This is a genomic window from Vannielia litorea (assembly GCF_900142295.1).
GTDB lineage: Bacteria > Pseudomonadota > Alphaproteobacteria > Rhodobacterales > Rhodobacteraceae > Vannielia > Vannielia litorea.
On the sequence record NZ_FSRL01000001.1, the window covers coordinates 2,773,092 to 2,829,074 of the forward strand.

Annotated in this window: 55 protein-coding genes, 1 tRNA gene and 1 riboswitch (2 of these 57 running past the window's edge); of the genes, 21 read left to right on the forward strand and 35 right to left on the reverse strand. The window is 66.4% G+C overall.

Annotated features, from left to right (window positions below; genetic code table 11):
* Positions 1-387: the 5' portion of a uracil-DNA glycosylase family protein gene (locus BUR94_RS13530; protein ID WP_074256729.1), read on the reverse strand. 201 nt of this gene lie to the left of the window's left edge; only the first 387 of its 588 coding nucleotides appear in the window; the start codon lies at positions 385-387; its stop codon lies beyond the left edge, outside the window.
* Positions 388-536: 149 nt separating this feature from the next.
* Here BUR94_RS13530 and BUR94_RS13535 point away from each other — a divergent pair, with 149 nt between their 5' ends.
* The 8 genes from BUR94_RS13535 (at position 537) to BUR94_RS13570 (ending at position 8,046) form a co-directional block, all read left to right on the forward strand.
* Positions 537-890, forward strand: coding sequence for an ArsR/SmtB family transcription factor (locus BUR94_RS13535; RefSeq protein ID WP_074256730.1), 354 nt, complete (start codon positions 537-539; stop codon positions 888-890).
* On the forward strand, positions 883-1,920 hold the full coding sequence (locus tag BUR94_RS13540; RefSeq protein ID WP_074256731.1) for a permease: 1,038 nt from the start codon (positions 883-885) through the stop codon (positions 1,918-1,920). The genes BUR94_RS13535 and BUR94_RS13540 overlap by 8 nt, the downstream gene beginning before the upstream one ends.
* Positions 1,921-2,036: 116 nt before the next feature.
* Entirely contained in the window at positions 2,037-3,284 is a 1,248-nt protein-coding gene (locus BUR94_RS13545) for a Na+/H+ antiporter NhaA (protein ID WP_074256732.1), read from the forward strand.
* A 188-nt stretch (positions 3,285-3,472) separates the two neighbouring features.
* On the forward strand, positions 3,473-4,132 hold the full coding sequence (locus BUR94_RS13550; protein ID WP_074256733.1) for an ABC transporter ATP-binding protein: 660 nt from the start codon (positions 3,473-3,475) through the stop codon (positions 4,130-4,132).
* On the forward strand, positions 4,110-6,020 hold the full coding sequence (locus tag BUR94_RS13555) for a KpsE/RkpR family capsule polysaccharide export protein (protein WP_074256734.1): 1,911 nt from the start codon (positions 4,110-4,112) through the stop codon (positions 6,018-6,020). Before BUR94_RS13550 ends, BUR94_RS13555 begins: the two co-directional genes overlap by 23 nt.
* Complete coding sequence (locus BUR94_RS13560) at positions 6,017-6,400, forward strand: hypothetical protein (protein WP_074256735.1); 384 nt, start codon at positions 6,017-6,019, stop codon at positions 6,398-6,400. The genes BUR94_RS13555 and BUR94_RS13560 overlap by 4 nt, the downstream gene beginning before the upstream one ends.
* A gap of 125 nt (positions 6,401-6,525) precedes the next feature.
* Positions 6,526-7,905 (forward strand): mechanosensitive ion channel domain-containing protein, encoded by a 1,380-nt coding sequence (locus tag BUR94_RS13565; protein WP_074256736.1) that lies wholly within the window; start codon positions 6,526-6,528, stop codon positions 7,903-7,905.
* Positions 7,906-7,971: 66 nt separating this feature from the next.
* Positions 7,972-8,046 (forward strand) — tRNA-Gln (locus BUR94_RS13570).
* 173 nt (positions 8,047-8,219) lie between these two features.
* Here the strand turns inward: BUR94_RS13570 and BUR94_RS13575 are convergent.
* The 13 genes from BUR94_RS13575 to BUR94_RS13635 all read right to left on the reverse strand — a co-directional run bounded on the left by BUR94_RS13575 (position 8,220) and on the right by BUR94_RS13635 (position 22,442).
* Entirely contained in the window at positions 8,220-8,462 is a 243-nt protein-coding gene (locus tag BUR94_RS13575; RefSeq protein ID WP_074256737.1) for a hypothetical protein, read from the reverse strand.
* A gap of 200 nt (positions 8,463-8,662) precedes the next feature.
* Complete coding sequence (locus tag BUR94_RS13580) at positions 8,663-11,713, reverse strand: efflux RND transporter permease subunit (protein ID WP_074256738.1); 3,051 nt, start codon at positions 11,711-11,713, stop codon at positions 8,663-8,665.
* 4 nt (positions 11,714-11,717) lie between these two features.
* Complete coding sequence (locus BUR94_RS13585; protein WP_342745207.1) at positions 11,718-12,797, reverse strand: efflux RND transporter periplasmic adaptor subunit; 1,080 nt, start codon at positions 12,795-12,797, stop codon at positions 11,718-11,720.
* Between the two features lie 15 nt (positions 12,798-12,812).
* Complete coding sequence (locus BUR94_RS13590; RefSeq protein WP_074256739.1) at positions 12,813-13,385, reverse strand: TetR/AcrR family transcriptional regulator; 573 nt, start codon at positions 13,383-13,385, stop codon at positions 12,813-12,815.
* A gap of 411 nt (positions 13,386-13,796) precedes the next feature.
* A complete protein-coding gene (locus BUR94_RS13595) occupies positions 13,797-14,579 on the reverse strand; it encodes an SDR family NAD(P)-dependent oxidoreductase (RefSeq protein WP_074256740.1) in 783 nt (260 codons plus the stop codon).
* A 10-nt stretch (positions 14,580-14,589) separates the two neighbouring features.
* Entirely contained in the window at positions 14,590-15,552 is a 963-nt protein-coding gene (locus tag BUR94_RS13600; protein ID WP_074256741.1) for an LLM class oxidoreductase, read from the reverse strand.
* 52 nt (positions 15,553-15,604) lie between these two features.
* A complete protein-coding gene (locus tag BUR94_RS13605; protein ID WP_074256742.1) occupies positions 15,605-15,907 on the reverse strand; it encodes a DUF1330 domain-containing protein in 303 nt (100 codons plus the stop codon).
* Positions 15,908-15,932: 25 nt separating this feature from the next.
* The gene (locus BUR94_RS13610; RefSeq protein WP_074256743.1) at positions 15,933-16,943 is read right to left on the reverse strand and encodes a zinc-binding alcohol dehydrogenase family protein; all 1,011 of its coding nucleotides are present in this window, start codon (positions 16,941-16,943) and stop codon (positions 15,933-15,935) included.
* Between the two features lie 353 nt (positions 16,944-17,296).
* Positions 17,297-18,754, reverse strand: coding sequence for a sulfatase family protein (locus tag BUR94_RS13615; RefSeq protein ID WP_074256744.1), 1,458 nt, complete (start codon positions 18,752-18,754; stop codon positions 17,297-17,299).
* Positions 18,755-18,766: 12 nt separating this feature from the next.
* Positions 18,767-19,465, reverse strand: a complete 699-nt coding sequence (locus BUR94_RS13620; protein WP_074256745.1) for a FadR/GntR family transcriptional regulator — start codon at positions 19,463-19,465, stop codon at positions 18,767-18,769.
* Positions 19,462-20,952, reverse strand: coding sequence for a tripartite tricarboxylate transporter permease (locus BUR94_RS13625; protein ID WP_074256746.1), 1,491 nt, complete (start codon positions 20,950-20,952; stop codon positions 19,462-19,464). The genes BUR94_RS13620 and BUR94_RS13625 overlap by 4 nt, the downstream gene beginning before the upstream one ends.
* 3 nt (positions 20,953-20,955) lie before the next feature.
* Positions 20,956-21,429, reverse strand: a complete 474-nt coding sequence (locus tag BUR94_RS13630) for a tripartite tricarboxylate transporter TctB family protein (RefSeq protein WP_074256747.1) — start codon at positions 21,427-21,429, stop codon at positions 20,956-20,958.
* Between the two features lie 62 nt (positions 21,430-21,491).
* Entirely contained in the window at positions 21,492-22,442 is a 951-nt protein-coding gene (locus tag BUR94_RS13635; RefSeq protein ID WP_074256748.1) for a Bug family tripartite tricarboxylate transporter substrate binding protein, read from the reverse strand.
* A gap of 145 nt (positions 22,443-22,587) precedes the next feature.
* On the opposite strand from BUR94_RS13635, the gene BUR94_RS20745 reads away from it, so the two are divergent.
* Positions 22,588-22,755 carry a hypothetical protein gene (locus BUR94_RS20745; RefSeq protein ID WP_175570477.1) on the forward strand — a complete coding sequence of 56 codons (168 nt, stop codon included), beginning with the start codon at positions 22,588-22,590 and terminating at the stop codon, positions 22,753-22,755.
* 3 nt (positions 22,756-22,758) lie between these two features.
* Here BUR94_RS20745 and BUR94_RS13640 read toward each other — a convergent pair whose 3' ends face one another.
* The 7 genes from BUR94_RS13640 to BUR94_RS13670 form a co-directional block, all read right to left on the reverse strand.
* Positions 22,759-23,502 carry an SDR family NAD(P)-dependent oxidoreductase gene (locus tag BUR94_RS13640; RefSeq protein WP_074256749.1) on the reverse strand — a complete coding sequence of 248 codons (744 nt, stop codon included), beginning with the start codon at positions 23,500-23,502 and terminating at the stop codon, positions 22,759-22,761.
* A gap of 275 nt (positions 23,503-23,777) precedes the next feature.
* Positions 23,778-24,626, reverse strand: coding sequence for a transketolase (locus BUR94_RS13645; RefSeq protein WP_074256750.1), 849 nt, complete (start codon positions 24,624-24,626; stop codon positions 23,778-23,780).
* Between the two features lie 11 nt (positions 24,627-24,637).
* Entirely contained in the window at positions 24,638-25,579 is a 942-nt protein-coding gene (locus tag BUR94_RS13650; RefSeq protein WP_074256751.1) for a transketolase family protein, read from the reverse strand.
* Positions 25,580-25,617: 38 nt separating this feature from the next.
* Positions 25,618-26,589 carry an NAD-dependent epimerase/dehydratase family protein gene (locus tag BUR94_RS13655; RefSeq protein ID WP_074256752.1) on the reverse strand — a complete coding sequence of 324 codons (972 nt, stop codon included), beginning with the start codon at positions 26,587-26,589 and terminating at the stop codon, positions 25,618-25,620.
* Positions 26,590-26,628: 39 nt separating this feature from the next.
* Positions 26,629-27,630, reverse strand: a complete 1,002-nt coding sequence (locus BUR94_RS13660; RefSeq protein ID WP_074256753.1) for an ABC transporter substrate-binding protein — start codon at positions 27,628-27,630, stop codon at positions 26,629-26,631.
* Positions 27,631-27,682: 52 nt separating this feature from the next.
* On the reverse strand, positions 27,683-28,459 hold the full coding sequence (locus BUR94_RS13665) for an ABC transporter ATP-binding protein (RefSeq protein WP_074256754.1): 777 nt from the start codon (positions 28,457-28,459) through the stop codon (positions 27,683-27,685).
* Complete coding sequence (locus tag BUR94_RS13670; protein WP_074256755.1) at positions 28,456-29,217, reverse strand: ABC transporter permease; 762 nt, start codon at positions 29,215-29,217, stop codon at positions 28,456-28,458. Before BUR94_RS13670 ends, BUR94_RS13665 begins: the two co-directional genes overlap by 4 nt.
* A 317-nt stretch (positions 29,218-29,534) precedes the next feature.
* Here BUR94_RS13670 and BUR94_RS13675 point away from each other — a divergent pair, with 317 nt between their 5' ends.
* A complete protein-coding gene (locus BUR94_RS13675; protein WP_084193036.1) occupies positions 29,535-30,167 on the forward strand; it encodes a TetR/AcrR family transcriptional regulator in 633 nt (210 codons plus the stop codon).
* Positions 30,168-30,595: 428 nt separating this feature from the next.
* Here the strand turns inward: BUR94_RS13675 and BUR94_RS13680 are convergent, their stop codons facing one another.
* The 11 genes from BUR94_RS13680 to BUR94_RS13730 form a co-directional block, all read right to left on the reverse strand.
* Positions 30,596-31,315: an ABC transporter permease gene (locus BUR94_RS13680; protein ID WP_245794466.1), complete on the reverse strand. Its 720-nt coding sequence runs from the start codon at positions 31,313-31,315 to the stop codon at positions 30,596-30,598.
* A 14-nt stretch (positions 31,316-31,329) separates the two neighbouring features.
* Positions 31,330-32,058 (reverse strand): ABC transporter ATP-binding protein, encoded by a 729-nt coding sequence (locus BUR94_RS13685; RefSeq protein ID WP_074256758.1) that lies wholly within the window; start codon positions 32,056-32,058, stop codon positions 31,330-31,332.
* Positions 32,055-32,729, reverse strand: a complete 675-nt coding sequence (tenA, locus tag BUR94_RS13690; RefSeq protein ID WP_074256759.1) for a thiaminase II — start codon at positions 32,727-32,729, stop codon at positions 32,055-32,057. Before tenA ends, BUR94_RS13685 begins: the two co-directional genes overlap by 4 nt.
* Positions 32,726-33,661, reverse strand: a complete 936-nt coding sequence (locus BUR94_RS13695; protein ID WP_074256760.1) for an ABC transporter substrate-binding protein — start codon at positions 33,659-33,661, stop codon at positions 32,726-32,728. Before BUR94_RS13695 ends, tenA begins: the two co-directional genes overlap by 4 nt.
* Positions 33,662-33,680: 19 nt before the next feature.
* Positions 33,681-34,637 carry a HesA/MoeB/ThiF family protein gene (locus tag BUR94_RS13700; RefSeq protein WP_084193037.1) on the reverse strand — a complete coding sequence of 319 codons (957 nt, stop codon included), beginning with the start codon at positions 34,635-34,637 and terminating at the stop codon, positions 33,681-33,683.
* A complete protein-coding gene (locus tag BUR94_RS13705) occupies positions 34,634-35,230 on the reverse strand; it encodes a thiamine phosphate synthase (RefSeq protein WP_074256762.1) in 597 nt (198 codons plus the stop codon). The genes BUR94_RS13700 and BUR94_RS13705 overlap by 4 nt, the downstream gene beginning before the upstream one ends.
* Positions 35,227-35,997, reverse strand: a complete 771-nt coding sequence (locus tag BUR94_RS13710; protein WP_074256763.1) for a thiazole synthase — start codon at positions 35,995-35,997, stop codon at positions 35,227-35,229. The genes BUR94_RS13705 and BUR94_RS13710 overlap by 4 nt, the downstream gene beginning before the upstream one ends.
* A 2-nt stretch (positions 35,998-35,999) precedes the next feature.
* Positions 36,000-36,194 (reverse strand): sulfur carrier protein ThiS, encoded by a 195-nt coding sequence (gene thiS / locus BUR94_RS13715; protein ID WP_074256764.1) that lies wholly within the window; start codon positions 36,192-36,194, stop codon positions 36,000-36,002.
* Positions 36,178-37,152 (reverse strand): FAD-dependent oxidoreductase, encoded by a 975-nt coding sequence (locus tag BUR94_RS13720; protein WP_074256765.1) that lies wholly within the window; start codon positions 37,150-37,152, stop codon positions 36,178-36,180. Before BUR94_RS13720 ends, thiS begins: the two co-directional genes overlap by 17 nt.
* On the reverse strand, positions 37,149-37,952 hold the full coding sequence (gene thiD / locus BUR94_RS13725; RefSeq protein WP_074256766.1) for a bifunctional hydroxymethylpyrimidine kinase/phosphomethylpyrimidine kinase: 804 nt from the start codon (positions 37,950-37,952) through the stop codon (positions 37,149-37,151). Before thiD ends, BUR94_RS13720 begins: the two co-directional genes overlap by 4 nt.
* A gap of 43 nt (positions 37,953-37,995) precedes the next feature.
* A riboswitch (TPP riboswitch) is annotated at positions 37,996-38,100 on the reverse strand.
* A 138-nt stretch (positions 38,101-38,238) separates the two neighbouring features.
* Positions 38,239-38,976, reverse strand: coding sequence for a GntR family transcriptional regulator (locus BUR94_RS13730; RefSeq protein WP_084193038.1), 738 nt, complete (start codon positions 38,974-38,976; stop codon positions 38,239-38,241).
* Between the two features lie 224 nt (positions 38,977-39,200).
* Between BUR94_RS13730 and BUR94_RS13735 the strand changes: the two genes are divergently transcribed.
* The 9 genes from BUR94_RS13735 to BUR94_RS13775 all read left to right on the forward strand — a co-directional run bounded on the left by BUR94_RS13735 (position 39,201) and on the right by BUR94_RS13775 (position 49,261).
* Positions 39,201-40,421: an OsmC family protein gene (locus BUR94_RS13735; protein WP_074256768.1), complete on the forward strand. Its 1,221-nt coding sequence runs from the start codon at positions 39,201-39,203 to the stop codon at positions 40,419-40,421.
* An 8-nt stretch (positions 40,422-40,429) separates the two neighbouring features.
* Positions 40,430-41,614 (forward strand): OsmC family protein, encoded by a 1,185-nt coding sequence (locus tag BUR94_RS13740; protein WP_245794468.1) that lies wholly within the window; start codon positions 40,430-40,432, stop codon positions 41,612-41,614.
* A gap of 1 nt (position 41,615) precedes the next feature.
* Positions 41,616-42,791 carry a 4-hydroxybenzoate 3-monooxygenase gene (locus BUR94_RS13745; protein WP_074256769.1) on the forward strand — a complete coding sequence of 392 codons (1,176 nt, stop codon included), beginning with the start codon at positions 41,616-41,618 and terminating at the stop codon, positions 42,789-42,791.
* Positions 42,792-42,848: 57 nt separating this feature from the next.
* Entirely contained in the window at positions 42,849-43,832 is a 984-nt protein-coding gene (locus tag BUR94_RS13750) for a TRAP transporter substrate-binding protein (protein ID WP_074256770.1), read from the forward strand.
* A gap of 3 nt (positions 43,833-43,835) precedes the next feature.
* Positions 43,836-44,372: a TRAP transporter small permease gene (locus tag BUR94_RS13755; protein WP_074256771.1), complete on the forward strand. Its 537-nt coding sequence runs from the start codon at positions 43,836-43,838 to the stop codon at positions 44,370-44,372.
* On the forward strand, positions 44,372-45,676 hold the full coding sequence (locus BUR94_RS13760; protein ID WP_074256772.1) for a TRAP transporter large permease: 1,305 nt from the start codon (positions 44,372-44,374) through the stop codon (positions 45,674-45,676). Before BUR94_RS13755 ends, BUR94_RS13760 begins: the two co-directional genes overlap by 1 nt.
* Positions 45,677-45,752: 76 nt before the next feature.
* Positions 45,753-47,252, forward strand: a complete 1,500-nt coding sequence (locus BUR94_RS13765; protein ID WP_074256773.1) for an aldehyde dehydrogenase family protein — start codon at positions 45,753-45,755, stop codon at positions 47,250-47,252.
* A gap of 8 nt (positions 47,253-47,260) precedes the next feature.
* On the forward strand, positions 47,261-47,503 hold the full coding sequence (gene nrtS / locus BUR94_RS13770) for a nitrate/nitrite transporter NrtS (protein ID WP_217694049.1): 243 nt from the start codon (positions 47,261-47,263) through the stop codon (positions 47,501-47,503).
* A gap of 63 nt (positions 47,504-47,566) precedes the next feature.
* Complete coding sequence (locus BUR94_RS13775) at positions 47,567-49,261, forward strand: thiamine pyrophosphate-requiring protein (RefSeq protein WP_074256774.1); 1,695 nt, start codon at positions 47,567-47,569, stop codon at positions 49,259-49,261.
* Positions 49,262-49,340: 79 nt separating this feature from the next.
* On the opposite strand, the gene BUR94_RS13780 is transcribed toward BUR94_RS13775, so the two are convergent.
* Positions 49,341-52,553, reverse strand: a complete 3,213-nt coding sequence (locus BUR94_RS13780) for a 2Fe-2S iron-sulfur cluster-binding protein (protein WP_074256775.1) — start codon at positions 52,551-52,553, stop codon at positions 49,341-49,343.
* Between the two features lie 112 nt (positions 52,554-52,665).
* Between BUR94_RS13780 and BUR94_RS13785 the strand changes: the two genes are divergently transcribed.
* Positions 52,666-53,142: a MarR family winged helix-turn-helix transcriptional regulator gene (locus BUR94_RS13785; protein ID WP_139301282.1), complete on the forward strand. Its 477-nt coding sequence runs from the start codon at positions 52,666-52,668 to the stop codon at positions 53,140-53,142.
* A gap of 4 nt (positions 53,143-53,146) precedes the next feature.
* On the opposite strand, the gene BUR94_RS13790 is transcribed toward BUR94_RS13785, so the two are convergent.
* On the reverse strand, positions 53,147-54,046 hold the full coding sequence (locus tag BUR94_RS13790) for a LysR family transcriptional regulator (RefSeq protein WP_074256777.1): 900 nt from the start codon (positions 54,044-54,046) through the stop codon (positions 53,147-53,149).
* Between the two features lie 112 nt (positions 54,047-54,158).
* Between BUR94_RS13790 and BUR94_RS13795 the strand changes: the two genes are divergently transcribed.
* Positions 54,159-54,866: an NAD(P)H-dependent oxidoreductase gene (locus BUR94_RS13795; protein ID WP_074256778.1), complete on the forward strand. Its 708-nt coding sequence runs from the start codon at positions 54,159-54,161 to the stop codon at positions 54,864-54,866.
* A gap of 271 nt (positions 54,867-55,137) precedes the next feature.
* On the opposite strand, the gene BUR94_RS13800 is transcribed toward BUR94_RS13795, so the two are convergent.
* Positions 55,138-55,983 carry the 3' portion of an ABC transporter ATP-binding protein gene (locus tag BUR94_RS13800; RefSeq protein WP_074257732.1) on the reverse strand. 180 nt of this gene lie beyond the right edge of the window, so the window shows 846 of its 1,026 coding nt (coding positions 181-1,026); its start codon lies beyond the right edge, outside the window; its stop codon occupies positions 55,138-55,140.

Below are 55,983 nucleotides of genomic sequence, written 5' to 3' on the forward strand. Positions count from 1 at the left end.
ACCGCCGATCAGCAGGGTGAGCGGGGCGGGGCCGATGTGGGCCAGGGCGGCGTCGCGCCAGGTCTCGGCGCAGATCCGGGGCGGCGGCAGGTCGCCACCCTTGGCGTCGTAGCCCGGAAAGCAGAAGGCCATGGGCAGGATGGCGACGCGGGCGGTGTCGTAGAAGGTATCACGGTCGAGGCCGAGCCAGTCGCGGAGGCGGTCGCCGGAGGGATCGTTGAAGGGGATGCCGGTGTCGTGCACGCGCAGGCCGGGGGCCTGGCCGGCGAGGATGATCCGCGCGCCGGGGCTGAACCACGGCACCGGGCGGGGCGCATGGGCCGTGGCGGTGGCGGCGAAGCGCGGGGCGCAGAGGCGGCAGGCGCGAATGTCGTGGGGCAGGGTCATCGGGGGCAGTCTAGCCGGGGCGACGTGCGGCCTGAAGGGGCGCGATGGGCCGGGCGGGCTCGGCCGCCCTTCGAGACGTCCTCGGCGGATGCTTCGAGGATCGTCGAAATGAATTGACCGGCGCGAAACAGTTCGATATTTCTCGAACCATGAAAACGATTCTCCCCGACGGGCACTCCCTTGCCGAAATGGCCTCGACCTTTGCCGCGCTCGGCTCCGAGCAGCGGCTGATGGTCTTGCAAACCCTTGTGCGCGCCGGGCCCGACGGGCTGCCGATCGGAGAGTTGGGACAGCGGAGCGGCATCACCGGCTCCACGCTGACCCATCACATGAAGATCCTCGCCGCCGCCGGGCTGGTGCGGCAGGAGAAGCAGGGCCGCAGCATCATCTGCGCGGCGGTCTCCTACGACGAAATCGAATCGCTGTCGGGCTTTCTCATGTCGCAATGCTGCGCCGACCGGGAAGACCCTTGCCATACGGAAGGCACGCAGACCCATGGCTGATCTCACGCAATCCCCGCGCCCCTCGCCTGGCGACCTCTGGACGCGCGCGCCGAAGGCCTGGCTGGCCTCGGCCCTGATCGTGCTCGCGGTCGCGGTGCTGGATAGTGCCGAGCTCATGCCGACGCTGATCTTTGCCGCAAACGCACTGCTGCACACCGCGCCCTTCATCCTCTTCGCCGTGCTGGCGGTGGCCTGGCTGAAGGCCACCGGAGCGGAGACGCTGCTGGCAAAGGCCTTCGAGGGCAACAAGGCGCGGATGATCGTGATGGCGGCGCTGCTGGGCGGGCTCTCGCCCTTCTGCTCCTGCGAGGTGATCCCCTTCATCGCGGCCTTGCTGGCCGTCGGCGCGCCGCTCTCGGCGGTGATGGCCTTCTGGCTGGCCTCGCCGCTGATGGACCCGGCGATGTTCTCGATCACCGCGGGCACGCTGGGCTTTGACTTTGCGCTGGCCAAGGCGCTCTCGGCCATCGGGCTTGGCATGATGGGCGGCTTCGTGACGCTGGTGATGGCCAAGAGCACCGTATTCGCCGATCCACTGCGGCCGAAAAAGAGCGCCGGCTCCTGCTGCGGGGCGAAAAAGCCGTTTCAGGGCAAGCCGGTCTGGCGGTTCTGGGGCGAGGCGACGCGGCGCGAGACCTTCCGCGACACGGCGGTGGAGAACGGGCTGTTTCTCTTCAAATGGCTGCTGCTGGCCTACCTGCTGGAAAGCCTGATGCTGAGCTATGTGCCCGCCGAGATGATCGCCTCGGTGCTGGGCGGCGACGGGATCGGCCCGATCCTGCTGGGCGCTCTGGTGGGGGCTCCGGCCTACCTGAACGGCTATGCCGCGGTGCCGCTGATCGACGCGCTGCTGGCGCAGGGCATGAGCCAGGGCGCGGCGATGTCTTTCGTGATCGCGGGCGGCGTGAGCTGCATCCCGGCCGCCGTGGCGGTCTGGGCGCTGGTGAAGCCGAGAGTCTTTGCCGCCTACGTGGGCTTCGGGTTCGTCGGCGCGGTGCTGGCCGGCATGGCCTGGGGCGCCCTCGCCTGACACTGGTCGGTGGGACAGTGCGCGTTGGCGCACCGTCCGACCGCCCACGCGCGGTTGCCCCCCTGCCCCGATTTCAGTATCTGGGAGGGAACGCTGCGGCAGGGGGGTGGTGAGGCATGTACCGGGTCTGGAACTTCGTCACGAACTATTCGCTCCTGCTCATCGCGGGGGCGATCATCGCCCTGATCTGGGCCAATATCGACGCCGAGAGTTACCACCACTTCGTCGAGTTCGTGATCTGGGACCATGCGCCCATCGGGCATCTGCACGACGGCCACCGCACCCTGACCCTGCATTATCTCGTCAACGACGTGCTCATGGCCTTCTTCTTTGCCATCGCGGCGAAGGAGGTCTGGGAGGCGGTGATCCTGGAGAACGGGAGCCTGCGCGGCAGGAAGGCGGCGACGCCGCTGGTGGCCACGCTGGGCGGGATGATCGGGCCGATCTCGGTGTATCTCGGCATGGCCTACCTGGTCTGGCCCGACACCTATGCCGCCGTCGCCAACGGCTGGGCGATTCCGACCGCGACCGACATCGCCTTTTCCTACCTCATCGGGCGGATGGTCTTTGGCGCGGGCCACCCGGCGGTGCGCTTCCTGCTGCTGCTGGCCATCGCCGACGACGCGGCGGGGCTCATCATTCTGGCCATCTTCTACCCGACCGGCGAGCTGGCACCGGAGTGGCTGCTTCTGTCGCTGGCCGCCGCCGTGACCGTCTTCGTGCTGTGCAACTGGCTGCCGCGCCGCCGCGACGCGGGCAACCAGGACCGGCCGCACTCGACCTGGATGGCCTCCACCCTCAGCGTCTGGCCCTACCTGCTGGCCGGTGCGGTGAGCTGGTACGGCTTTCAGCAGGCGGGCATCCACCCGGCCCTCGGCCTGCTGCCCATCGTGCCCACCCTGCCCCATGCCGACCGCGCCTTCGGGATCTTCTCGGAGGCCGAACAATACCTCAGCGACCTGCTCAACAAGGCCGAGCACATGCTGAAGCATCCGGTCGAGGTGATCCTGTTCTTCTTCGGCCTGCTGAACGCGGGCGTGGAGTTCAACGCCATCGGCGATGCCACCTGGCTGGTGCTGGCAGGGCTCATCATCGGCAAGCCCATCGGCATCTTCATCTTCGGATGGGTCGCGGCCTACCCGATGAAGCTGGGACTGCCCAAGGGCATGCGCTCGATCGACCTGGTGGTGATCGGCTGCGTCGCGGCCATCGGCTTCACGGTGTCGCTCTTCGTCGCCTCGGTCGCCTTCCCGGGCGGGCCGGTGCAGGACGCGGCGAAGATGGGGGCCCTGTTCAGCTTCGGGGCTGCGGCGATCTCGATCGTGGTCGGCCTTTTGACCCGAGTCGAGAAACAGAACGCCTGAGGGCGACCTATTGCTGCCGGATCGCGGGGCTTCACGACACAATGATGCCCGATTTACCCCGCGTTTCGCCAAGATTGCGTTGAAAACCGAGGGATTCGGGCGACATAATGCTGCCCAACTGGCGGACTATACCAATGCATTAACAAAGCGCCGCTAACGGTGTGACAACGAGCAGCCAAAGGCGACGAATGCTGGAATTTTCCAACGTCAGCAAGTCCTTCTGGACCGGCAAGCAGCGCAAGGTGATCCTTGACCAGGTCTCGTTTCGCGTCGAGCTCGGCAATTCGCTCGGCATCCTCGCCCCCAACGGCACCGGCAAGACCACGCTCATCAACATGATGGCCGGGCTGGAAAAGCCCGACGAGGGCGAGATCCGCCGGGGCTGCCGCATCTCCTTTCCGCTCGGGTTCATGGGGGGCGTGGTCAACCGCCACACCGGCACCGAGAACGCCCGCTACATCGCAAGGCTCTACGGGCTCGACCCCGACTACGTGGAGGCCTTCTGCCGCTGGCTCTGCGGGATCGAGGAATATTTCGACATGCCGGTTGGCACCTACAGCCAGGGCATGCGGGCGCGGTTCTGCTTTGCGCTGATGCTGGCGCTCGACTTCGACATGTATCTGATCGACGAGGGCATGCCCTCGACCACGGATGTGGAGTTCAACCGCCGGGCCGGGTCGATCCTGCGCGAGCGGCTGAAGGAGACCACCGTCGTCATCGTCTCGCACCAGGCGGGCACGCTGGAAAAGTTCTGCCGCTCGGCGGCGGTGCTGCGCGACGGGCAGTTCCACATGTTTGAAACGCTGGAAGAGGCGAAGAGGCTCTATGACTACCAAGCCCAAGGCTAGCAGGTTCCGCATCCGGCGGGACGGCCCGCTGACGCCCGGCCAGGCGCTTGCCGCCACCGAGGGCGCGACCGCGCGCAAGGTGGTGCCGCCGCAGGCTCCCGCCCCCGAGGCTGCCGCCCCCAAGGCCGCCCGCCCCGCCCCGTCCGCCGAGGCGGCAAAGGTGCAGCCGCAGCCCGATCGCGGCGCCCCGAAACCCGAAGCCGGCCCCGTCGCGGGCGCGAAGCCTGCCGCCAACCCCGCCGCCGGCGCCGCGCCCAAGGCGGACAAGGACGTGGCGATGATGGAGGCGGCCTCGCCCCAGATGCATGAGGACGGCTTTGGCCCCGAGGCCATGCCCGGCTCCGCCGCCGCCGAGAAGGGCAAGCCGGCCGCGGCCCAGGCGCAGACCGGCGAGGTGGCCAGCGCCGCCTCCGCCGCCAGCGAGCAGACCATCGCCGACATCCGCAAGGAGGGCCTGACCGGCCGTCAGCTGCGGATGGCGCGCCGGGTGGCGCAGAAGCACGGGCTGTCGCCGACCTCCGATTTCGACGCGGTCAAACAGCTGCGCGACCGGGGCGTGGACCCGTTTCAGCGCTCTGCCATGCTGGAGCTGGTGCAGAACAACGCCAAGGCGCAGGGCGCCGAGGCCGGACAGGGGGCCGCTTCGCCCAACCTGCCGCAGGTCGCCCGGCAGACCGGCACCCAGGTTGCCGTGCAGAACCAGGCCCCGGTGCCCGGCCCGGTGCTCGACCCGGCCGAACATCGCGCCAGCGAGATCGGCCGCATCCAGCGCGACATCGCGCGCCGCCGCCGCCGCAAGACGGCGCTGCTCTTCACCCGGCTGGCCTTCTTCGTGCTGCTGCCGGCCTTCATCGCCGGCTGGTACTACTACGTGCTGGCCACGCCGCTCTATGCCACCAAGTCCGAGTTCGTGATCCAGCAGGCCGAGCCGGCCTCTGCCGCCGGGCTGGGCGGGCTGTTCCAGGGCACCGGCTTTGCCACCCAGCAGGACAGCACCACGGTGCAGAGCTACCTCGCCAGCCGCGCCGCGATGCTGCGGCTGGACGAGGATCACGGGTTCAAGGAGCACTTCGAGCAATCGTTCATCGACCCGATCCAGCGGCTCGAGCCGGAGGCCACCGACGAGGCGGCCTACCGCGTCTACCAGCGCAACGTGAAGATCGGCTACGACCCCTCGGAAGGCATCCTGAAGATGGAGGTCATCGCCGCCAGCCCGGAGAAGAGCCAGGAGTTCTCGCAGGCCCTTCTGGGCTATGCCGAGGAGCAGGTGGACCAGCTCACCCAGCGCCTCCGGGAAGACCAGATGCAGGGCGCCCGCGCCAGTTTCGAGGAGGCCGAGGCCAAGGTGCTGGCGGCCCAGACGCGGGTGCTGGAGTTGCAGGAGCAGCTCGGCGTGCTCGACCCGGTGAGCGAGACCGGCTCGCTGATGCAGCAGATCACCCAGTTCGAGGTGGAGCTGCGCCAGAAGGAGCTGGACCTGCAGCAGCAGCTGGCCAACACCCGCCCCAACCAGGCAAGGGTCCGGGCGCTGGAGGGCGATATCGCGCGGCTGTCGACGCTTGTGGCGGAGCTGCGCTCGTCGATGACCACAACCACCGACAGCGGCGCCTCGCTGGCGCGGATCAGCGGCGAGCTGCGGATCGCCGAGGCCGATCTGGCGACCCGGCAACTGCTGCTCCAGCAGGCCGCCGCCCAGCTCGAGACCGCGCGGATCGAGGCCAACCGGCAGGTGCGTTACCTCTCGCTCGGCGTGGCGCCGATCGCGCCCGACGAGGCCACCTATCCGCGCGCCTTCGAGAACACCGCGCTGGCGCTGCTCATCTTCGCGGGCATCTACCTGATGATCTCGCTCACCGCCTCGGTGCTGCGCGAGCAGGTCGCCGGATGACCGCAGGCGGCGGGGCCGAGGCTCTCGCCGCCAGGATCGACGCCTATTGCGCCTGCTGGCGGGTGATGGACGGCGCCGCCCGCGAGGCGGCGCTGGCCCGCGTGGTGGCCCCGGATCTGCGCTACACCGACCCGAGCGTGGCCCTCACCGGCATCCCGGCCCTTTCGGCGCATATCGCGCAGGTCACCGCCGCGCGGCCCGAGGCGGTGATCGCCCGCACCACGCCGGTGGACGCGCATCACCGGGTGGCCCGTTTCGGCTGGAGCCTGACCGATGGCGGAAGGGAACATCTGGCCGGGAGTATCGACCTGGTCGAGACCGACCCGGCGAGCGGGCTCTTCACCCGGATCACCGGTTTCTTCGGCCCGCTGCCGGGCTGAGGCCTTGCCGCCGCATCGCGCGGCCATGCGCGAAGAGCGGGCCGGATCGGGGTTTCCCCTTCGGACCGCGCCGCCTACGATGCCCGAAATTGACGCCCGATTGACGCCGAAACGGATTTGACCCGATGCGCATTGCCCTCCGCTGCCTGCTTCTCTCCCTTGCCCTGCTGCTCACCCTCCCCGCCGCGCCGCTGCGCGCACAGGAGGCGGGAGAGGCCCAGCCCACCGGCACCATCGGGGTGGAGGAAAGCCGCGAGCAGGATGCCGCCATCGCCCGGCGCATCCGCACCATCCTGAGCGAGCTGGAAGGCTATCAGGATGTGACCGTGGCGGTGAAATCGGGGATCGTCACCCTGCGCGGCACCACGCTCGACGCCGCGAAGGCCCGCGCCCTCAACGACCTGGTGGCCCGGGTCGACGGGGTGGTGGCGATCGAGAACGAGGTGGTCGAGAGCACCGATGTGGTGGAGCGGCTGAACCCGGCGGTGAAGCGCTTTCAGGACCGGATCGGCCAGCTCGTCGCCTGGGCGCCGCTGCTGCTGATCGCCGCCGCCGCCTTCACCGGCGTGGCCTTTCTGGGCGTGCTCATCGCAAGGATGCGCCAGCCCTGGGAGCGGCTCGCGCCCAATTCCTTCATCGCCGACATCTACCGGATGCTGATCCGGCTGGCCTTCGTGGTGGGCGGCGTGGTGGTGGCGCTCGACATCCTGGGGGCCACGGCGCTGCTGGGCACCATCCTCGGGGCCGCCGGCATCATCGGCCTCGCCATCGGTTTTGCCGTGAAGGACACGGTGGAGAACTTCATCGCCTCGATCATGCTCTCGATCCGCCAGCCGTTCCGGCCCAATGACGCCATCGAGATCAACGGTGACGAGGGCAAGGTGATCCGCCTCACCTCCCGCGCGACGATCATCCTCAGCTGGGATGGCAACCACATCCGGATTCCCAACTCGACGGTCTTCAAGAGCCGGATCGTGAACTACAGCCGCAACCGCGAGCGGCGGTTCCTCTTCGAGATCGGCTTCGAGGGGGAGGTCGACATGGAGGCCGCCCGCGCCCTGGCGCAGGAGACGGTGCAGGCCCTGCCCTTCACGCTGGAGAGCCCGGCTGCCAGCGTCTGGATCGACCGGCTCAGCGAGGGCGGCACGATGCTGAAGGTGGCGGGCTGGATCGACCAGACCGAAACCTCGCTGCTCCTCGCCAAGGGCGAGGCGTTGCGGCAGGTGAAGGCCGCGCTGGAGGGTGCGGGCGTGCTGATCCCCGACACCACCTACCGCCTGCGGCTGGACCCCCCGATCGGCGCGCTGGCGCCGCTCGCCGCCGCCGCCGAGGAGGCCGTGGCGCAGCAGCCGCCCGAAACCGTCACCCCGCCGCAGGCCCCCCTCGTGGAGACCGCAGACGTGGGCGCGACCGAGGAAAAGGAGCTGGAAGCGATGGTCGAGGCCGAGCGCGCGGAGGACGGCCACGAGGACGATCTGCTCGACGACACGACGAAGGTGGAATAGGCCGAATTTTCCGCACGGAGGGGGCTTGCACAGCCGCCCTGTTCTGGGTAGGAAGCCCCTCGCCGTTGGGGTGTAGCCAAGTGGTAAGGCAGCGGTTTTTGGTACCGTGTACCGTAGGTTCGAATCCTACCACCCCAGCCAGGCACTTTCCGGAAATCGTGCGGTACGCGTTTGCCTCCAAGGTGTGGCGTGATTTCAAAGGCTTGCGCGTGTAGGGCTCTTGCCGAGGCCGGAAGTCGGCGTCAAAGAAGGCCCATTTCTGGCCCCGGTCTCAGATCGGCAACTCCATGGTAGCAGTTTGGGTTCTTGGGGATTCAGAGCGCGGTGACGATGGCGCGTTGCTCTTCCGGGTCGAGCTGCGCGTGCAGTCCGGCCGAGGCTGAGACGGAGGGGCCATGCACCAAGTCGATCCGGTAGACAGATTGCAGCAGGACGGCGGGCTCAGAGCCGGTCGTGATCTCCGCGAGTCGTGCCGCGAGGCTGCCGATGGCGTCGGTTGTCGCGCCTTTCAACATCCCGGCGGCAAAGCCCGGCCTGGCGAGGGTCGCACGCATCATCTTTGTCACCCGTCGCTCAAGCGCCTCGGCCGGCAGGCGCCGGGCGTGGGGGAATGCCCAGCTCTTCGCTCAGTTGCGCGAGCGAAGCCTGCGGCCGCTATGTTGCACTGACGGCCTGCGTCGTGGTGGCGCTGCCGTGACGAGCTTGGCCCACAAAGCTTCCCTCCAAACTGAAGGGTTCACACCATCAAACCGTGGGATCAGGGAGTTGCCATGGCTGCCTTCGCCTTTCGATCCTGGCTGCGGAACATCACGAAATAAAACACCGGTGCGGCGATCAGGGTGAGGACCGAGGCAAAGGCCAAGCCGCCCATGATGGTGGCCGCCATGGATTTGAAGAAGGCGTCTGTCAGAAGCGGGAGCATGCCAAGGATCGTCGTCGCTGCCGCGAGGAAGACCGGCCGCAGACGCGACGTGGAGGCGCTGACGATGGCGTCCTGCAACGGCATGTGCGGGTGCGCTTCGCGGGTCAGGTCGATTTCCTCGACCAGCACGATGCCGTTCTTGATCAGCATCCCCGAGAGCGACAGGAGTCCCAGCAGCGCCGTGAAGGTGAAGGGCAGGCCCGCGCCCAGAAGCGCGAGGCTGACTCCGTTGACCGCCATCGGCACCAGCAACCAGATGATCAGCGGTTGGCGTAGAGCGTTGAACAGCAGCACCGAGATCAGCACCATGATGATGCCGCTCAGCGGCAACTGCCCGCCGAGCGAGGCCTGCGCCTCCGAGGCGCTTTCCAGCTCGCCCCCCCATTCCATGCGGTATCCTGAGGGCAGGTCCATCGTCTCGAAGGCGTCCTGCACCTCGGCCTGCACCTGCGCCGCCGTCATGCCGCGCGGAATGTCCGCGCCGACGGTGATGACCTGCATGCGGTCGCGACGGTGGACCAGCGTATCCTGCGGCTCGAAGCGGAACCCGTCGATGACCTGCTCCAGCGGGACCAGCGCGCCGCCGCTGTCGGAATAGATCACGTGGTCGGTCAGCGCGAGGTCGGCGTCGCGCGGCGAACGGATGACGATGGGGATTTGCCGGTCGCCCTCGCGGAAGGTGCCGCCGTCGATGCCCTCGGTGGCGAATTGCAGCGTCTCGGTGATCTGGCTGCGCGAGATGCCGGCGTCCTGGGCGCGGTCGCCTGCATAGACCGGGCGCAACACCAGCTCGCGCTCGCGCCAGTCGTGGCGCAGGGCGACGACATTGTCCGAGGCGGCTTGCATCCGTGCCATCGCCTCGTCCGCAAGGTCACGCAGAACGTCGGAGTCGCGGCCCGAGAAGCGCACCTCGATCGGCGCGCCGCCGCCGGGGCCGAAGGCCAGACGCTTCACCCGGAACTCGCCTTGCGGCAGGGCCTCGGTGGCAAAGGCCTCGACCGCGTTCATCTCGTCCTCGATCACCTCGAGCGAGGAAACGCGCACGATCAGGTGGCCATAGCTCGGGTTCGGATCCTCGGCCTGGTAGGTCAGCATGAAGCGCGACGCGCCCTGGCCGGCGAAGGCGGTCACCGTCTCCACGGCGTCGCGGTCCGCCAGCCAGTCTTCCAGCACCGCGAGGTCGCCCGACGTCTGGTGGATCGAGGCGCCCTGCGGCAGCTTGTAGTGGACGAAATAGAGCGGCGTGTTGCTGTCGGGAAAGAACTGCTGCTTGATCTGGCCGAAAAGCGCGTAGCACACGGCCGTCCCTGCAACCAGCGCCGCGATCACCGGCCAGCGCAGCTTGATCGAGGCGCGCAGCACCGCCGCGTAGCCGCGAAACAGCGCGCCGTCGTAGCTGTCGCCGCCGTCATCGTTGCCCCGCCAGAAGAAGTAGTGCCCCAGGAGCGGCGTCGCGGTGATCGCCAGCACCCACGAGAGCAGAAGCGATATGGCGATCACGGCGAAGAGCGAGAACAGGAATTCGCCGGTGGCATCCGGTGACAGTCCGATCCCGGCGAAGGCCATGATGCCGATCACCGTGGCACCGAGCAGGGGGATTTGCGTCTTGCTGGCGGCTTCTGTCGCGGCCTCGCGGGAGGTCTTGCCGTGGCGCATGGCGATCTGCATGCCTTCCGCCACGACGATGGCATTGTCGACCAGCATCCCCATGGCGATGATCAGCGCGCCGAGCGAGATCCGCTCCATCTCGATGGAAGCGAGGTTCATGAAGAACAGCGTGCCGACGACCGTCAGGAGCAGGGTCGAGCCGACGACAATAGCGGCGCGCCAGCCCATGAAGAGCGCGAGCACCACAACAACGATGCCGACCGACATGGCGAGGTTGACGAGAAAGGCGTTCGACGCCTCCTCGACCACGGTGTGCTGGCGATAGATCGACTGAACTGAGATCCCCAGCGGCAGGGTGGCGCGCAGCGTATCGAGCCGGGCGTCGACGCGCTTGCCGACCTCGACGATATTCTCGGTGGCGTTGCCGGCGACGCCGAGCGTGAAGGCGTCCATGCCATTGTGGCGGACGATCAGGCCGGGGTTGGCCTCTGTCCCACGGTAGATATGCGCAAAATCGGCGAGGTTGACGACCTGCCCGCCGACCCCGACCGAGAGCGCCGCGATTTCCGACACGCTGTCGGAGCCCTCCGGGCGCTGCACCAGCGTGCGCCCGTCCTTGTCTTGCAACGTGCCGCCGTCGACGATTTCGTTTGCGCTGGCCACTGCGCCCAGCACGGCTGCGGGCGAAAGGCCAAGGGTTGCGGTCAGCGCGGGATCGGGCTCGATATAGATCATTTCGTTCGGCACGCCCGAGAGCGCCACGTCCGCCACCCCGTCCACCGCCAGCAGTTCGCGCCGCAGGTAGGTGGAGAGCCGGTTGACCTCGGCATCCGAAAAGCCCGGCGCGACGACAGCGTAATAGAGCCCGTAGACATCGCCGAAACCGTCATTGACGAAGGGCGGCGTGGTCCCGGCGGGCAGGGCGGCCTCTGCCACGCGGTTGCGCAGCTTCGTCCAGATCTGCGGCAGTTCGGTGCCGTCGTAGGTGTCCTTCATGTTGACCGTGATCCAGGACAACCCGGGCTGGTTCATCGACTGGATGTCCTTGACCTCGCCCATCTTCTGGATCTGCGATTCCAGCGGCTCGGTCACTTCCAGCGCCACCTCTTCGGCAGAGGCCCCGGGGTATTGCGTGACCACCACGGCCGTCTTGATGGTGAAGGCCGGGTCTTCCAGGCGGCCGAGCGAGGCAAAGCCCCAGATGCCGCCCAGAAGACAGATGAGCATGATGATCCAGGTATAGACCGGCCGGTCTATGGAAAGGCGCGCGATGTCCATGGGGTCAGTCTCCGAAGCCGGTGAAGCGGCGGACTTCGGCGCCGTCGGTCAACTGGTCGGCGCCGATGGCCACGACCTCCTGGCCCGGCTCCAGCCCCGCGGTGACCTCGACCGTGCCGCGGTCGGATGCGGTGATGTCGACCGGAGTGGCGGTGACGGTGCCGGTCCCGGCGCCCGTGGGTTCGAAGACCATGACGTAGGTGTCGCTGTCATTGCCGATCACGATGGCGGAGGCCGGCAGTTCAATGCGGCTGGGCCCGGTCTTCAGAACAGCGCTGACCTTGGCGGACGAGCCGGGCAGCAGGGTCAGGCCGGCGGGCGCCGCCATGCCGAGAGTGAGGCGATAGGTCTGCCCGACCTCGGCGGTCTCGGCGTTGAACTCACGGATTTCCAGGGGGAACGACCGGTCGCTGGCGGGGAACTCCACGGTGAGGGTCAGGTCGGGGTCCTGGCCAGCGCGCTGAAAGAGCGTCTCCGGCACGTCGATCTCGATCCTCAGATCCGACATGTCATGCAGCCTCGCCACCGGCGTGCCCGCGCTGACGGTGGAATGGTTCGGCACCAGCCGGGCAGCGACGATGGCGTCAAAAGGCGCGTGCAGGGTTGCCTGCCGCAACGAACGCTCTGCATTCCGCTGCGCGATCTCGGCCAGTTCATCCTGGGTTTCCGCATCTTCCAGATTGGATTCGGAAACCGCCGAGCCGACGAGCTTCTGATACCTGTCGAGGGTGCGCCTGGCCTGGGCCTTGCGGGCCTCTGCCTCGTCGAGCGCAAGCTGAAAGGGCTCCAGATCCATCCGTGCAACAAGCCCGCCCTTCGGCACCGCCGCCCCCTCTTCGACCGGAAATTCGACCACTTGTCCGCCCACCTGGAAGGCCAGGTCGACGGTTTCGCGGGCCACGACCTTGCCGAAGAAGACGCGCCGCAGTTCGCCCGCACCGGCGGTGACCTCGGTCAGCTTGACGACCGGGGGCTCGGCGCGCACCGGGGAGGCGAGCGCCACATGGGCAAGTGCCGTCATCAGGACGGCGGCGCCCATGCGGGCCAGCGCGCCAAGCCGCGCATCACGGGGCAGAGAGGTCATCAGGACTATCCTTGTTCAGCTGTCGCCCGCCTGCCCGGCTGCGCAGAGGCAAAGCCTGCGCAGTGTGGCAAGTTGGGTGAGAAGATGTTGGCGGTCGCGCGTATTTCGCCCCGCCGCCTTGGAGGCGCGCTGCACGAAATCCGAAAGAGTGGTCACGTCGAACCCCTTGGCGTTCAGCGCGGATGTGTGAGGCGCCAGGATATCCGCGATCACCTCGCGGAATCGTTCGCCCGCGGCCTCGATCTCGTCCTGGCTGCCGGCATGGACGCCATCGACGAAATCCTCGGCATTGGGCATCGCGGCGCACATGTCATGGCCCGCGATGACCGTCTGCTCGAAGACCAGGTCGAGCAGCTCGCCAAGCCCCCCGCGCGTCTTGCGACCCGCGTCGATCGCGGCAAGCGCACGTTCGGTGTAGGTTTGGATGAGCGCGCGGAGGATGTCGTCCTTGTTGCGGAAGTTGTTGTAGAAGGTCTGACGAGACACGCCGGCCTCGTCGCAAAGGTCGCTCATGCTGGTGCGCTTGACGCCGTAGCGCGAAAACACCCGCAGCGCGGCTTCGAGCAATGCTTGTTCGGTTTCGTTCATGCCGCACACCTGGGGTCAAGTTTTCGACGTTTGGACAATCGAACGAAATTTGTCAACTTGAAAGAAGCGAACCATCGGGCCACGCCGCCGTATCCTTGCCATCGACACATCCCGGGCTCGAAATCCTGTGCAGCGCATGGCCCCTTTGACGGGGCGCCCTGCATCACCCTGGACGTCACACCAAACTCCGGTCTCGGCCCTCGTCGGGGCGGCCCTCCCTCTCGGATCTCGACCGCCTCCGCCAAGGCAAGCGCATCACGATGCCGCGACAGAGAGCGTTCGCCTGGAGCTCGAGATACCGAATGCTGCGCGGCGGGCGAATGTCGGCGATGCAGTGACCCTGCCCAGACCATGACGCGCTCCGCTTCGCTTTTGCCAGTCGTCTGAGGGGGCTCTCAACGTCAGGCCTGTCTAATTGGCCATCTGGGCTTCGATGACCGCAATCACACGCGCAACCTTCGCTGCATTGGCGGCGTCGGCATGGGGGGGCGCAAATCGCCCGCTGTCATTGTCGAAATACTTTCCTGATGCCTTTGCGAACTCATCTGAAAGGGCCGCGCGGGTCAGGATGTCGACGCCGATGTTCAGGTCGTTGCCAGATGTTCCAAACCCTTCCCGCACCATTCTGGTGGCGAGAAGCGAGCCGGGGTTGACGGCGACCGAGACCGGGCCATCGGGGTGTTTCGACGCAAAGTCCTGGCTCCACATCGTCAGGGCCAGCTTGCTTTGGGCGTAGGCTTCCATGTCTTGCAGCTGTCGCGTGCCGGTCATGGCGTCAAGATCGACCGGCGCTTGTGCGGCAGAGGACAGATGCACCAACCGGCCGGCTCTTGGCACGATGGGGAGCAGAAGGTTCGACAGAAGGGCGGGGGCGAAGGTGTTGACGACGAACCGCACGTCCATGCCATCGCCCAAGCGCGGCTGTGACGTCTTGAAGACACCGGCATTGTTGATCACCACGTCGATCCGGTCATGGGCTTTGACAAGGGCGCGTCCCATCCGGGCAACTTGCGCCAGGTCGGACATGTCAGCCTGCACGGTCGAAATGTTTGCACCGACTTCGGCTTTCAGCGCGTCAAGCTTCTGAGCATTTCGACCGTGTGCGATGATCTCGTGCCCTTGCTTTGCCAATGCCGCTGCGGTCGCACGACCAAGGCCATCTGTTGCACCGGTGATGAGGATCTTTCTTGTCATGCTGTGTTCCTTATTCGAATGCGGGCAAGACGTGCTCTGCCAGTCGGTTCAGCGTTTCCTCGACGGGATTGGCGTTGAAGCGCAGGTTCAAAGCCAGATGGTTCACGCCGATCGCCTCAAGCTGCTGAAGATATCGCACAAGCGCGCGATGCCCGGAGCGGAAGCCAAGGTGGATCGGGCTTGGCGGTTCATCCGCATCATCGGCGAGGTCTATATAGAGTGGTTGCAACACAGGTTTCGGCGCCTGCTCCAGTGCATTCAGCCGCGCCCGCCAATCCTGCAAGACGCGGTCCTGCGCCACACCAGGGCGAGGATAGGTCATCCAGCCGTCGCCGTGCTGTGCAATCCAGTCCGGCGATTGGCGGCTTGAACCGGTGATCAAGAGCGGCAGCTTCGATGCCCACGGCTTGGGCAGCATATCAATGGGGGCATCCACCGTGCCGAAACGGTTTTTGATCTGCGGTGCGGGCATCCCCATTGCGCGGATGTAGTCAAAGCTCTCTCGGAAGGCCGCGCCACGGCTGTCGAAGTCGCGGTTCATGGCCGGATATTCCTCGGGACGGTCGCCGGAAGCCACGCCGAGGATCAGCCGGCCCCCTGACAGGATATCGGCCGTTGCGGCGGCCTTGGCCACGTGGGCGGGGTGGCGCAGAGGCAGGACGATGCTTGCGACGCCCAGGGCGATATCAGTGGTTCGTGCAGCCAGGTACCCAAGATAGGCAAAGGGATCGAAGAGCTGCCCTGCATCCCCGAAGCTGGGAACGTTGAAGGGGACATCGCGCAGCCAGACAGCTTTGAACCCAAGCTGTTCTGCCTGCTGAACGCGGTCGAGATGGCCTTCGAGATCCGGCACGGGGCTTTGCCCGTACTGCGCGATGGGCACGACAAGCCCGACGCTCAGCCGACCGTTCCGGAACGTGGTATTGTAGCCGCGATTGATCTGCGGGAATGGGGCGTGGGTCTCGTCGCGCATGGAGACTCTCCGGTTGGGTGCACCGCCCCAAGTTCGGGACGGCGCCGGTGTTTCAGGCGAGGTCGTCCTTGCCCTCGATCAGATAGTGATGGCTGACCGAGCCGGCGGTCCGTTCGGCGAGGTGGGGGGCGTATGCCTCATCTGCCATGAACGCCCTTGCAGCCTCTTTGGACGGCCATTCGATGATGATGCGAAGGCCCGCCTCTTGCGGCGCGCCTTCCACCTGCTCGTGGCTGGCTGTGCGGGCGATGTACTTGCCGCCATGCGCCGCGACCCGTTCATTGGCTGTCGGCAGGTAGTCGGGGATCCAGCCTTCGCTGATGGGGGTGACATCGAGAACGGAATAGCAGGTCATTCTGGCGATCCTTTTTGAGTTGGGCTCAAGAAGACAGTCCGGGAAGGACCTGTTTGCCGATCACGCGGCCGCTTTCCTGACGCTTGTGCGCCTCGGTCAACCTGTCGACCGTCAGCACATCGGCGCGTTCGGTGACCGTGGATTGAAGCGTTCCGGCGTCGATCATCTCGGCCACGCGATCGAGCAAGTCACGCTGCGCCGTGATGTCGGGCGTGCCATACATCGACCGGGTGAACATGAACTCCCAGGAGAGGGTCAGCGCCTTCGGCTTTGCTGCCGAGATATCGAGGCTTTCAGGGTCGTCGATCAGCGCGATGTGCCCGCGCGGGGCGATCAGCTCGATCATCGCGGGCCAGTGCTGGGCCGTTGCGGTCAACGCCGCGACATGTGTCGGGACAAGACCCAAGGCGCTCACCTGCGCCGCCAGATCTTCGCGGTGATCGATCACGTGATCGGCCCCCATCTTGCGCACCCAATCCGCGGTTTCGGGGCGGGAGGCGGTTGCGATGACCGTCAGATTGGTGAGGATCTTGGCGAGCTGGATCAGGATCGAGCCGACACCGCCCGCGCCCCCGATGACCAGGAGCGCCTGGCCACCGCCGCCGCCTTCGGTCAGCCGGAAGCTGTCAAAGAGCATTTCCCACGCGGTGATGGAGGTCAGCGGCAGGCCCGCGCTTTCAACGAAATCCAGTGTCGCGGGTTTCTTGCCGACGATGCGTTCGTCAACGGCATGGAAAGCGGCGTTTGTCCCGTCGCGGGTCACGTCACCTGCGTAGAACACCTCGTCTCCGACCGCATAGCCGGTGACCTCGGGCCCGATTTCGACAACCGTGCCAGCCGCGTCGAACCCCAGAATGCCGAGATCGGATGCAGGAGCACGGGCCGCGCGCAACTTGACGTCGACCGGATTGACAGAGATCCCCTTGACCTCGACCAGAAGGTCGCGCGGGCGCAGCGTTGGCCTGTCTGCATCGACGAGGCTCAGGGCGCCCGCACCCTCGATGGGTCCGTTTTGGGTGTAGCCGATGGCCTTCATGCTCGATGCTCCTGCTTGGCGTGCTGAACAGGACATATCACCATGAAATCTGATAGAAACAGCGCATTGGTTATTTCAGAATTCCGTTTTTCGACATAATCAGGGAGATGGATACTGATGCCCCTCGCCTCTTCGCCGCCGGCGAGCGGCTGAACACCCCAGCCGCTCGCCGCGACCTTGGCCTTGCCCCTGCCATGGGCTGCAATCGCATTGCGAAACCGGAGCGGGAGCCGGGCATGGTTGCACCCCACCACGCGGACACTCCCGATCAGTCAGGAGGGCGAAGGCGGCAAGCAAGGGTTGACGGGAGGGGAGCCTCCCGGCCCGAACTGGCACGCAGCAGCCGTTGCCGTTTATTGCCAGGCGTCTTCCCCGGGCGGGGATACGATGAGATGGCGGGCGTTGCGGGTGTGCATGGTGCTCTCGATATGGAATTCGAGCAGCTCGTTCAACAGCGCCTGTTTCACCGGCGCATGTGCGGGATCGGACCAGAGGTTCACACGCTCGCCCGGATCGGCCACCAGATCGAAGAGTTGCCCCTCGTCGGAGCCGCGGAAGTGCACCAGCTTGTGGGTCTCCGAGCGCACCATGGTGAGGTAGCTTGCGCCGGTCATGTTGACGTCGCCCGCCTGCTCGCAGAACACGTGGCTGCGGCCCGCGAAGGCCTCGCCCCGAAGTGCCGGGTTCAGCGAGATGGCCTCGAATGTCGGGTCGGGCACCACGCCCGCCCACTCAAGGATCGTTGGGCCGAGGTCGAAGAGCTGCACCATCTGCGACAGGCTGCGCCCGCCGTCGAAACGGCCGGGGGCGGAGATGATCATGGGCACACGGGTGACCTGATCGTAGGGCGCCCACTTCTGGCTCAGCCCGTGGTCGCCCAGATTGTCGCCGTGGTCGGAGGTGAAGATGATGATGGTATTCTCCATGTTCCCCCGCGCCTCCAGCGCGTCGAGGATGCGGCCCACCTGGGTGTCGATCATCTCCATGTTCGCGTAGTAAAAGGACCGCATCCGCTTCAGTTCGGCCTCGGTGGGCTTCAGTTTCCAGGCGACGCTGTCGTGGTCGACCTCCACGTCGTGCTCCCGCTTGGCGATCCAGGGGCCCGCCAGCGCGGCCAGCTCCTCGTCGGAGACCTCGGGCAGCGGCACGTCGCGGGCCATGTACTTTTCGGCCATCTCGGGTGTCGGATCGTAGGGCGGGTGCGGGCCGGGAAAGCCGACAGTCAGAAACAGCGGTTTCTCCACCGGCTTCGTTTCGAGCCACCAACAGGTGGTCTCGCCGATGAAGTTGTCGGATTGCAGCGCGGGCGGCAGATCCCAGGTGAAGGCGCCGAGCCGGTCCTTGTAGTCGGGGAACTTGCGGTAGCTCTCGCGCTGCTGCTTCTTCAGCCCGTGCGAGGCCAGCGCCTTGTCCCACTCGTCGAAGAACCAGCGGCCCTCCATGTAGCGGTCCTTGTTCTCGACCACGTAACGCTCGTGAAAGCCCGCCTTCGCGTCATAGGGGATGGTGTGCATCTTGCCGATGTTCACGCAATGGTAGCCGGCGCGCGCCAGCTCGGTCACCCAGGTCTTGCTCCAGGGCTGGCCGTTGGCGAGCACGCCGTTGGTGTGCGGGTAATAACCGGTGAAAAGCGAGGCGCGGCAGGGCACGCAGGAGGGGGCGGTGACATGGCATTGCTCGAAACTCACGCCGTTCCGAACCAGCCGGTCGATGTTGGGCGTGTCCATGTGCGAGGCGCCCAGCGCGGCGATGGTGTCGTAACGCTGCTGATCGGTGATGATGAAGACGATGTCGGGCTTCGGTTCGGTCATGCGGTGGGGCCTTCAGAGCTTGAGGTCGTAGAAACGGTCGGCCAGCACGTCGAGATGGCTTTGCATCGCGGTGCGGGCAGCGTCCGGGGCGCCGCGCTCGATGGCGCGCAGGATCAGGCGGTGATCCTCGGCGGAGCGGCGACGGTTGTTCGGGTGGCGGGTCTGGTCATACCAGAAGGCCCACATCTTGCTTTCGCGCATCCGCCAGAGATGGCCCACGAAGCCGGCCAGCACGTCGTTTCCTGCGGCCTGGGCGATCAGGTCGTGAAAGCGTGCGTCGGCAGCGTCGAAGGCCGCGACGTTGTCGATGTTGGCGGCCAACGTATCGTTGGTGCGCCGCATCAGCGCGATCTGCTCGGGCGTGGCCTGGGTGGCGGCCAGCGCGGCAGTTTCTCCCTCGATCAGGCGGCGGGCGGCCAGCACGTCGGAGGGGGGGGCGGTGTCGGGCTCGGCGATCTGCACCGGGCCGCGCGAGGCGGCGTCACGGACGAAGACGCCGGAGCCCACCCGGATCTCGATCATCTGCATGATCTCCAGCGCCAACAAGGCCTCGCGCACCGTGGTGCGGCTCACGTCGAGGGTTTGCGCCAGCTCACGCTCGGGCGGCAGGCGCTCGCCGGCGGCATAGGTGCCGCTCTGGATCTCGGCGGCGAGGTGGCGGGCGATCTCGAGATACCGGCGGCTTCCGGTGGGCAGGTTCAGGAAGTTCATGAGGCATCCTCCGTGTGACGGGCCCTCGCGCGGGCGCCCAGGCGGGCGGCGATGGCGGGCCAGGCCACGGTTGCCACGGCAAGGGCGAGGAACACCAGTGCGTAGGGCCGGCCGAAGATTTCAAGCAGGTTGCCGTCGGACATCATCAGCGAGGCGCGGAGTTGCTCCTCGGCGATGGGCGACAGGACGAAGCCGATGACGAAGGGGCCGAGCGGCACGCGGCAATACTCGAGGCCGAGACCGATCAGCCCGAAGGCGATCATCACCCAGACATCGGTGAAGGACGAATTCACCGCGTAGGAGCCGGTGACGCAGAAGACGAGGATCACCGCCATCAGCCCCGAGCGCGGCAGTTGCGCAATGCGGGCGATGTAGCGCACAGCGCCCCACATCAGCATCAGCATCAGTACGTTGGCCACGAGGTAGGCAGCAATGATGCCGTAGGCGATCTCGGGCGCGGACTGGAACAGAAGCGGGCCGGGCTGGAGGTTGTGGATGGTCAGCGCGCCGATCAGGATCGCCTCCGTTACCGAGCCCGGGATGCCCATGGTGATGAGCGGAATGAGCGCGCCGCCGATGGAGGCGTTGTTGGCGCTCTCGGCGGCCACCACGCCGGCCTCGTGGCCGGTGCCGAACTTCTCGGGCTCGCTGGAAAGCTGCTTTTCGGTGGAGTAGCTGACCAGTGCCGCGATGTTCGCGCCGATGCCGGGCAGCAGGCCGATCCATGTGCCGATGACGGAGCCGCGGAGCAGCTTGGCCCAAAGGCCGAAGTCGCGCCGGTAGATTGGAAGCTTGCGCTTGGGCATGTCCATCTTGCCGCCCGTCTGGGGGGTGGCCGCGTCACGCAGGATCTGGCTGATGGCGAAGGCGCCGATGAGCACCGGCAGGAGGCCGAAGCCCGCCAGCAGCGCGTCGGAGCCGAAGGTGAGGCGGGCCTGGCCGATGGAGCTGTCGATCCCCGGCAGGGCGAAAGCCATGCCGAGCGCGGCGGCCATGAGGCCCTTGACCATGGAACCCTGACTCAGCACCGCGAGCATCACCAGCGCCATCAGGACAAGGGTGAAGTATTCCCACGGGCCGAACTGCAGGGCAAAGCGAGCGAGCGCGGGCGACATGCCGGCAAGGAAGCCCCAGGAGATGATGCCGCCCACGACCGAGGCCATGATGCCCAGCGCGAGGGCGCGCTCGGCGAGACCCTGCTGGGCCATCGGGTAGCCGTCGAACGTGGTGACGATGGAGGCGGGCGTGCCCGGCATGCGGAGCAGGATGGCGGTGATCAGGCCGCCCGAAATGCCGCCGACGTATTCGCCGATGAGCAGGGTCACGGCGGCGACCGGCTCCATGTGGAAGGTCAGCGGCAGGGTGAGGGCGATGAGCATCGAGGCGGTGAGCCCCGGGATCGCGCCGACAACGATGCCGAGCGCGGTGCCGATCAGAAGGAACAGCAGGTTCTGCCATTCGAAGAGGGCGAGGAAGGCGTCGAGCATCTGTCAGCCGATCGAGATGTAGAGGAAGCGTTCGAGCACGGTGGAGATCGCGAAGGACAGCACCAGCCCCAGGGCTGCGAAGACCGCGAGGTTCACCCAGCTGCGCGCGCCGATGGCGAGGCCGGTCGCGGTGACGAAGAGGGTGGTGGCGGGCACGAAGGGCACCCGGCCGAAATCCAGCGCGGCGACGTAGAGCACGAGCGCCACGAAGACGAGCGCGCCGCGGCGTGGGTCAACCTGCGAGGCGGTCTCGTCGCGCAGGGTGCCGGCGCGCATGCGCAGGAGCGCGCGGATCACCAGGATCACGGCGAAGAGGATGAGCAGGGCGCCGAGGATGCGGGGCAGCGCGGCGGAACCCAGCGGCTCGAAGCGCGGCGCAGGCAGTTCGGCCGCACCGATGAACAGCAGCACCGATCCACCAGCGACCAGCGCGGCGAGGATGATGTCGGGGATGTTCTGACGTGTCACGTCGCGCATGGCGCGTGGTCTCCTCCGAGGGTGGCATCGGCGGGCCGATCGGTCGGCCCGCCGGTGATGGTTCAGTTGATGGTCGCGGCCACGGCCTGGAGGGCCTCGAGCTGCTTCCTGGCATCTGCCATCGCCTCGGCACCAGGGGTCCAGTAGGCCTCGAGCGTGTTGTTCGTGAAGTACTCCACGATCTCGGGGTCGGCGATGGCCTCGGCCAGGGCGGCCTCGAGGATGGCCACGTTTTCATCCGAGGTGGAGGCAGGCGCGAGCCACCAGTTGGGGTTGGCCCAGCTCACGTCGTAGCCCAGCTCGGTGGCGGTGGGCACATCCGGCAGGTCGGGCAGGCGCTCGCGCCCGAAGTAGACCAACGGCTTGAGCCCCTCGCCCTGGGCGAGATACTCGGAGGCCGCGAAGAGCGCGATATCGGCATTGTTGCCCAGCAGCAGGCGCAGCCGGTCGGCGGCCGAGTTGGCAGTGACGTAGCGCGTTTCGAAGCCGGCCTCGTTGGCCAGCATGGCGCCGACGAAATGCGGGATGGTGCCGATGCCCACCGCCTCGACCAAACCGCGCGGGTTTTCCTTCAGGTAGGCGACAAGATCGTCGAACGTTTCGAACTCGCTATCCTCGCGCACGACCCAGACAGGGCTGCCGCCGCCAGTGTAGCCGATGGATTTGAAGTCATCGAGGTTGAAGTCGCCAAGGTTCATCGCCATGGCGATGAGCGCCTGGTGGTGCCAGTGGATGATGGTGTGGCCATTGTCGTCGCCACGCTGCATGCGGTTCACCGCGTTGGCCCCTGCCCCGCCATCGGCGTTGACCACCGCCAACGGCTGGTTGAGCAGCCCCTTTTCCTTGATCTTCTCGCCGATCATGCGGGCGACAACATCGGTCCGTCCACCCGGCTTGAAAGGCACGATCACCTCGATCGGCTTGGCCGGGAAATCCTGAGCGCCTGCCGATTTGGCCCCGATTGGTCCAACCGGCGAGACCAGCGCTGCGGCGCCAAGCGCCAGTGTGGCCATAATTTTAGTGTGAATACGCAAGTTTTCTCCTCCCAGATTGTGTTTGCGTCGTTCTCTACTGTATTGGACCAACCAATATGACAGGAGGAACAAATTGTCTAGACCAGTTTCGAGAGAGGATGATTGTCCGAACATTCTGCTGGGGATGACCGACCAGCACGCGGCCCGGGCGCCGGGCGTGGCGGGGGACCGGGTTGCACAGACCCCGGCGCCCGATGATGTGCCACAGGACGCGGTGATGCGGAGCCGGGTGCCCTATGACGGGCTGGTGCGCATGATGGGGCGGGTGATGAGCAAGGGGGCTTGGCGGTAAGGTCTATTTGCCGCCAGACACGTCGATCGGAAGGCCGGTCATGAACGATGCCTCGGGGCCGGCGAGCCAGACGATCACTGCGGCAATTTCCGACGGATCCGCGGCGCGGCCCAGGGGTATGGTCGAGCGTGCATTCGTCATGGCCTGGTCGAAGCCGAAGCTGGCTGCAAGCATGTCCGTCTTCGAGATGCCCGGCCGCACGGGTACGACGCGCACGCCCTCTGGACCGAGCTCCTGCGCCAAGGCGAGCGACAGGCTGTCGACCCCGCCCTTGCTCGCGGCATAGGCGGAATGCTGCGGAAAGCCGCCGGTGCGGGCAGCCGAGGAGCTTACATTGACGATGACGCCGCCCTTGCCCCCCCGGCTCTTCGCCATGTGCCGCGCGGCCTCTCTGCAACTCGACATGATTGCCAGAAGATTGACCTCAAGCATGGACCGAGCGGCGGCAATGTCCATTTCGAGGATCGGTGTCCTGCCGATGATCCCGGCGTTGTTCACCACGACATCTATATGGCCGAGAAAGCCGATGGCCTCCTGGTAGAGACGAATGACATCGGCCTCCACGGACATATCGGCCTGAACTGCGCAGGCCTGACGACCAGCCGCGATGATGTCGCTTGTCACACCATCGGCCGCCTCCCTGCCCGACGCATAGTTGACGACGACATCGTGGCCCTTTTCAGCGGCGAGCCGGCATATGGCCGCGCCGATCCCGCGGCTTCCGCCTGTTACAAGGAAGTTTGCCATGATCAAGGTTCCCGGGGGTTGGTCACCGGGCCGGTCCCACGCGTACCCGGGTTATCGGTCGATGACGGCGCGCTGTCCTTGCCGCCGTGGTTCAGCTTGGCCAAGGTCGCGGGGCCTGTTCCGCGCATGTAGTGGCACTCCGGCCGGTAGGTCGCCACCGTCGCGCCGGGTGCGGCGCCAAAGGGCAGCCTTCTGGCCAGGCGCACCGGAAGGTGCCGCCCCGCCAGAAGGATATCGCGCGCTCTTGGCACTGGATCACCTGCTCTTTCCGTCGATCAGTTTGCCATTTCCACTTCGGACGAGGCGGCCAGCTTGGCGTCGAGCTCGTCGAGCCCGCGCTGCCAATCCTCAGGATCCGCGTGGAGATAGTGTGCCATCGGGAACTTGCCCTGAAGGTAGTCGCACCCCGAGAACAGCTTGGTATCGCAGACGATCGCGGTCGGCTTGTCATCGACGCTGCGCGCGAAGTCGAAGGCCGAGAGGATCTCGGGGATGCTGTTGCCGTTGATCCGGCGTGTCGCGAAGCCAAAGGCCGCGAACTTCTCGGGCACCGGCTCGACACTGAGGATGGAGTGGGTTGCGCCACCGGCCTGGAGGTCGTTGTTGTCGATCAGCCAGACCAGGTTGCCGAGCTTGTGATGCCCGGCAAACATGGCGGCCTCCCAGACATTGCCCTCCTGCAGCTCGCCGTCGGACAGCAGGCAATAGACCCGCTTCCCTGAGCCGCGCAGCCGCTCGCCGTAGGCGATGCCGGCCGATTGCGACGGCCCCTGGCCGAGGGAGCCCATGGTGATCTCGAAGCCGCGCTGCCCTTCGCAGGGGCTCATGTCGACCTTGGTGCCATCGGCGTTGTAGCTCCGCAGATCCTCGATCGAATAGAGCCCGAGTTCGGCGAAAGCGGAGTAGTCCATGATCGCGTCGTGCCCGTTGGAATTGACGAACCGGTCGAAGAACCCGCCGTTGCCGTCGGGTTTCATCTCGTGGAAGTACAGGCAGGCCCCGACGTCGGCGAGCGCCACGCCCTGGCCGGCGTAGCCGCCCCGCTGCATGCAGATATCGACGGTGTTGCGGCGCATCCTGAGCGCCAGGTGTTCCAGTTCGGCGATGGATCTCTTGGTGGTCATCTTGTCACTCCTCACGCTGCGTCGCGGAACGTTTTCATCAGGGTTTCGGAATCAAGGCCGAGCTGCTCGCGGATGTAGCCGAGGCTTCCGCCGGGTGCCCAGTGATCGGGGACGCCGAGCCGCTTGAGGCGGGGGCCGCCGCCATTGTCTGCCATGACCTCGGCCACGAGCCCGCCAAGGCCGCCCACGATGTTGTGGTTCTCCACCGTGAACACGTTCTTGCGGCCCTCGCAGAACGCCCAGATCTCCTCGTGACGGGCGGGTTTGAGCGTAGGCACATGCAGCACGCCATGCTCCACACCTGCCTCATCCAGAAGGCGGGAGGCCTCCAATACCCATTCGGTCGCAGATCCCGTCGAGATGATCCCGACGCCGCCGCCGTCCTTCAGCTCATGGGTCTTGCCGATCTCGAACCTGTAGGTCTCGGGATCGAAGAGCTTTGCCACACGACCCCGCAGACCACGCATGTAGACAAGCCCGCCGCGCTCCACCGCCGCGTTCATCGCCTGGGCGAACTCGGTCGAATCCGCCGGGTCGATGACCGTGGCGTGGGGGATGGCGCGGGTCATGGCCAGGTCTTCGGTCGACTGGTGATGGATCCGGGCCGGGCTGGTGATGCCCGGCGTGAAACCGACCACGACGCAGGTGCGCGGACCGGTGCCCATGCAGATGACCATCTGGTCGAACGCCCGCCGCGAGGCGTAGCAGGCGAAGGTTGTGGCAACCGGCACATAGCCGGCCTTGGAGATCCCGGCTCCGACCGAGAGCAGGTTCTGCTCCGCCATGCCCACATCGAGGAACTGGTCGGGAAACCGCTTGGGCACGGCGAAGAGGTCGACATAGGGTTGCAGATCGGCTGTCATGAACATGACATCGGAGTTGCGCTCGCAGATCCCTTCCGAGATCGCATCGAACGGAGCAGTTTCGGTCGTGGCCGTCGCAAGGAGGGTCATCGCATGCACCTTCTGTTGGTTTTCGGGAGAAGTCGGGCTCAGGGCCAGCTGATGCGGCCTTGAGCGAGCAGTCTTTCGTATTCGTCGATGGTCTCGCGGACCCGTGCGCCTGTCGGGCTGGGCAGCGGACCGATCAGGTTTTCGAGGCGCTCATCGTCAAGGTCGCTCGGGGTTTCGAATACCTTGTTGTTGCAGGTGATCTTTCCCTTTGCCTCCGGCACGTAGTCGGTGATCTCGGCGATCAGCTCATTGATATCGACCGACTCGCCGGGAATGTTGGCACAGAGGGCCCCTTGCGGGTTGGCTCGCGCCGAGCGGATGAAGGCAAGGGCCACATCGCGGACGTGCTGAACGACCACACGCCCTCCGAACTGCACCTCGAAGGGCGCGCGCGCGGCTGCCGCCAGCATGGCAAGCGAAGGCTGCGCCGAGAGGCCGTTGAACCGGCCCGCGCCATAGACCACCCAAGGACGCAGACCGACGGACGGGATACCATGCTGTTTGTGGTAGACCTCGGCAGTCTGCTCCATGGTCCACCGATGCAGGCCGTAGTGATCCAGCGGGCCGGGCTCCGACTGCGCGGTGATCTTGCCACCCGGATAGTTGGCAACAGGGCCGTAGACGGCAGCGGTGCTGGAGTAGACCAGCGAGGGACGACGGCTCAGGGGCACGATCGCGTCGAAGGCGTTGATGAGTCCCCCCACGCTGATGGCAGCCGACAACCCGGGGTTCTCTTCACTCGCCGGCCGCAGGAGGCCGGCGAGATAGATCACGCTGGTCACATCGTCGGCCACCAGCTCCTTTGTCTTCTCGGCATCGCGCACGTCGGCCTGGACATAGCGGATCTGATCGAGATGGGCCTGATCCAGCACGGAGCTCATGCTGCGCGGGTCGGGGGCAATGTCGGTTGCCGTGACCCTGACGCCCTCTTCGATGAGCAGCCTGCAGATCCAGCTTCCGATGAAACCGCGCGCGCCGGTGATCAGGAAATGTTCGTTCTGCTTGTTCATTTTGCTAGTCATTCCAATCTGATGAGAATCCGCAGCGGATTACTGGTTTACGAGCGCCGCGCCGGCGTTGAACACGTCCGGTGCAAGGAAGTCCTCGGGGTCACCGATCCGATCGAGCGCACCGACTTCCTTCAGGATCTCGGCGGTGAAGATCGCCCAGTTGGCGACGCTGCCGTCGGCGAAGAACGCGCTCCACTCTGGCGCCGTCGGAAAACGGCCGAGGTTGTAGGCGTAGTCGAAGGCCTCGTAGGTCTCGAGCTTCGAGAAATAGTCATCGTAGACCTTCCGGCGTACCTCTTCCTCGGTGAGCCGGACCTGCGCCTCGATCACCGACGCGGCGAGCTTTGGAAGGGCCTCGGGATTGCTCTCGACGAAGGCATTCGACAACACCAAACCACCGAGCACGGCGGTTTCGGGATAGAAATCGCGCAGCGAGGTGACCCTCTTGGCGCCCTTCCTGGTGACGGCCTCGACGAAGCCGCCAGAGATCACGACCGCCGGTACCGCCTCGGAAAGAAGCGCCGCAGTGGTGGCCTGGTAGCCCATGTTGACGGCGCGGATGTCGTCGAAGGTCATGCCCGCCTCCCGCAGGGCGGAGGACACGAGCACATGCGCCGTGGTTCCGAACGGGAAGGCGAGTTGCTGACCCCTGAGGTCTTCCACCGAGGTGATCCCGGAGGCGTCGGTGGCGTAGATCAGGTTGGTGTCGTACTCGAGGTAGGTTGGCGTCACCATCACCCCGAGGCCGCGCACGGCAATGCTCGAGACCACGGCCGCACCGGCCAATGCCCCGTCGAGGCTGCCGCCAACGAGCGCCTGGGTCATCTGGGTGCCATTGTCGAACTTGATGACCTCCACCTCGAGGCCGTTCTCGGCAAAGATGCCGTAGTCATCGGCCACGTAGAGCGGCGGCCCCACGATCTCCGAGAGCAGCGTCCCGATCCGGACCTTCACAGGGTCCTCCTGGGCCTGTGCCCCGCCGGTGAAAGCTGCGAGCGAAAGGGTCGCCGCGCCGATGGCCGCAAAGATCTTGTCCAACATCATAATCCTCCCTGGATTGCTGGTCGTGCTTCGGGTGTCTGTCTGGTTGATTTCAGTGCTTCAGGCTGTGTTCGATATGTCGACGCAACTCGATGAACTCACTGCTCAACCGGATATCCTCGTCCCGCTCTCCTCCGAAGGGGACCCGGATGTCTTCGGCCAGCCTGGCCGGCCGTCCTGCGAGGATCACGATCCTGTCCGCGAGGAAGATCGCCTCCTCCACGGAATGGGTGATGAACATCGCGGATTTCCGTTCTTCCGTGGTGATCTTCTGGAGCGCATCCTGCATCAGCACCCTGCTCTGGGCGTCGAGCGCCGCGAAGGGCTCATCCATCAGCAGGATCTTCGGGTTTGCGGCATAGGCGCGACCGATGGCGACGCGCTGCTTCATGCCTCCAGAGAGCTGCTTGGGAAGGGCGTTCTCGAACTTTTCCAGGCCCATCACGGCAAGGTAGTGATCGACGATCTCGCGCTTCTCCTCCTCGGCCAGCTTGCAGCAGCCGAGGTTCAGCGGAAACGCGATATTCTCGCGGACGGTCAGCCAGGGAAACACGGCGTACTGCTGGAACACCACGCCTCGGTCGCGCCCTGCCCCGGTCACTTCGACATCGTTGACAAAGACCTTTCCGGAACTCGGCTTGGTGAAACCGGCTGCCATGTTCATCAGCGTGGTCTTGCCGCATCCGCTGCCGCCGACGACGGCAACGAACTCGTTGGAGTTGATGGTCAGGGACACGTCCTCGAAGACGACATGCCTGCTCTTTGTCTCGCCATACGCCTTGCTGACGGAACGAAACTCGATCGGGGAACTGTTTGTCTGGACGTTCATCTTTCCACGCGCTCCTGCCAGCTGACGGCGACTCTCATGAGTTTCCGGATGCCCGAGTCCATCGCCAGGGCGATGGCGCCGATGCAGGCAATTCCGACGTAGATGTCGGGAATGATGAAGTAATTCCCCGCGTTCTGGATGACCGCCCCGAGGCCGCGCTCTGCGGCGAGCAGTTCGGCCGCCACCAGCGTGCCCCAGCAGACCCCGAGCGCCAGACGAAGGGCGACGAAGACCTGCGGAATGACAAGCGGGATGGCCACCTTGTAAAAGATCTCCCTGTCCTTCGCCCCGAGCGCACGCGCTGCCCGGACATAGATCTCCTCGATCGCAGAGACGCCCTCGTAGATCACCACGAGCGAGGTGAAGAAGGCGGCGTAGACGAGGATACTGCCACGGGCGACCTCGCCGATCCCGAGGTAGACGATGACCAGAGGGCTCAGAGCAATCGGCGGGATGGCCCGGAAGGCGTTGATAACCGGCTGAAACAGGTCGCCCACCTTCGGGTACCACGCCAGGACGAAGCCGGTCGGGATGGCCAGCGTCACACCAATCGACATGCCGGCCAGGACACGGCCCACGCTGGAGAGAATATCCCACAGCAGGCCGGCCTCGCGGAAGTCGTAGATCATGCGCATCAGGACTTCGTCCGGACGCGGGACGAGGTCCCGGTTAACCAGGCCCGAAAGCCAGATGACGTACCAGACCGCGAAGACGATGCCGAAACCGGCGGCGCCCATGGCCAGGTTTCTCAGGGCCATGCCCACTCCGCGCATTCGCGGCGACGGCCCACTTGCAGTGACTGACAAGGTCAAGGTCTCCCCCCATGTTCGCTGGATTGCAGCCTCCACCACAGTGGTTTCCGCAAACCTTTCCATCAACATGCGGCGAGTTCCTCCTCAGCGCCGCACGCCCTTACCTTACGGTGTAAGCCAACGTTGATTCTGTCAACGTTTTTTACGATGTAAGGTTGTCCGGATCGCGGTCTTGTGGAAGAGTTCATGCGGGACGAACGGCGCGCGAACCCTCCAAGGCACTGTGAGTGAACGTTTTTGTTCAAGTTGAAAGGCCCGACGGAATGGCAGGACCGAAAACAGCTACGACCAAAGTCCAAGCCCCGGCCGTGGCACGAGGGGCGCGCAAGAAACCGAAGCTGACCCGGCAGACGATCTTGGATGCCGCGATGAAGATCGCGGATTCGAAGGGTCAGGATGCCCTCTCCATGCGGCAGCTGGGCAAGGCCCTCGGGGTCGAGGCGATGTCGCTCTACCATTACTTCAGGAGCCGCGATGACATCATCGACGGCATCGTGGAACACGTCATCAACGAGATCACCAGCGCCGCCTACAAGGGCATCCGGCCCGACGACACATGGCAACAGAAGGCCCGAGCCTATATCACCGCCTACCGAACCGTCGGCAACAGGCACCCCGACGCGTTCAAGCTCATGATACAGCGCCCATTGCGTACAGCCTCTGCGAGGAAGGCGGGGCAAGTGATCGTGGACGCTTTCCTCTCAAGTGGGATCGATGACCAACAGGCGATCATTGCCTACCGCACAATGACGACCTTCGTGGCGGGTTTCGTTGCCCTCGAAGTTTCCCGGCTGCAGCCCTCGTTCACCACCGGCAACTTCGATCTCGAATTCGAGAAGGGGCTCGACATCATCATTCAGGGGATCGAGACCTGCCTGATCGAGGCCGGCACGTGACGTGGCAGACCCGCGTGGCGCGATGAAGCGCACACGTCTTCCATGTCCTGCAATTCCTTACTGCCGGCCCATCCAGCCCCTACCCACGACGAGGATCTCGCCGTTGACCTAGCCCGAGGCCGCTGCGGCAAGAAAGACCGCCGGGCCGGCAAAATCCTGCGGCTTGCCCCGGCGCCCGGCGGGGATGCGCTCGAGGATGGATCTCGACCGCGCCGGATCGTCCTGCAGCGCCCGATCTCGCGGCTGAGCACGCATTGCGCCGAGAGGTTCACCTCGATCACCTTGTCCCGCCAGTCGCCCGGGTACTCGGCGGCAGGCTTGCGCATGATGGTGCCCGCGGTGTTGACGAGGATATCCGGCGCCGCGCCGTTCTTTTGCCGCTGCGCGGCCAATGCGGTCACCGCCTTCCCCCCCTTGTCTGCCGCGGGTCACCGGGCGTTTCGGGCGCCCAGGCCACGGGTCAGGCAGACGATGGCGCCATGCAGCAGAACCGAGAACAGGCCCAGGGTCAGCAGGGCGGCGAACATCAGGTCGATCCTGGCCCGTCCGTTCGCCAGGAGCATCAGGTAGCCCAGCCCACGCGAGGCGCCGACCCATTCGCCGATCACGGCACCGATGGGTGCATAGACCGCAGCCAGCCTCAGGCCGGAGGCCAATGAAGGCAATGCGGCGGGCACCCGGATAAGCCAGAGAATGCGGGCGGGACTGGCCTGCATCGTTCGGGCGAGATCGAGGTAGCCCTGTGGCGTTCGCATCAACCCGTCAAAGAAGGCCGATGTGACAGGGAAATAGATGATCAGCACCGCCATGAAGACCTTGGACCACAGGCCGAAGCCGAGCCAGAGGGTCAGGATCGGGGCCAGCGCGAAGACCGGCAGGGCTTGGGTGAACACGAGGATGGGCTGCACCAGGACGCGCGCAATCCGCGACGCCGCCAGGTGAATGGCTGTCGCCACCCCCAGCGCCGATCCGATCGCCAGACCGATCAGAACCTCCAGTGCCGTCACCAGCGTGTGCTCCGCGATCAGGGTGCGGTTCTGCCACCAGGCTTCGGCCACCCGTGCCGGTCCCGGCAGGATGAACCTCGGCAGGCCGGTGGCGCTGACGACGAGCTGCCACAGGGCGATGGCAAAGGCGGCCGCGGCCATGACGGGCAACAATTTCACGAGACGCCATCGCGGAGATGACGCAGCAGCGAGGCCTGGCATGCGAGGGTTTCCAGATCGTCGATCGGGCGGGGGATGGCGGAGGAAGGGTGAGGAAACGGCCGCAGCCCCTCCGGGTGCATGACGATGATGGCCTGCCCGAGGCGCGCCGCCTCGGCCGGGTCGTGGGTGACCATCAACACGGTCTTGCCGTCCAGGAGCTCCACCGCCAGGTCCTGCATGGCGGCGCGGGTTTGTGCATCCAGCGCCGAGAATGGCTCATCGAGCAGGACGACGGGCTTGTCTTCCATCAAGGTCCGCGCCAGGGCCACCCGCTGGCGTTGGCCGCCCGAAAGCGCCGCTGGCGTCTTGTCGGCCTGACCGCCCAGGCCGACGCGCTCGAGGATGCGGCCCAGTCTGCCGGTATCTGCTGGCGTGCCACGCAGGCGCGAGCCCAGCACGATGTTCTGTGACACGCTCGCCCAAGGCAGAAGCAGATCGTCCTGAGCCATGTAGGCGACCCGCCCGGCCACCGCGCGGCCGTCCGTGGCGGCGATGTCGCCGTCAAAGTCAGCACCGGTCGCAAGGCCCGAGATCAGGCGCAAGACGGTGGATTTGCCCACCCCGGACCCACCCAGAAGACAGGTCCATTGCCCGGCACGCAGCTCGAGGGCCAGGGGCGCGAAGAGCGGTGCGCCGTCGATCGACGCGCGGCCCCGGACCAAGATGCCGGGTGCCCCTGTCACGGGGTCAGGCCCATCTGCCAGAAGTTGACCTCAAGCTCGGTTGCGGTGCGGAAGGTCTGGCAGAGCCGATCCCAGCGGGGGGAGGTTTCATACTCCGGGCCCAGGCGGTGGATCAGTGCCGCTTCCAGCATCTCGCCCACGGTTCGGCAGAGCTCTTGATACGCGTCGCCGCCATAGGTGTTGATCCAATCGGCATAGACCTGCGACCCTGCCTGCTGTGCCAGCCGCGCGCCGATCTCGCCGTATCCCATCACGCAGGGGGCAAGCGCCGCGAGCAGGTCGAGCAGATCGCCGCTGTATCCCGCCTCCAGGACGAACCGGGTATAGGCCAGGGTCTCGGCCCGCTCTTTCGTTGCAAAGAGCTGTTTGCGAGGGATACCCGCCGCCTCGCAGATGCCGATGTGGAGCTGCATCTCCTCGCAGACCAGCGCGGTGACCGTGCCCACCGCGGCCAGCATCTCGGCATGGGTTTGCGATTTGACCACGGCCAGCGCCCAGGCGCGGGCAAAGTGGGTCAGGAAGAGGTGATCCTGCTGGAGATAGTGCAGGAACGCCGCCTGTGGCAGGGTGCCGTCCTTCATCCCCTCGACAAAGGCATGGTGGGTGTAGTCCTGCCATGCCTCGGACGCCTCCTCGCGCATCCGCGTGAAGGCCTTGCCATAGCCGCTCATCGGGCGGTCACGTCGACCGCGATCGCCTCAACCGGGTTCAGGCTGTCGATCATGCCGCTGGCCTTCAGGAAGGCCTCGAACCGCGCATAGCGGCCTGCGTCAAACCCCGCCGGGCGCAGGGCGAACCGTGGCAGGGTATCGACCCAGGCGCGCGCGTTCAGCTCGTCCTGCAGCTCGGTCGACGTTGCGGCGAAGATCTCCCAGCTCTGCTGCGGGTTGTTGACGATGAACTGGGTCGCTTTCTCGGTTGCGGCCAGAAAGCGGGCGACCTTGTCGGCATCCATGCGGTCGGGGTTGGCGACGTAGATCAGCTCGTCATAAGAGGGCACGCCCTCTTCCTCGATATAGAAGCAGCGACCCGCAACGCCTTCGATCTCCATCTGGTTCAGCTCGAAGTTGCGGAATGCGCCGATGACGGCATCGACCTGACCGGACATCAGCGCGGGGGAGAGCGAGAAGTTGACGTTGATCAGCTCGATCTCGTCGAGGGTCACGCCATGCTTGCCGAGCACCGCGCCAAGAACGGCCTCCTCCACACCGGCGACGGAAAAGCCGACCTTCCTGCCTCTGAGATCGGCGGGCGAGGAAACCGGACCATCCTCGAGCACCAGAAGGCAGTTCAGCGGTGTGGCCACAAGGGTTCCGACGCGTATCAGGGGCAGCCCCTGGTGAATCTGCAGGTGCAGTTGCGGCTGGTAGGACACCGCCAGATCGGCCTGACCGGCGGCCACGAGGCGCGGCGGGGCCGAGGGGTCGGCGGGCGGTATGATCTCGACCTCCAGGCCCTGTTCGGCGAAATATCCGTTTTCCTGCGCAAGGATTATCGGCCCGTGGTCGGGGTTCACGAACCAGTCGAGCAGCAGGGTCATCTTGTCGGCGGCCATGGCCGGGGCAGCGGCCAGCAGCGCAACGGCGGTGATCAGGTGCTTCATCGTGTTTCCTTCCTGTGGGTCATGAGGCCGAGGCCGCGACGAGCACGATCTCACCGGGCCAGATGGGTTTGATGGCTTCGGCGGCACGCCAGGCCCGCAGGCCGGTGGCGCAGCACAATGCCAGGCGTGTGCCGGGCGCGGGAAGATCCGCAGCGATGCCCTCGACAGACAGGCGCCTTGCCTGCGGGTGCAGAGGCGGCGCGCCTTCGCGCAGATCGACGATCCGGTCCCGGTCCCTCAGGTCCGAAGCGGCCACGAACCGGAAGGCGATGTCGGGTTCGGGCGCAGTGTCGAAGCGGAAGCTGATCGCACGCAGGCTGCGCCCGTCATACTGCACCATCTGCCCGAGAGGCGAAGGCTGCATCGCCAGCAGCCAGTTGAGCGTCATCTGCGCCTGGCAAGCTCCGATGACGCCGACCACGGGGCCAAGAACGCCGGCCGTTTCGCAACGCGCGCCGCTGTCTGGCGCGGTTGGAAAGACGGCGCGAAGCGACGGGGCGGTTCCGCAAAAGCCGCCGACATAGCCGCCCAGCCCCAGGACCGAGGCGCTGATCAGGGGGATGGTCCGGGCAAGGCACAGATCGCTCAGCAGGTAGCTGACCGCGTAGCTGTCGGCGGCATCCAGCACCACGTCGCACCGGCCGACCAGCTCGGGGGCATTGGCCGGAGTCAGCCGGTCGACCACAGGCTCGACGGTGATCTCGCCATTGATTGCCCGGCACCGCTCGCCGGCCACCACGGCCTTGGCCCGGCCGCAATCGGCCTCGGAAAACAGGGTCTGGCGGTGCAGGTTGGACAGCGCCACCCTATCGCCATCGACGATTGTCAGATGCCCCACACCGGCGCCGGCCAGCAAGGGCAACACTGGTGCGGCCAGACCGCCGACGCCCACGACCAGCACCCTTGCCTCGGCCAGTCGGCGCTGACCTTCGGCGCCGACCTCGGGCAGGATCATCTGGCGGGCGTAGCGGCTCATCGCGTTGCCTCGACCCATTGGCGCAGGCGGGCCTCGGGATCGGCATTCAGGGTGATGTCGGTGACCACGGAGACGATGTCTGCCCCGGCCTGCAGCACGCCTTCGGCGCGTTCGACCGTCATCCCGCCGATGCCGACCAGGGGAATCGCGCCGATCCGCGCTTTCCACTCGGTGACGCGCGGAAGGCCCTGCTCGTGCCACTTCATCTTTTTCAGCACCGTCGGATAGACCGGCCCTAGCGCAACATAATCCGGCTGCATCCCCAGAACCCGCTCGAGCTCGTCCTCGTCGTGGGTCGAGACGCCCAGTTTCAACCCGGCGGCCCGGATGGCTTTCAGATCGGCCCCGTCCAGGTCTTCCTGGCCGAGGTGGATCCAGTCGCAGCCCAGATCCATCGCCGCCTGCCAATGGTCGTTCACCACCAGCACGGCGCCATGGTCACGGCACAGGGCCTGCGACAGGGCGATCTGGGCGCGGACGGCCTCTTCGGGCCGGTCCTTGATGCGCAGCTGCACGACCTTCACCCCCAGCGGCAGCATCCGGCGCAGCCAGTCGGAGTGGTCGAATATGGGATAGAACCGGTCGAGGGTCATGACAGGAAGGCCTTTCCGATCACCGGGGTCGAGGCCTCGGCCATGTCGCGGGCCTCGATCGGGTCGGCCTCATGCGCCAGCCGTCCCGCCTTGACCGCGCCCATCATGGCCCGGGCCATCGCGACCGGATCGCTGGCCCGCGCCACGGCGGTGTTCATCAGAACCGCGTCGTAGCCCAGTTCCATCGCGCGGGCGGCATGGCTGGGCAGACCGATCCCGGCATCGACCACGAGAGGCACCTCCGGGTACTCTGCCCGCATGGCCCGCAAGGCGTATTCGTTGTTCAACCCGCGACCGGACCCGATCGGCGCGCCCCAGGGCATCAGCACCTCGCAGCCCGCGACCAGCAGGCGCTCGGCAACGACCAGATCTTCGGTGGTATAGGGGAAGACCGCAAAGCCATCCTCGGTCAGGATGCGGGCGGCTTCGACAAGTTTGAAGACATCCGGCTGCAGGCTGTCGGTGTGGCCGATCAGCTCCAGCTTGATCCAGCGCGTGTCAAACACCTCCCGCGCCATGTGGGCGGTGGTGACGGCCTCCTTGACGGTGTGACAGCCGGCAGTGTTGGGCAGGACCAGCACACCCAGCTCGGCGATCATCTGCCAGAACGCCTGACCTGCTCCGCCAGCCCCTTCACGCCGCAGCGACACCGTGGCCACGCCCGCGCCGCTTTGGCGAAACGCCTGTTCGAGAATGGCCGGGCTGGGATATTGCGCCGTCCCCAGCATCAGCGGATTTGGCAGCTCGACGCCGTAGAACCGTTTCATCCTCAGCCCCCCTGCATCGGCGCGACGACCTCGACCCGGTCGCCCTCGCGCAAGCGGTGGCTGTCGCGGCTTGCGACCGGGATGAAATCCTCGTTCACCGCCGTGGCGACGCGGCCCGAGAAACCGCACTCCCTCAGCAAGGCAGACAGGGTTGTGGCCGCGACCTCGCGGGCCTGTCCGTTAAGCACGATCTTCATCGACCATCTCCGAATGTCTGTTGTCGAGCGCCAGGTCCGCCACGCCCCTGGCAAGGGCGGGGGCCAGCAAGTATCCGTGGCGATACAATCCGTTGGCATAAATCCTCTGCCCCAGCCGCCTGATACGCGGCAGGTTGTCGGGAAAGGCGGGCCGCAGATCGACGCCGATCTCGAGCACCTCGGCCTCGCCGAAAGCAGGGTTCAGGGCATAGGCCGCGCTGAGCAATTCCAGCATCGACCGTGCCGTGATGCGGCGGCGGTCTTCGCTTTCGATCATCGTGGCCCCGAGCATGTAGATGCCCTCTCCGCGCGGGACGACATAGAGCGGCATCCGCGGGTGCAGCAGGCGCACGGGACGGCTCAGCACGACATCCGGGCAGCGGATGACCAGCATTTCACCCTTCACCCCGCGCAGATCGTGCAGCACATCGCGAGCGTGCAGGCCCCGGCAGTCGATGGCGTTGGGCAGCTGTTCCGGCGCGCTTTGCCTGTGGAAGGCAACGCCCTTGTCCAGCAGCCCCTCGTAGAGATCCCGCAGAGCCCGGCGCGGATCGAGATGGGCTTCGGCCTCGAAGAACAGGCCCTGGCCAAAGCCATGCAGGTCGGGTTCGAGCTCTTCGATCCGGGCGCCGATTTCGCGGAACCCCTCGGTCCGCCGGGCAAAGCGGCGCAGGTCGGGCAGGTCCCGGCGGTTGGCGACCACGAGCGTCCCGCGGCCGTGCACCTCGGTTCTGCTCGCCCACCACTCCCTGGCCTCCTGCCCCAGTCGCAACACGGGTTCTTCGGCGCTTTCATATTCGCACCACGGCGCCAGCATGCCGCCGGCCCACCAGGAACAGCCGTGCGGGCCGGGCGGGCCGGCAGGGTCGAACACCTGCACCTCGGCCCCGCGATCCACCAGCTCCGTGGCAACGGCGAGTCCCACCACGCCGGCCCCTATGACAGACCACAGGGTCATGCTGGCCAGAAGGCGTGGAAATGGTGCACCGGCCCGTGACCCCGGCCGATGTTCAGATCATCTGCCGCGGCAATCGCGCCTTGCAGGTATGCGTGCGCGCCCTCGACCGCCTCGAAGAGCGGCAGGCCCTTGGCGAGACCCGCGGCAATGGCGGAAGACAGGGTGCAGCCGGTGCCATGGGTGTTGATGGTCTGGCGCCGCGGCGCGGTGAACTCGGCAACCACCTGTCTGCCTGAAATCAGAACGTCGTGGCAGGTGCTGCCCTCGGCATGGCCACCCTTCATGAGAACGGCCCCGGCCCCCATCGCGTTCAGGGCCATCCCCTGCGCGATCATTTCGCTCCGGCCCTGTGCGACCGGCGCCTCCAGCAGACGCGCGGCTTCGGGCAGGTTTGGCGTCAGGACCGTGGCGCGCGGCAGGAGCGTTTCTCGCAGCGCGTGCACGGCGTCCTCGGCCAGCAGGGCATCGCCCGACTTGGCGATCATCACGGGATCAAGAACAACCGGGCCCGCAAAAACGCCGATCCCATCGGCCACGGATTGGATGATGGCGGCAGTGGCCAGCATGCCGACCTTGATCGCGCGAGGTGCAAGATCCTCCAGGACGGCGTCGATCTGCGCGCCGACCACCTCTGCCGGAACCAGGTGAACGGCGGTCACGGCCCGGGTATTCTGGGCGGTGACCGCGGTGATGACCGACGCGCCGAACACCCCGAGTGCCGACATGGCCTTGAGATCTGCCTGTATGCCCGCGCCACCGCCACTGTCGGATCCGGCAATCGTCAACGCAACCTGCGCCATGTCGGTGCTCCTCGCAAAAGGGCACCGGCAAAGAAACTGTCCGCGCGAGCTGAAGACCGTTCCCTACGCCGGAATTGCCCGGATCAGGTTCGATGGGTTAGCGCGTTCACGCCTCTCAGCCTTTTCAAAGGCACCCCAACGGTGTGCGATCCGAGTAGCAACTCGACGATACGGTGTCAAACGCTCAGGCGCTGATCCCGGGCCTCCGGCTTTGCAACCTGAAGGGCCGCCCGGCGGCAGGCATCCGGGCGCGAGGCAAGGCAGGCGGCCAACGCGACGGCGGCGCTCAATCCTGCCCGTCGGTCTCGCCGCGGATGAGAACGCCGGATTTCATCAGCTTGTTCACGTAGGACGGGCCGATGAACAGTTTCGCATATCGGATTGGTGCGCCGGCATGTTCGCGCATCATGTTCTCTGCCCGGATCGCCTCGCCACTGCGGATGGCATCCCAGATGATCACATGCTGGGTGTGCCCGACCGTCATGCGCAGCAGCTCGGCCTGCGCCATGCCTTCGACCTCGGCGAAGGCCCCCGGCGCGACGATGGGGATGCGGGAGATCTTTTCGAGGCTGAGCGGGACAAAGTCGTTTCCGCAGCCTTTGGCGATGGTGGAATGAAAGATGTCGTTGGCTTCCTGGTAGATCGCGATCTCGCGCCGTGTCAGGTGATCGCGGCCGATGATCGCCTCGGTCATGGCGATGGAGCGCTCGATCGCGGCGGCGGTCTCCTCGGAGTATCCGCTCGAGGCCAGCCGGGCCGCCGCGACCCCCTCGATCACGGCGCGCACCTCTGCCGCCAGCTCGAGATCCCTGAAGGTGAAGGGCCTGATCTTGTAGCCCCGTCCCTCGAGTTTGACCAAGAGCCCCTCGGACTCGATCTGCGCCAGGGCCGCGCGCACCGGCGTGCGCGACATGCCCAGAAGCGTGGCCGCGCTGCTCTCGGTGATTCTCTCGGCGATCGAAAGCTCGCCGTTGATGATCATCGCGCGCAGCTCCGTAACCGCCTTCTCCACTGCCGTAGCCATAGATCCCCCTCACACTCCGCATAACCAAACCACGGTTACGTATCCGTTTTTTCAAGTTTCTACCCTTTCTCTCCTCGAACCGTCAATTTTTCGGACTCGGACTTGATTTATGTATACGTTTAAGACAACAATAGCGCCGACAGGAGGAGTCACCGAGACAAACGGATACATTAAGCCCTCGCCAGAGGCCGTAGCCGCACGGTGTATTGACGGAGGACGCGCCCATGCCGCTTGGCACGAACCGCATTGAAGAGAGTGGGCTGCCCCCCATTCATGAGGTCGCAAACCCCCAGGACATCGGCGTCGGCACGCCCGAGATCCGCAGGGGCGATGCGCTGCGCAGCCTCGTCACCTCGCTGTCGGGGTTTCAGAAGGAGGCGCTGGTGGCCTCGCGCCGTTCCGGAAAGACCTGGCGGATGGTGTCGGACGAGGGCAAGTATCTCAACGGTCACGATGCCGCCCCGCCGCCGCTCTCGTTCCTGACGGTGGGCATGGTTGCCTCCTACATGAACGAGATCACCGCGCTCGCCCGCCGCCAGGGCGTTGCGATCCGCCACCTCAGGCTGACGCTCGACAACTACTACACCATGACCGGCTCGATGCAGCAGCGCACCATGATCGGCGGCGCCGAGCCGGTGGAGCTTCAGGTCGAGATCGACTGTGATCTCGCCGGTGGCGCCTTGACCGAGTTCCTGATGAACGCGGTGCACGCCTCCCCGCTCAACGGGCTGATGCGCGGCGAGCACGCGAGCCTCTTCACCCTGTCGAAGAACGGCGTGGAGCTGCCTCCCAGGAAGGTTGCCCGGCTCGGCGCGCCCATGCTCCCCGATCCGGGCGATGCCGGATCACGGGCCGTGGCCGTGCGCGAAACCGAGGTGCTTCTCACCCACATCGGGATCACCGAGAAGAAGCCGGTGAAAGCCGGCACCGAAAGCGCCGCCTCCTCGCTCACCGATCACCAGAACCGCCGCCTCAACATTGCCGCAACCGCCGTGCTGCGCGACGACGGGATGAAGGAGATCCGCCAGCAGCTCTACTCGCCCCACGGCAAGGAGTGGCTGTTTCTTTCCGAAGAGGCCGAGGTTGATGGCGGCAAGGGCCGCGCGCCGGATGCGGCCAGCTACATCTCGGCCGGGATCGGCTTTTGCTTCATGACCCAGTTCGGCCGTCTCGTGCCGATGCTGGGGCTGGACCTGCCCCGTTACCAGATCATCCAGGATACCCACTTCAGCCTCGGCGGCGCCTCGGGCGGCACCGGCAAGGCGGGCGAGGCCGACCCGGTCGAGACCCATGTGTACCTGACCACGAACGAGAGCGACGAGGTCGCGCAGGAGATGCTCGATCTGAGCGAGCAGACCTGCTTTCTGCACGCCTTCTGCCGCACCGACCTGAAAACCAGACTGAAGACCGTGAGCATCCCGGCTTCTTCCACCACCGCGGCTTGAGGGGGCGCATGATGTCGAAAATTGGCAAGAACCTGATCGCGGAGAGCGGCCTTGCGCCGTTCTTCAAACTTGCAAACGCCGATGAAGTCGCCATCGACGCGCCGGACAACCGCAAGGGCGACGCCCTGCGCACATGGGTGCGCGCGCTTTCGGGCTTTCAGAAGGAGGCGCTGGTGCGCTCGGCCCGCACCGGCGACACCTGGCGGCTTGTCTCCGATGAAGGCCCCTATCTGAACGGTCACGATGCCGCCCCCTGCCCGCTTGCCTTCCTGTCGTCGGGGATGGTCGCCAGCTTCATGAACGAGATCACCGCGCTGGCCGAGCTGCGCGGCGTCACGATCCGCAAGCTGAAGCTGATCCAGGACAACTACTACACGATGAAGGGCTCCATGCCCAAGCGCACCATGGTCGGCGGCGCCGAGAACATCGACCTCCAGGTCGAGATCGACTGCGACCTGAGCGACGCCGAGCTGCACCAGTTCCTGCTCGATGCCACCTTCGCCTCGCCGCTCAACGGGTTAATGCGCGGGCAGCTGGAAAGCCTCTTCAAGCTCGGCAAGAACGGCACCGAACTGCCCACCGCCAAGGTGGCCGAACTGGATGCCCCGCTCTTTCCCGACCCCGGCAACCATTTTGCACGGGCGCTGCCCGAGATCGGTGCGCTCAAGCTGATGGAGCCTGTCGGCCCGACGCCGAAGAAGGAGGTCGTGCTGGGCACCGCCACGGGCGGCTCCTCGCTGGCCGACGAGCAGGACAGGCGGCTGAACATCGGTGCCGTCGCGGTGCTGCGCGAGGATGGCATCAAGGAAATCCGGCAGATGCAGTATTCGCCCCGGGGCACCTCGTTTCGCTTTCTGTCGTCCGAGGATGGCCGTGCGCCCGATGCCAACACGCTGATTTCTGCCGGGATCGGCTTTTGCTTCATGACCCAGTTCGGGCGCTTCGTGTCGATGCTCAAGCTCGACCTGCCCGATTATCGCATCGTGCAGGACACCCACTTCAGCCTCGGCGGCGCCTCGGGCGGCACCGGCAAGGCGGGCGAGGCCGACCCGATCGAGACCCATGTCTACCTGGAGACAAGCGAGAGCGACGAGACCGCGCAGGAGATGCTCGATATCTCCGAGCAGACCTGCTTTCTGCATGCCTTCTGCCGCACCGATCTGAAAACCAGGCTGCGGGTGCGGAGGGTCTGAGATGAAGACGCAGGTCTGCATCATCGGCGGCGGCCCGGCGGGCCTCATGCTCAGCCACATCCTCGATGCCAACGGCATCGACAACCTGGTGCTGGAGCGCCAGACGAAGGCGTATGTTCTGGGCCGGATCCGCGCCGGCGTGCTCGAGCACAACACCGTCGAGATGCTGCGCGACTACGGTCTGGGCGAGCGGATGGACCGGGAGGGCATGCCCAAGGACGGCACCCAGATCCTCTGGGAGAACCGCCCCGATTTCTTCATCGACGTGAAGAAATGGACCGGCAAGCAGATGATGGCCTGGGGCCAGACCTACATCACCGAGGATCTCTACGCCGCCCGCGAGCGCGATGGCGGCGCGGTGATCTGCGAGGCCGCCGACGTGACCCTGCACGACATCGAAAGCGATGCGCCGCATGTGACCTATGTGAAGGACGGCACCACTCATCGGATCGACTGCCGCTTCATCGCCGGATGCGACGGCTTTCACGGCCCCTCCCGGCAGGCGATCCCCAGGAGCCACCGGCGCGAGTTTCTGCGCGAGTATCCCTTTGGCTGGATGGGGGTGATGGTGGAGAAGCCGCCGGTGAGCAATTTCACCTATGTCTACCACAGCGACGGCATGGCGATGGCGGCCCAGCGCACCCCCATGCTCAGCCGCTACTACGTGCAGGCCCCGATCACCGACAAGCCGGGAGACTGGAGCGACGACCGTTTCTGGGAGACCCTGCTGCATCGCTTTCCGCCGGATGTGGCCGCACGGATCCAGACCGGCCCGACCATCGAGAAATCCATGGCCCCGCTGCGCAGCTTCGTCTCCGAGCCGATGCGCCACGGCAGCCTGTTTCTGGCCGGCGATTCCGCCCATATCGTGCCCCCCACCGGCGCGAAGGGGCTGAACCTCGCCTTCTCCGATGTCTTCTACCTGCAACGCGCGCTGGTCGCCTTCTTCAAGACCGGGCAGGGCGCGCTGATCGAGCGCTACTCCGACACCGCGCTGCGCCGCGTGTGGTCGGCCGAAAACATCTCGTGGCGGCTGACCAAGATGCTGCACGTGTTTCCGGGCGAGGACCCGTTCGAGCAGAAGATCCGCGAAAACGACTACGACCTGCTGCTGCATTCGGAGGCCGCCCAGCACGCGCTGGCCTACGAGTACATCGGCTTGCCGTTCGAAGACTGACCGCCCGCCCCAAGGCGGGGAGGGCACCACAAGGCAAATTGTTCTAGGGAGGAAACGATGAACAAACTGACGGCACTCACGACGGCGGCCTGCCTCTTGGCCGCACCCGCGCTCCAGGCCAAGGACCTCGCGCTCTCGTACTTCATGGGGCCGAACCATCCGCTCAACGAGGCGGTGTTCACCCCCTTCGCGGAGAAGCTGGCCGAGGTCTCGGGCGGGCAGCTGACCGTGACGCAATACCCCGGCGGTGCGCTCAACTCCTCGCCGCCCAAGCAGTATTCGATCCTGCTCGACGGCATCGCCGATGTTGCCTTCCACCTGCCCGGCTACACCGCCCAGATCTTCCCGATCACCACCGCGATCACCACGCCCGGCATGTGCGGCGATGCGCTGGAGTGCACCGAGGCGATGTGGCGCGCCATCGAGCCGATCGAGGCCGAGTTCGATGCCAAGCTGCTGGCCGTCTGGGCCAATGACCCGCAGGTGCTTTATACCAAGGACAAGGCGGTGCGGACGCTCGAAGACATGCAGGGCCTGCTGGTGCGTGTGACCTCGGCGCAGGACATTCCCTTCACCGAAGCCCTCGGCGCCTCCTCGGTCTCCCAGCCGGTCTCGGAGATCAACCAGAACCTCGCCAACGGCGTCGTCGACGCCGTCTCCATCGACCCCTCGGCCACCATGTCGTTCAAGATGCATGAGCCGGCCAACTACATGACCACCAACATCCCCGGTGCCGGCAGTGCCTTTGTTCTGATGATGAACAAGGGTGTCTACAACGCGCTCACCGAGGAGGAGAAGGGCTGGGTCGACGAGGCCTCGGGCAAGTGGCTCTCGATGAAGGGCGGCCAGATCTACCGCGACATGGCCGAACGCGGCATCGAGGTTGCGCGCGAGAACGGCGTGGAGATCATCGAGCTTTCCGCCGAGGAACGGGCCCGCTGGGATGCGGCGATCCAGCCTGCCCTCGATGAGTGGATGGCCACCGACCTCGGCCAGGGCATGACCGGGGCCGACCTCGCCCGCCTGTTCAAGGGCGAGTGAGCCATGAGCGCCGCCAAGCCGGCAAAGGCCACCGCCCCCTGGGGGCGGTGGTTCGGCACCATCGCCAATGGCTTCGCGGTCCTGGGCGGGGTCGCGCTTTTTGCGCTGATGTTCATCACCGTGGTGGCGGTCTTCTGGCGCTACGCCCTGCGTGATCCGATCTTCGGCATCGGCGACATGTCGTCGCTCTCGCTTGTCGTCATCGTGGCCGCCGGCGTGACCTATGGCGCGGTGCACGGGGCGCATATCAGCGTGGATATCCTCTCGGCCGTGGCCGGGCGCCGGACGAAGCGGCTCACCGACCTTCTGGTGCGCGCCCTCAGCGTGGCCATCTGCGGCTTCGCGGCATGGGCCCTGGCCGTCAAGGGCGCCTGCGGCCTGCCCTGCGGCGCGGTGACGCCGAACCTCGGCATCGTCCACACGCCGTTCTACTACCTGCTCTCCGCCGCGCTGGCGGTGATGACGGCCCTGCTGCTCTACCAGCTCCTGACCGGCCTCAGGCACTGGTCGGGCCAAGACCCCAACGAGGACAATGGCTGATGGATACCACGACGATTGCCCTTCTCGGCTTTGCCTCCCTTCTTGTCCTGCTGTTCCTGCGCATGTCGGTGGGGGCCGCCATGCTGCTGGTCGGCGCGGTGGGCATCTACCTGATCCGCCCGGCCGCCAGCCTGCCGGTGGTGGCGGGCGAGATCTTTGGCGAGGCCACCAACTACAATCTCACGATCCTGCCGCTCTTCATCCTGATGGGCAACCTGGCCGGTATCTCGGGCATGAGCCGCGATCTCTACGACGCCGCCCACAGCTGGATCGGCCACCTCAAGGGCGGACTCGCCTCGGCCACCATCGTCGGCTGCGCGGGCTTCTCGGCGCTCTCGGGCTCCTCGCTCGCGGCAGCGCTCACCATGGGCCGCGTCAGCCTGCCGGAGATGCAGCGCTTCAACTACCACGACGGGCTGGCCACCGGCGCCATCGCGGCGGGGGGCACGCTGGGCATTCTGATCCCGCCGTCCGCGGGCTTCGTGATCTACGCGATCCTCACCGAAGAGAGCATCGGACGGCTGTTCATGGCCGGCATCCTGCCCGGCCTCCTGCTCACCGCGCTCTTCATCGTGGCCATCTACATCGTGGTCTCGCTGAAGCCTTCCAAGGCTCCGCGCGCGATGGGCGCGGAGAGCCTGGCGCAGCGGATGGCCGCCCTCCTGCGGGCGCTCTGGATCATCGGGATCATCGTGCTCACCATCGGCGGCATCTACACCGGCGTCTTCTCGGCGGTCGAGGCGGCGGGCATCGGGGCCTTCCTGGCGCTGCTGGTCTGCCTGCTGCGCCGCTCGCTGACATGGGCCAACCTGAAGGAGGTGACCACCAGCACGCTGCAATCCACCGGCATGGTGTTCTTCATCCTTTTCGGGGCCTTCGTGTTCAAGACCTTCGTCGGCTTCACCGGGGTCACCTATGCCATGTCCCAATGGGTCGCGGCGCAGGGGTTCGGCGCGATGGAGGTGGTCATCGCGATCCTGCTGGTCTTCATCGTGCTGGGCACGTTCATGGAGGGCTTCGCCATCCTCGTGCTGACGGTGCCGCTGGTGCAGCCGCTGCTCGAAACCCTGGGCGTCGACCTGATCTGGTTCGGGGTGCTGATGGTGATCGTGCTCGAAATGGCGCTGATCTCGCCGCCGGTCGGGGTGAACGTCTTCGTGGTGAAGGGCATCGCGCCCACGGTCTCGCTGAACACGATCTTCCGCGGCATCTGGCCGTTCTGGATTGCCATGTTCGTCGCCGTGGCGCTGATCCTGCTGATCCCCGGCATCGCCCTTTACCTGCCCGACAGGATGTTTGGCTGAGGCCAAAGGACCGCGCGTCCCGGCCGCCCGCCGGGCCGCGCCCCCACAAGAAGAAACAGAGTTGGAGAATACCGGCATGAGCAACATCGACCGGATCGTCGAAACCGGGATCTGGGTGAACGGCGAGAGCCGCCCCGCCTCGGGCGGCGCGATGCACGACCTCTACAACCCCGCCCGCCCCGCCGAGCTTGTCGGCCGCGCCGCCGCAGCCACCGCCGAGGATGTGAATGCCGCGGTCGAGGCTGCCCATGCAGCCTTCCCGACTTGGGCCGACCTGGGCTTCGAGGCGCGCGCCGCGCTCCTGCGCCAGGTTGCGGCGGCGCTCACCGCCGACGAGGAAGACGTCAAGTACCGCTCCCGCCTCTTCACCCGCGAGCACGGCAAGATCGCCCGCGAGACCCTGCTCGAAATGTCCCGCCTTGGCGACCGCTTCATGCTGGCCGCCGCCTATGGCGAGCGCATGGCGGTGGACGAGCGGATGGGGCCCGCCAAGGCCGGCCCGCCGTTCGACACCATCATCACCCGCCAGCCGCGCGGCGTTGCGGCGCTGATCGTGCCGTGGAACTGGCCGCTCTCGATCCTCGGGGCCAAGCTGCCCCAGGCTCTGGTGGCGGGAAACACGGTGGTGGTGAAACCGGCCCAGAATTCCTCGCTGGCCCCCATGCTGACGCTCGAGATCATCGCCCGGATGCTCCCGCCCGGCGTGGTCAATGTCATCACCGGCTCCAGCGGCGAGATCGGAGACGCGCTCACCGGTCATCCGCTGGTGCGCAAGGTCAACTTCACCGGCTCGGTGCCGGTGGGCCGCCACGTGATGAAGGTTGCCGCAGAGAACCTTACCCCCGTGACCCTCGAGCTTGGCGGCAATGACGCGGCGCTGATGCTCGACGACATCGAGCTGGACGAGGCCGCCTTCGACCGCATGTACTGGGGCGCCTTCGGCTCTTCGGGGCAGATCTGCATGGCGCTGAAGCGGATGTACGTGCACGAAAGCCGCTACGACGAGGTGATCGAGGGCTTCACCGCCGCCTGCGAGCGGGCCGTGGTGGGCGACGGGCTGCTGCCCGAAACCACGATGGGGCCGGTGAACAACGCCAGGCAGCTGAAGGTCGTTACCGACATGATCGCCGAGGCCCGCGCCAAGGGGGCCGAGGTGCGCGAATGCGGGCAGGTGCCCGACGAGGCGCTCTATGCGGGGGGCGGCTACTTCCAGAAACCCACGATTGTCTACAACGCCGATCCGGGCCTCTCCATCGTGCGCGAGGAGCAGTTCGGCCCCTGCCTGCCGATCATGACGTTCCGCAGCGACGAGGAGGCCATCGCGCTGGCCAATGACAGCGCCTTCGGCCTCTGCTCCTCGGTCTGGACCCCGGACCCCGAGCGCGCCCTGCGCGTCGCCCGCAGGCTCGAGGCGGGATACACCTATCTCAACGGCCATGGGCCCATGGCACAGGACGGGCGCGGCCCCTTCGGTGGCTTCAAGAACTCGGGCATCGGGCGCAACCTCGGCTATGAGGGCGTGCTGGCCTTCACCGAGGCCCATTCGATCTCCGGGCCCGGAGGTTTCTTGCTGTGACCGCGCAGGTGCAGGAGCCCTGGCCCGGCTGGTGGCAGGTGGCCACCGGGCGCAGCGTGGTCATCCGCGCGGCCCGGATCGCGCTTGTCGTCGGCGTCGTCCTGGCGCTCATCAACCACGGTCACCGCCTGGTCTCGGGCACGGTCGACGGGGGTACCCTCGCCCGCATCGCCCTGACCTTTCTCGTGCCCTATTGCGTCTCCACCTACTCCTCGGTCCTGGCCGTGCGCGAGAGGCTGCAACGGGTCTGACCGCCATCCGGGCAAGGCGCCGGACCGGCCAGCCGCCCCTCACCGAGCACAAGGAACTGCGTCATGAAGGATCTCAACAACGGCATCTCGGGCGGCGAGCTGCTGCTGCGCAGCCTGAAGGCACAGGGGATCGACTACTTTCTCGCCAATGCGGGCAGCGACTTTGCCCCGGTCGTCGAGGCCTATGCGCGGGTGGGCACCGGCTCGCCCGATCTGCCCGAGCCGCTGGTCGTGCCGCATGAGGCCGCGCTGGTGGCCATGGCCCACGGCTACTGGCTGATGACGGGCCGCCCGCAGGCCGCCATGGTGCATGTCAACGTGGGGCTCGCCAATGGCGTGATGGGCATGATCAACGCCCGCGCCGACGATGTGCCGGTGATCCTGATGTCGGGCCGCACCCCGCTCACCGAGCACGACAGGCCCGGCGCCCGGCGGACGCCCATCCAGTATGGGCAGGAGCAGTTCGACCAGGCGATGATGGTTCGTGACATGGTGAAGTGGCACTTCGAGCTGCGCTACCCCGAGACCGTGCCTGCGCTGGTCTCCCGCGCGCTGGCGATCGCCAGGAGCGAGCCCGCCGGCCCGGTCTACCTGAGCCTGCCGCGTGAACCCCTGACCGAGCTGACCGCCCCCGACCCCGAGACCGGCCCGCTTCAGGTGCCCTCCCGGCAGGGCGCGGCCGACGCCGAAGATATCGCCACCGCCGCCCGCTGGCTGGCCGAAGCCGAGCGCCCGCTCGTCATCTGCCAGCGCGGCGATCCGGGCGGCAAGGTGGCCGCCGCCCTCGAGCAGATCGCCGAAGCGCACGCGCTGCCCGTGGCCGAGGTCTTTGCCACCCGCAAGGTATTTCGCGGGACCCACCCGATGGCGGTCGGGCCCGACCTCTCCAGGCGGCTGCCCGAGGCCGACGTGGTGCTCGTGGTCGATGCGCCGGTCGCCTGGATCGAGCACCAGAACCGCCCGGCGCCCGGCGCCAAGGTCATCCACCTCGGCCCCGACCCGCTGCACAGCCGCATGCCCGTGCGCTCCTACCGCACCACCCTCGGCCTTGCCGGCAACACCGCCGCCACCCTGGGCGCGCTTGACGCAGCGCTCCGCGCCCTGCCCCGACCGCCGCGCGATACCGCGCCGATTGCCGAGGCCCATGCCGCCTACCTCGCCCGCGTCGCCAAGGCGGCAGAGGCGGGCTCCACGGGGGCGGCCAGCAAGGCCTTCGTTGCCCAATGCGTTGCCGCGATCCTCGGGGAGGATGGCGTGGTCTTTACCGAGCGCGGCGCGCCCGCGCCCTTCTATCCGGGGCTCAAGGCCAACCGGTTCTTCGGCAACACCCCCGCCGGCGGCCTGGGCTGGGGCGTGCCTGCCGCGCTCGGCGCGCAACTGGCCGACCGCGACCGGCTCGTGGTGAGCGTGGTCGGCGACGGCTCGCATCTCTTTGCCAACCCGGTGGTCTGCCACCAGATCGCGCGGGCCAACAAGCTCCCGCTACTGACCGTGGTGCTCGACAACTCCGGCTGGGACGCGGTGCGGCTCTCCGCCCTCGAGGTCTATCCCGACGGCGTGACCGCTGGCGCCGAGACCGTGCCGCTGACCGAGTTCGGCGACAACCCCGACCATGCCGCCGTGGCCGAGGCCTGCGGGCTCTGGGCCCGCCGCGTCGAGCGGGCCGAGGACCTGCCCGCCGCGCTGGAAGAGGCCCTGGAGGAGATCCGGGGCAACCGCAGGCCCGCGCTCCTCAACGTCGCCGTCCGGCCTGAGTAACGAAAAAGGCCATTGCCGGGCGCTCCGGCAATGGCCTCACTCTCTCGCGGCAGCGCGGGGCGCACGCGCACGCGCGGGCTCAGAGATCGAGCTCCAGCACGCCGTTCTCCATTGCTGCACGCGACTGGCACAGGATGATCCCGGTCTCGCGCTGCGCCTTGGACAGCACAAAATCCCGGTGCTCCACCTCGCCCGAGACCAGCCCGCACTTGCAGACCCCGCAGATCCCGTCGGAGCACTTCAGGTCGATCGGGTAGCCCTTCTCCAGCAGCACATCCGCCGCCGAGCGGTCGGCCGGAACGGTGAACTGCTTGCCCGACTTCGTGAGCCGGATCTCGAACGGATGATTCACGTAGTCCGGCTGCTCGGGCACGGCGAAATACTCCAGGTGCCGCGCCTCCTCCGGAAAACCGGCCGCCTCGGCCGCCTCCATCACCGCGCTCATGTAGCGGTCGCCGCCGCAGGTATAGAGGTGCCACCCGGGTTCGTAGCCCGCCATGATTGCCGACAGGTCCAGCCGCGTGCCCTCGCAGGAGACATGAAGCTGCACCCTGTCGGCCCAGGGAAAGCCCGCGAGATCGGGCAGGAAGCCCATCGTCTCCCGCGACCGCCCCGAGTAATGCAGCTCGAAGGACCTGCCCTGCGCGTGCAGCTCATGGGCCATGGCGATCATCGGGGTGATGCCGATGCCGCCGCCCAACAGCACCGAATGGGTCGCCTCCGGCACCAGCGGAAAGTGGTTGATCGGCTTGGAAACGAAGACCCGCCGCCCCTCGCTGAAGATCCGTTGCAGCAGTTTGGAGCCGCCCCGCCCGGACTCCTCGCGCAGCACCGCGATCTGGAAGTGGTCACGATCGGCCGGATTGCCCGAGAGCGAGTATTGCCGCAGGAAATCCGGCGCCACCACGATATCCAGATGCGCCCCGGCCTGCCATTCGGGCAGCGGCTTGCCGTCCACCGGGCGGAACTCGTATTTCACCACCCCCTCCGCAATGGGCTCCACCTTCGAGACCGTCACCTGGATCACCGGGCTCTCGCCATCGGCGGTGTAGCGGTGCAGGAACGGCTCCAGCGTGCCCTCGCTGGCCCGCCGCCGGTACTCATCGGCGGTGATCATCGCCTGGTAGGCCTCGATCCCCGCCTCCCGATCCATCGGGAACGGGTAGGGGTGCGGCGGCGGCGCCAGCGGCGCGGGATAGACGGCCAGCGTCTGATCCTCGTATTTCAGGTTCAGATCCTTTTGCAGCGACCGGGCGTTCACCTCCCGCTCGGTCGGGCGATAGGCCCCGTCCTTCTGCAACTCCAGATCCCACCACCATTTCTTGACCGGGTTCAGGCTGCCGTTCTCGACGTAGTCGTCCAGCCTGGCGAGCACCGGCGCGGCCTGCGGCATGTGCATCGCCACCCAGCGGAACGGCTCCTCCTTGAACAGGCCCTCGAGGTTCCACGGGCAGGTCTTCATGCAGCGCCCGCACATCGCGCCGCCCGGCGTGGTGATCCGGTAGGTGGTGCATTTCTGGCTGTCGGATTTCCAGATCTCGTAGCCGTTGAACATCAGCTTCGGCCCGGCGGTGATTGCCCCGGAGGGGCACTCGCGGGCGCATTTGTTGCAGCTGTTGCAGAACGTTTGCAGGCCGAAGTCGATGGGCTTGTCATGGGCCATCGGCAGGTCTGTCGTCACCACGCCCGATTTCAGCCGCGGCCCGAGGAAGGGGTTCAGGATCACCTCGCCGATCCGGCTGACCTCGCCCAGGCCCGCGAGCAGAAGCAGGGGCGGCTGAAGCACCTCGCCATCCATCACCGAATGGGCCTTGGCCTTGTAGCCGAGGTTGCGGATCTGCCGGGCGATCACCCCGCCCAGAAGCGAGAACCGCAGGTAGGCCCGCATGGATTGCGCCACCGCGATCCAGTCATCGCCCGAGGAGCCCTCCATCGTCTCGTAGCCCTGGTCCACGATCATGCTGATCGCGTGGTCATGCTCGGGCACGATCGGCTCGCCCCGCGCGTCATGGCTGTACCATGTCCACTCCGGGCAGCGCGAGATCCCCACCGCATCCAGCCCCAGAAAGTAGCTCGTGGCCTTCACCAGCTCCGCCGCCTCCTGCGGGTCGATCCGCGCCTTCCGGGGCGCGGACTCGCCATCCTGCAGCAGGGTGAAGGCCCCCAGTGCCCGCCGCTGCGCGGTCGAGGGCGCGGCCTTGAACACGTAGTGCCCGCCGCGCGCGCCATCCTGCACGTGCTTGCCCAGATCGCCGAAGACCGAGCGGGCAAACATGTCGGCCCGCTTGGGCACGCGTGCCACGTTGGGCTCGTCGATATAGGTCGTGGGCTGATCGACCCGCTTGAGCTTTTCGAAGGGATGCGCCCCGTCCACGAAGCGCCGGCCCTTGTAGGGCACCGCGTTGGAGGCATTCTTGGCGAAGCCCCGCCCCAGCTTCCACGCCGTGCCGAAGGCGCTCTTTGGTTGCTGGCCCAGCGGCACCAAGGGCAGGTCCGGCGCCAGCTCGAAGCGGGTGGTGATCGCCGCCAGCCCGAAACGCGTGCCGATGTAGGGGTGGGTCAGCACGCCGTTCTCCACCGTCACCAGCCCCGCCGCCACGGCGAGCCTGTTCAGGTCCACATCCGAGCAGGAGGCCGTATGCGCCCGCGCGTCACGGCCCAGCACCCGCAGGTAGTTGGCCAGCACCGTCGCTGTCTCCGTGGCCAGCAGGGCCGCGCGATGGGCGTAGGCATCGGCAAACCAAGCCGTCCCCGGCTCATCCTCCATCGGGTCGCGCGGGTTTTCATAGAGAAAGACCACCGCATGGCTGTGCCCCTCGATGGAGGAAGGCGGCGCCTCGGCCGACTCCTTCAGATCGGCCATGATCTGATCCACCCCGGCGGCAAATGTCTTGGTCTGGCGGGTCTGCAACTCCGAGGCCAGCCGCGCGACATCGGGGTTGCGGTGCGGCTCGGCGAGCACGGCGGCCTCCGGCAAGAGGCACACCCCCGTCACCGCCGCATCGGCGAAGTATGAGAAGGCCTTGATGTGGTTGGCGCGCTCCACCGGATCCGTCGGGCAGGCCGAAACCGCGGGGTTCACGATGCCGTCGCGGATCACGTCCATCATCGCCTGATGCTCGCGCATCGCGTTGACGATGGACTCCGGCGCCTCCGAGCGGTCGAACGACAGCGGCTCGAAGGCCGGCACCGCAGCCAGGTCGGGCATCACCCGCGTCCGCGCCAGCAGCTCCGAGGGGTAGCTGCCCATGTGGACGGGGCGGTTCTTGCTGGAAAACAGTCGGATGCCCATGGCTGTCTCGATTCTGGCTATACGGTTAATCCTGATTATTGTTGCCTAAGTTAATTACTTTTGGCAATCTGAATCTCGCAAGGCCATCCGGTCCAGAACAACGGAGTCTCACGTGGCAGACGACTTGGCGGACACGTCCCGCACGGCGCCCTATGCCCTGCGCCAGCAAATCGGCTTCAAGCTCAGCCGCACCGCCCGGCTCATGCAGCAGCGGCTGGAAGCGACGCTGGCCACCCAGGGCCTCACCCGGCTCACATGGTGTGTGCTCAGCAGCATCGGGCTCGAGAACAGATCCAGCCCCTCCGGCATCGCCGACAATCTGGGCGTCACCCGGCCCATGCTGTCGCGGCTCATCAAGGCGATGTCCCGCGACGGGTTGATCGAGGTGACGCTCGATCAGAACGATGGGCGCAACCGGCAACTGAGCCTCACGGCCGAGGGCGAGGCCAAACTGCGCGCCTGCCACCCCTTGGTGCAGGAGAACAACGCGCATTTTTCCCGCAAGCTGTCTGCGAAGCAGATGCAAAGCCTCCATGCGCTGATCGACAGGCTCATCGAGGGCGAGGACGCCTATCTCGACAGCCTGTAGCGGACTACCAGTCCGACCGCCCGCCGAGATGTTCGACCAGGAAGTCGATGAAGGTGCGCGTCTTCGGGGTCAGCACGTTCGACCGGGGGTAGACCAGCCACAGCACCGAACGGTCGTTCGAACGCCAGTCTGGAAGCACGCGCACAAGGCGCCCGGCGGCGATCTCATGCGCCACGCTCCACAGCGAATTGATCGAAAGGCCGGCCCCGGCCAGGGTTGCCTCGCGCTGCGCCGCGCCATCGTCGACCAGCACCCGGCAGGTCATTGCACGCGGATCGAGCGGCACCGTCGCGCCCTCGGGCCCGATCAGCTCGCGCCTGTCCGGCCTGCGCCACGAGATGAACCTGTGCGCATGCAGGGCCTCCGGCGTTTCGGGCATGCCGTGCTGCTCCAGATAGCGGGGCGCAGCACAGAGCACCCGCCTGTCCTCCGACAGCTTGCGCCCCTTCAGGCTGCTCTCGGCCAGCGGCGCACTGCGCAGCGCAAGATCGAAACTGCCCTCGATGGCGTCGAACCGCGTGTCCGAGAGGCGCAGATCGAGGGTTAGCTCCGGGTATCGGTCATGGAACTCCGGCAGGAGCGGCATGATGTGCAGCTGGGCGAAGCTGCTCGGCGCGGCAAACCGCAACGTGCCTTGCGGCCCGGCACCGACACCGCCCAGCGCGGCCCGTGCGGCCTCGGCCTGTGCCAGTATTTCCCTTGCATAGGGCAGAAAATCCGCGCCTTCGATGGAGAGCGCCACCTTGCGCGTGGTCCGCCGCAGCAATTCCACGCCGAGCTCCTGTTCGAGTTTAGCCAGCCGTGCGCTGGCAACCGCCGGGGCCAGTCCCAGCTCGCGCCCCGCTGCGCTGATGTTCAGCCGCTCCGCAGCCATCACGAAGAGCCGCAGATTGTCCGTTTCCATGGGCGATTATCCTTTGAAACCGAAAACTCAAACCTGTTTTGCCAGGATTTTATCGCCATGCGCAAACGTTATGTCTCGCGGCGAACAACATCCAATGCCAATGGAGCGGCCCATGAACGCTATCACCACATCCACCCTCGATGTTCGCGCCCAGATCATCGACGCCTTCAACTTCCGCCATGCCACCAAGGTCTTCGACGCCGATCGCAAGGTCGATGACGAGACCTTCGCGACCATTCTCGAAGCCGGCCGCCTCTCGCCCACGTCTTTCGGCCACGAGCCCTTCCGGATCCTGCTTGTCCAAAGCCCGGAAAAGCGGGAGCTTCTTCGCGCGTTCTCCTGGGGCGCCAACGGCATGATGAGCGGCACGTCCGGCCAGCTGGGAACCGCCAGCCACTTCGGGATCATCCTCGCCAGCACCGCCGCAACCATGACGGCCGGTTCGGAGTACCTCGTGGATCACTACCGCCACGTGAAGCACCTGCCGGAAGACATCATCGACGTCTTCAACGGCGCCTACGGCAAGTTCCAGCGTATCGACCACGACATCACGACCGACCGCGAAATCACCGACTGGTCGGGCAAGCAGGCCTATATCGTGCTGGCCAACATGATAACCGCAGGCGCGCTGCTTGGCGTCGACTCCTGCCCGATCGAGGGTTTCGACATGGCTCAGACCACCGACACCCTCGGCGCGCACTTCGGCGTCGATACAAGCCAATGGAAACCCGCCGTGATGTTCGCCTTCGGATACCGCGCCAAGGAGCCCGAGTTTCCCAAGTCCCGCCGGACGATGGAAGACGTCGTGGCCTGGTTCTGACCGGGCGGGCCGGCCCGTGCTGTTGCGACAGGCGCGCAGCCGCAAACGGGATGGGCGCAGGTCTTTCCAGGTTTAGGACCCGGTTTCCGGTCCAGCTTCGGACGTGCGACCGATCGGAACGGCAGCGCGTTGTCGGCCCGTTTGCCGGCCGCGCCAGGCCCCGCTGCGCAGTGGGCAGGAGCATCGTTGCACGGCTCCGGCAATTTGGTCACCGGGCTTCGGCAAGCCTCCGGTCCGAAGTCGGGCTTGCCCTGGCCCGTGCTTAGGGGGCTTACCCGAGCATCTTTTGCCGGGCTTCGGGATCATGAAGGTGGCAGGCTACCTTCTCCTTCGGGCCCATGGTCCGGAGGGGCGGGGGAACCTCGGCGCAATGGGCTGTCGCGTGGGCGCATCGGGTTCTGAAATAGCATCCGCTGGGCGGGCGGATCGGGCTGGGAACCTCGCCGGTGAGCACGACCCGCCCGCTGCGGTCGTGGTCCGGGTCCGGCCGGGGGACGGAGGACAGCAGGGCGCGGGTGTAGGGATGCTTGGGTTCGGAGAAGATCCGGGCAACCTCGGCGATCTCCACGATCCGGCCAAGGTACATGACGGCCACGCGGTCGCAGAGATACTCCATGACCGCGAGGTCGTGCGAGATGAAGAGATAGGCGAGGCCCAGGTCCTGCTGCAGTTCCTTGAAGAGGTTGAGGATCTGGGCCTGGATCGAGACATCGAGCGCCGAGACCGCCTCGTCGCAGACGATGACGGAGGGGTCGAGCGCCAGGGCGCGGGCGATGGCGATGCGCTGGCGCTGGCCGCCCGAGAACTCGTGCGGATACTTGCCGAGCGACGCCCTGGCGATGCCGACCTTGCCCAGCAATTCCGCCACGCGCTTGCGCGCCGCCGCCCCCCTCAGCGTGCCGTGCACCTGCATCGGCTCCGCCACGATCTCCTCGGCGGTCATGCGCGGGTTCAGCGACGACATCGGATCCTGGAACACCATCTGCAGGTTCCGGCGATGCGGACGCATCTGGGCGCGCGTGAGATCGGTGATGTCATGGCCCATCGAGAAGATCCGGCCGCCGGTGGGCTCGGTCAGCTTCATCACGGTCCGGCAGACCGTCGACTTTCCGCAGCC

Coding starts and splice junctions, on each gene's coding strand:
- BUR94_RS13650 (WP_074256751.1), bottom strand. CDS start 25,579: ATGACCCTCCTTGCGACGGCCACGACCGAAACTGCTCCGTTCGATGCG.
- BUR94_RS13595 (WP_074256740.1), bottom strand. CDS start 14,579: ATGACAAGAAAGATCCTCATCACCGGTGCAACAGATGGCCTTGGTCGT.
- BUR94_RS13720 (WP_074256765.1), bottom strand. CDS start 37,152: ATGACCCTGTGGTCTGTCATAGGGGCCGGCGTGGTGGGACTCGCCGTT.
- BUR94_RS13665 (WP_074256754.1), bottom strand. CDS start 28,459: ATGAACGTCCAGACAAACAGTTCCCCGATCGAGTTTCGTTCCGTCAGC.
- BUR94_RS13735 (WP_074256768.1), top strand. CDS start 39,201: ATGCCGCTTGGCACGAACCGCATTGAAGAGAGTGGGCTGCCCCCCATT.
- BUR94_RS13550 (WP_074256733.1), top strand. CDS start 3,473: ATGCTGGAATTTTCCAACGTCAGCAAGTCCTTCTGGACCGGCAAGCAG.
- tenA (WP_074256759.1), bottom strand. CDS start 32,729: ATGAGCGGCTATGGCAAGGCCTTCACGCGGATGCGCGAGGAGGCGTCC.
- BUR94_RS13615 (WP_074256744.1), bottom strand. CDS start 18,754: ATGACCGAACCGAAGCCCGACATCGTCTTCATCATCACCGATCAGCAG.
- BUR94_RS13560 (WP_074256735.1), top strand. CDS start 6,017: ATGACCGCAGGCGGCGGGGCCGAGGCTCTCGCCGCCAGGATCGACGCC.
- BUR94_RS13775 (WP_074256774.1), top strand. CDS start 47,567: ATGAAGGATCTCAACAACGGCATCTCGGGCGGCGAGCTGCTGCTGCGC.
- BUR94_RS13740 (WP_245794468.1), top strand. CDS start 40,430: ATGATGTCGAAAATTGGCAAGAACCTGATCGCGGAGAGCGGCCTTGCG.
- BUR94_RS13750 (WP_074256770.1), top strand. CDS start 42,849: ATGAACAAACTGACGGCACTCACGACGGCGGCCTGCCTCTTGGCCGCA.
- BUR94_RS13660 (WP_074256753.1), bottom strand. CDS start 27,630: ATGTTGGACAAGATCTTTGCGGCCATCGGCGCGGCGACCCTTTCGCTC.
- BUR94_RS13645 (WP_074256750.1), bottom strand. CDS start 24,626: ATGACCACCAAGAGATCCATCGCCGAACTGGAACACCTGGCGCTCAGG.
- BUR94_RS13760 (WP_074256772.1), top strand. CDS start 44,372: ATGGATACCACGACGATTGCCCTTCTCGGCTTTGCCTCCCTTCTTGTC.
- BUR94_RS13585 (WP_342745207.1), bottom strand. CDS start 12,797: ATGACCTCTCTGCCCCGTGATGCGCGGCTTGGCGCGCTGGCCCGCATG.
- BUR94_RS13730 (WP_084193038.1), bottom strand. CDS start 38,976: ATGGCTACGGCAGTGGAGAAGGCGGTTACGGAGCTGCGCGCGATGATC.
- BUR94_RS13710 (WP_074256763.1), bottom strand. CDS start 35,997: ATGAAACGGTTCTACGGCGTCGAGCTGCCAAATCCGCTGATGCTGGGG.
- BUR94_RS13635 (WP_074256748.1), bottom strand. CDS start 22,442: ATGGCCACACTGGCGCTTGGCGCCGCAGCGCTGGTCTCGCCGGTTGGA.
- BUR94_RS13565 (WP_074256736.1), top strand. CDS start 6,526: ATGCGCATTGCCCTCCGCTGCCTGCTTCTCTCCCTTGCCCTGCTGCTC.
- BUR94_RS13555 (WP_074256734.1), top strand. CDS start 4,110: ATGACTACCAAGCCCAAGGCTAGCAGGTTCCGCATCCGGCGGGACGGC.
- BUR94_RS13625 (WP_074256746.1), bottom strand. CDS start 20,952: ATGCTCGACGCCTTCCTCGCCCTCTTCGAATGGCAGAACCTGCTGTTC.
- BUR94_RS13795 (WP_074256778.1), top strand. CDS start 54,159: ATGAACGCTATCACCACATCCACCCTCGATGTTCGCGCCCAGATCATC.
- BUR94_RS20745 (WP_175570477.1), top strand. CDS start 22,588: ATGACCGACCAGCACGCGGCCCGGGCGCCGGGCGTGGCGGGGGACCGG.
- BUR94_RS13610 (WP_074256743.1), bottom strand. CDS start 16,943: ATGAAGGCCATCGGCTACACCCAAAACGGACCCATCGAGGGTGCGGGC.
- BUR94_RS13780 (WP_074256775.1), bottom strand. CDS start 52,553: ATGGGCATCCGACTGTTTTCCAGCAAGAACCGCCCCGTCCACATGGGC.
- BUR94_RS13790 (WP_074256777.1), bottom strand. CDS start 54,046: ATGGAAACGGACAATCTGCGGCTCTTCGTGATGGCTGCGGAGCGGCTG.
- BUR94_RS13580 (WP_074256738.1), bottom strand. CDS start 11,713: ATGGACATCGCGCGCCTTTCCATAGACCGGCCGGTCTATACCTGGATC.
- thiS (WP_074256764.1), bottom strand. CDS start 36,194: ATGAAGATCGTGCTTAACGGACAGGCCCGCGAGGTCGCGGCCACAACC.
- BUR94_RS13695 (WP_074256760.1), bottom strand. CDS start 33,661: ATGAAGCACCTGATCACCGCCGTTGCGCTGCTGGCCGCTGCCCCGGCC.
- BUR94_RS13755 (WP_074256771.1), top strand. CDS start 43,836: ATGAGCGCCGCCAAGCCGGCAAAGGCCACCGCCCCCTGGGGGCGGTGG.
- BUR94_RS13605 (WP_074256742.1), bottom strand. CDS start 15,907: ATGACCTGCTATTCCGTTCTCGATGTCACCCCCATCAGCGAAGGCTGG.
- thiD (WP_074256766.1), bottom strand. CDS start 37,952: ATGGCGCAGGTTGCGTTGACGATTGCCGGATCCGACAGTGGCGGTGGC.
- BUR94_RS13575 (WP_074256737.1), bottom strand. CDS start 8,462: ATGATGCGTGCGACCCTCGCCAGGCCGGGCTTTGCCGCCGGGATGTTG.
- BUR94_RS13675 (WP_084193036.1), top strand. CDS start 29,535: ATGGCAGGACCGAAAACAGCTACGACCAAAGTCCAAGCCCCGGCCGTG.
- BUR94_RS13640 (WP_074256749.1), bottom strand. CDS start 23,502: ATGGCAAACTTCCTTGTAACAGGCGGAAGCCGCGGGATCGGCGCGGCC.
- BUR94_RS13630 (WP_074256747.1), bottom strand. CDS start 21,429: ATGCGCGACGTGACACGTCAGAACATCCCCGACATCATCCTCGCCGCG.
- BUR94_RS13620 (WP_074256745.1), bottom strand. CDS start 19,465: ATGAACTTCCTGAACCTGCCCACCGGAAGCCGCCGGTATCTCGAGATC.
- BUR94_RS13745 (WP_074256769.1), top strand. CDS start 41,616: ATGAAGACGCAGGTCTGCATCATCGGCGGCGGCCCGGCGGGCCTCATG.
- BUR94_RS13545 (WP_074256732.1), top strand. CDS start 2,037: ATGTACCGGGTCTGGAACTTCGTCACGAACTATTCGCTCCTGCTCATC.
- BUR94_RS13540 (WP_074256731.1), top strand. CDS start 883: ATGGCTGATCTCACGCAATCCCCGCGCCCCTCGCCTGGCGACCTCTGG.
- BUR94_RS13655 (WP_074256752.1), bottom strand. CDS start 26,589: ATGAACAAGCAGAACGAACATTTCCTGATCACCGGCGCGCGCGGTTTC.
- BUR94_RS13535 (WP_074256730.1), top strand. CDS start 537: ATGAAAACGATTCTCCCCGACGGGCACTCCCTTGCCGAAATGGCCTCG.
- BUR94_RS13700 (WP_084193037.1), bottom strand. CDS start 34,637: ATGAGCCGCTACGCCCGCCAGATGATCCTGCCCGAGGTCGGCGCCGAA.
- BUR94_RS13600 (WP_074256741.1), bottom strand. CDS start 15,552: ATGCGCGACGAGACCCACGCCCCATTCCCGCAGATCAATCGCGGCTAC.
- BUR94_RS13590 (WP_074256739.1), bottom strand. CDS start 13,385: ATGAACGAAACCGAACAAGCATTGCTCGAAGCCGCGCTGCGGGTGTTT.
- BUR94_RS13765 (WP_074256773.1), top strand. CDS start 45,753: ATGAGCAACATCGACCGGATCGTCGAAACCGGGATCTGGGTGAACGGC.
- BUR94_RS13680 (WP_245794466.1), bottom strand. CDS start 31,315: ATGGCCGCGGCCGCCTTTGCCATCGCCCTGTGGCAGCTCGTCGTCAGC.
- BUR94_RS13670 (WP_074256755.1), bottom strand. CDS start 29,217: ATGGCCCTGAGAAACCTGGCCATGGGCGCCGCCGGTTTCGGCATCGTC.
- BUR94_RS13705 (WP_074256762.1), bottom strand. CDS start 35,230: ATGACCCTCGACCGGTTCTATCCCATATTCGACCACTCCGACTGGCTG.